This window comes from Ferrovibrio terrae (assembly GCF_943372915.1).
GTDB classification, from domain to species: Bacteria; Pseudomonadota; Alphaproteobacteria; order Ferrovibrionales; family Ferrovibrionaceae; genus Ferrovibrio; species Ferrovibrio terrae_A.
The window spans coordinates 1-51,894 of sequence record NZ_CALSAN010000030.1 but is presented as its reverse complement, the minus strand read 5'-3'; the positions used below and the strand labels follow the sequence as shown (position 1 = coordinate 51,894).

The following is a 51,894-nucleotide window of genomic DNA, read 5'->3' as shown; positions in this document are numbered from 1 at the left end:
CTCGGTGAAGCGCCGGCGTGCAATGCCTGAAATCGCGCGCTGCAGACGCGCTTCCAGCGCGGGATCGGCATGGCTGGTCCAGATCGCCCAGATTTCATCCTCGATCTCATGGGCCGGCCGCGCGGGCGTGTCCTGCTGCAGCGACTGGAACAGCCGGTCCAGCCGCGCGGTGCCCGCGGACGGCGCCGTGCAGGCGCCGTTCAGAATTTGCTTCAATGTTTCGGCAACCGGCAAATCCATGCCCAGTCCCTCGTCCGGTATCGCCTGCGCCCTATCATCTAGAGCCAACCCCAGATGCGGCGAGGGCGTAATGCGACTCTTCCAGATTGCCATCGGTTTGTGGCTGTGCTGTGTCGGTGGCCCGGCGATGGCGGAACCGGCCCTGTGGCAGGCTCTGCGCAGCGGCGAGGCGGTGGCGCTGCTGCGCCATGCCGAGGCGCCGGGCACCGGCGATCCGCCTGGCTTCCGCCTGGAGGCCTGCGCCACCCAGCGCAACCTGTCGCCCGCCGGCCGCGCCCAGGCCGCGCGGCTGGGCGCGCTGTTCCGCGCCAACGGCATCGCCAATGCCGAGACCCGCAGCAGCCAGTGGTGCCGCTGCCGCGACACCGCCGCCGCCCTTGGCCTCGGCCCGGTACAGGATGCGCCGGTGCTAAATTCCTTTTTCGGCTCGCCGCAAAGCGCCAGCACACAGACCGCGGCCCTGCGCGCCCTGATCGACGGCCTGCCGGCCGGCCAGCCCGCCGTGCTGGTGACGCATCAGGTCAACATCACCGGGCTCACCGGCATCTATCCGGGCAGCGGCGAGGTGATCGTGGTGGCGCGGCAGGGCTACCGCGTGCTGGGCCGGATCAAGAGCGACTGACTTATTCCAGATGCTCGATGCTGAGCGTCACATGGTCGGCGGCAAAGCGTGCGCGCACGAATTCCACCGGCCGGCCGCGCTCGTCGACATTCACGGTCTCGCTGATCAGCACCGGGCGGGTGCGCGGCAGGTCCAGCAGGCGCGCATCGCCGGCGGCGATCAGCTTGGCCGCGATCCGCGTGGTGCGCCGCGTGTAATCGGACACCCCGGCCAGCTTGAGGGCGCCGGTGATCGAGCCGGCGCGGCGGAACAGCTCGGGCATGTCGGGGAAACGCTCGACGCTGAAGCAGTGGCTGCTCATGCTCACCGCGCGGTCATCGGCATGGTTGCGGGTTTCGATCTGCCATAACGGTGCGCCGGTCGGGATGCCAAGCGCGCGGGCGATCTCCGCCGGGGCCGGGATCTGCTCGGCCGAGATCAGCTCGCGCATCGGCTTTTTCTGCCGGGTCAGCAGGTTTTCGGTGAAGCGCGTGCGTGCGCCGATGCGGTAATCCAGCGACCCCTCGGCGACGAACATGCCGCGGCCCTGCTCGATGCTGACCAGGCCGGTCTCGGCCAGCCGGTTCATCGCCTGGCGCACGGTATGGCGGTTGACCCCGAAACTGTCGGCCAGCTGCTTCTCGGTCGGCAACTGGATGCCCGGCTTGTAATCGCCGCGGCGGATCGCCTGCTCCATCGCAGAGGCGATCTGCCGCCACACCGCCATGCCGGCGCCCCGCTCAATCGGGCCGCGCTCGATCCCGCGATTTGCCGCCTGTGCTGCCGCCATTTCAGCGCTCCGTCATAAAAGATTCGCCAAAGCGTGGCTTGCTCAAGCCGGGCCGGCGGGGTATTGAATGTGTAGATGTCTAGACAAATTTAGACCATTGCGCAAGAGGTCTGTATGAGCGCCCAGCCCGAAGCTTCCGTCGCCCCTGCCATGACCGATCCGGCCGTCCAGGCCCGGCAGCGCCGCCTGCGCCTGCTGGCGCGCACCGACCGCGACACCCTGGAGGCCGCTTTTGCTGCGCTGCCGGAACAGCCGGCCTGGCGCCGGCTGAAGCAGCCCGAAACCGGCCTCGCCATGGTCCGCGCGCGCGCCGGCGGCGCCGGGCAGCGGTTCAACCTGGGTGAGATGACGCTGTCGCGCTGCGTGATCGCACTGGAGGGCAGCAGCGTGATGGGCGTGGGCTATGTGCAGGGCCGCGACCAGCGTCGCGCCGAACTGGTGGCGGTGTTCGATGCGCTGAGCCAGGACGCCGCCGGCGCCGCGCGGATCGAACAGCTGCTGATTGGCCCGGTGGAGCAGGATCTGGCGGCGAAACGCCAGCAGCGGGCCGCCAAGGTGGCCGCCACCAAGGTCGATTTCTTCACCCTGGTGCGCGGGGAGGATTGAGCATGATGACGATGACACAGATGGCGCCGGCCGCCGGCTTCGACGATCCGGTGCAGCAGAGCCAGCAGGCCTTCCGTGCGCTTCTCGATGCCATGGCGCGGCCCGGCCGCGTGGTGACGCTGGAGACCGAGGCGGGCCATCCCGATGGCCTCGCGCCGGCGTTGGCGGCAGCCTTGCTCACGCTGGCCGATCTCGACACGCCGGTCTGGCTCGGTGCCGGCTTCGATACCGATGCGGTGAAAACCTGGTTGCGCTTCCATAGCGGCGCGCCGCTGGCGACGACACCGGCAGATGCGGCTTTCGCCTTGCTCGATGGCGCGCAGATGCCGGCGCTGGATGTGTTCTCGCTCGGCAGTGATGAGGCGCCCGAACGCGGCGCCACGCTGCTGATCCAGGTGCCGGTACTGACCGGTGCGGCGGCGATGACCTGGCGCGGGCCAGGCATCAAGGAGGGCGTGTCGATGTCGCTCTGCGGCCTGGCCGACGCGATCTGGCGCCAGCGCGCGGCCCTGCAGATCGAATTCCCGCGCGGCCTCGATCTCTATCTCGGCTACGGCCGCGACCTGCTGGCGCTGCCGCGCAGCACCGTTATCGCCTTCGAAGGAGCCTGACATGTATGTGGCAGTCAAAGGCGGCGAGGCCGCCATCGGCAATGCGCATCAGCTGCTGGCCGAGGATCGCCGCGGCGATCCGGGTGTGCCGGAACTGAGCGTGGCGCAGATCCGCGAACAGCTCAGCTTCAGTGTCGACCGGGTGATGACCGAAGGCTCGGTCTACGATCCCGACCTCGCCGCGCTGGCGCTGAAACAGGCGCGCGGTGACCAGGTGGAGGCGATCTTCCTGCTGCGCGCCTATCGCACCACCTTGCCGCGCCTGGCCGTCTCAAAGCCGATCGCTACCGACAGCATGCAGGTGTCGCGCCGCATCTCATCCTGCTTCAAGGATCTGCCGGGCGGGCAGCTGCTCGGGCCGACCTTTGACTACACGCATCGCCTGCTCGATTTCGCGCTGGAAGCCGGCGGCGCCGTGCCGCCGGCCGAAGGGCGGGGCGCGCTGGCCGCGCATCTGCCGCAGGTGGTCGACCTGCTGAATGCCGAGGGGCTGATCGAACGCGAGCTGCCCGATGGCGAGGCCGCGCCGGTCGGCGATCTGACGCGCGAGCCGCTGATGTTCCCCGCCGGCCGCGATGTGCGGCTGCAGACCCTGGCGCGTGCCGACGAGGGCTATCTGCTGGCGCTGGGCTACTCCACCCAGCGCGGCTATGCCAAGTCGCATCCCTTCGTGGGCGAGATCCGTTCCGGCGAAGTGGGCGTCGAGATCGATATCCCCGAGTTGGGCTTTGCCGTCGATATCGGCGATATCACCGTCACCGAATGCCAGATGATCAACCAGTTCAAGGGCTCGAAAACCGAAGCACCGAAATTCACCCGCGGCTATGGCCTGGCCTTCGGCTATTCCGAGCGCAAGGCGATGGCGATGTCGCTGGTCGATCGCGCGCTGCGCGCCGAGGAACTGGGCGAGGATATCACCGCGCCGGCGCAGGATGCCGAATTCGTGCTCTACCACGCCGATAACGTCGAGGCCTCGGGCTTCGTGCAGCATCTGAAGCTGCCGCATCATGTCGATTTCCAGGCCGAGCTGACCCTGGTGCGCACCATGCGCGCCGAGATCGCGGCAGCCAACGAGCAACAGGCCGAACTGGCGGAGGCCGCACAATGACTGCCCAGCAGAGCTATCAGGCGAGCGCAACGCTGGCCGGCTACAACTTCGGTTTCCTGGACGAGCAGACCAAGCGCATGCTGCGCCGCGCGATCCTGAAAGCCGTGGCGATCCCGGGCTATCAGGTGCCGTTCGGCAGCCGCGAAATGCCGCTGCCCTATGGCTGGGGCACCGGCGGCATGCAGGTGACGGCCGCCGTGATCGGCAGCAAGGACGTGCTGAAGGTGATCGATCAGGGCGCCGACGACACGACGAACGCCGTGTCGATCCGGCGCTTCTTCGTGCGCATGACCAATGTGGCCACCACCGAGAAGACGCGCGAGGCAACGCTGATCCAGACGCGCCACCGGGTGCCGGAAACGCCGCTGTCGGAAGGCCAGATCCTCGTCTACCAGGTGCCGATCCCGGAGCCGTTGCGCTGGCTGGAACCGCGCGAGACCGAGACCCGCAAGATGCATGCCTTGAGCGAATATGGCGTCATGCATGTGAAGCTGTATGAGGATATCGCCCAGCATGGCCATATCTCCACGGCCTACGACTATCCGGTGCTGGTGAACGGCCGCTACCTGATGCGCTGCTCGCCGATCCCGAAATTCGATACGCCGAAGCTGCATATGAATGCCGCCCTGCAATTGTTCGGCGCCGGCCGCGAGAAGCGCATCTATGCCGTGCCGCCCTATACCGAGGTCAAGCCGCTCGATTTCGACGATCACCCCTTCGAGATCGAACGCTGGCCGGAAGACTGTGCGCTGTGCGGCGCCCATGACAGCTTCCTGGATGAAGTGATTCTCGACGACAAGGGCGGGCGCATGTTCGTCTGCTCCGATACCGACTATTGCGGCGAGCGTCGCGCGGCTGGCCATACCGGCCGCATGAGTGCGCCCTACAAGGATGAGGCAGCGGAATGACCAATCTCGACCAGACACCGCTGCTCAGCGTTGAGGCGCTGAACAAGAGCTTCGGGCGCCAGATGGCCTGTCGCGATGTATCGTTCGAGCTGTGGCCGGGCGAGGTGCTCGGTATCGTCGGCGAGTCCGGCTCGGGCAAGTCGACACTGCTGAATGCCATTGCCGGGCGCCTCGCGGTCGATAGCGGCAAGGTGCTCTATCGTACCGGCAGCAATGACATCATCGACCTGGCCAGTGCATCGGAGGCGCAGCGCCGCCACCTGATGCGCACCGAATGGGGCTTTGTGCAGCAGCATGCCCGCGACGGCCTGCGCATGACCTTCTCGGCCGGCGCCAATATCGGCGAGCGGCTGATGGCGCTGGGCGACAAGCATTACGGCACGCTGCGCGACACCGCGCTGGACTGGCTGCAGGCCGTCGAGATCGCACCCGAACGCATCGACGACCTGCCGCGGACGTTTTCGGGCGGCATGCAGCAGCGCCTGCAGATCGCCCGCAACCTGGTGACCCGGCCGCGCATCGTGCTGATGGACGAGCCGACCGGTGGCCTGGATGTGTCGGTGCAGGCGCGCCTGCTCGACCTGATCCGCCGGCTGGTGCAGGAGCATAACGTCGCCTGTATCGTGGTGACGCATGACCTGGGCGTCGCCCGCCTGCTGGCGCATCGCCTGATGGTGATGCGGCGCGGCCAGGTGGTGGAGGCCGGCCTGACCGACCAGTTGCTGGACGACCCGCAGCATGCCTATACCCAGCTGCTGGTGTCTTCCGTGCTGAGCGTGTGAGGCTGTCATGGATATGATCCGCGTCGAAAATCTCGACAAGACCTTCACCCTGCATCTGCGCGGCGGCATCGCCCTGCCGGTGCTGCGCAACACCGGCTTCAGTGTCGATGCCGGCGAATGCGTCACCCTGCACGGCCCTTCGGGCGCCGGCAAATCCACCCTGCTGCGTTCGATCTACGGCAATTATCGCCCGCAGGCGGGCCGCATCCTGATCTGCCATGACGGCGAGATGGTGGATATCGTGCATGCCCAGCCGCGCGTGGTGCTGGAGATCCGCAAGCGTACCCTGGGCTATGTCACGCAGTTCCTGCGCGTGATCCCGCGCGTGCCGACGCTGGATATCGTGGCCGAGCCGCTGTTGGCACGCGGCGCCGGGCTGCAGGCTTCACGCGCCCGGGCGGCCGAGCTGCTGACCCGGCTGCAGATCGCCGAGAAGATGTGGGACCTGCCGCCGGCGACCTTCTCGGGTGGTGAGCAGCAGCGCATCAATATCGCGCGCGGCTTCTGCGCCGATTACCCGATTCTGCTGCTGGACGAGCCGACCGCCTCGCTGGACGAAGCGAACCGCAAAATTGTCATAAACCTCATAGATGATGCACGGCAGCGCGGGACAGCGATTGTTGCCATCGTGCATGATGCGGATACCCGCGCCGCCATCACCACCCGCCTGTTGCCTTTGCCAAGCCATGGAGTTGCGGCATGACTGCCGATCTTGTTGTCACCAATGCCCGTATCGTCGGGCGCAAGGATGAAATCGCCGCCGGCAGCCTGCTGGCACGCGATGGCGTGATCGCCGATATTTCCACCGGTCCCTCGGCTGTCGGTGGCATCGAGGATTTCAACGGGGATTATCTGCTGCCCGGCCTGGTGGAACTGCATACCGACAATCTGGAAAAGCATTTTGCCCCGCGTCCGGGTGTGCGCTGGCCGGCCAAGCTGGCGGTGATCAACCATGATGCCCAGGTGGCGGCGGCCGGCATCACCACGGTGATGGATGCCGTGGCGGTGGGCGATGTGCGCGACGGCGCCGTGCGCATGGAAATCCTGCGCGAAATGATTGCCGCCATCGAGGGCGCGCAGAAAGACGGCATGCTGCGCGCCGAGCATCTGCTGCACCTGCGCTGCGAAGTGTCGTTCAAGGATCTGATGGGTCTGGTCGAGCCGATGTCGAATCTGAGCTGGCTCAAGTTGGTCTCGATCATGGATCACACGCCGGGCCAGCGCCAGTTCGTGAAGCCCGAGAAATACCGCCAGTATTACCAGGGCAAGTTCGGCCTCTCCGACGAGGCCATGGACAAGTTCATGCATGAGCAGATCACCAATGCCGCCGCCAACGGCGAGCGTAACCGCCGTGCGGTGGTTGAGCTGTGCCGGGCCAAGGGGCTGCCGCTGGCCAGCCATGACGATGCCACCGCCGCGCATGTTGCCGAGGCGGCGGCCGATGGCATGGTGGTGGCGGAATTCCCGACCACCCATGAGGCAGCCAAACTGTCGCGCCAGCATGGCATGAAGGTGATGATGGGCGGCCCCAACGTGGTGCGGGGCGGTTCGCATTCGGGCAACATCTCGGCGCGGTCGCTGGCCGAGGCCGGCGAGCTGGATATCATCTCGTCGGACTATGTGCCGAGCAGCATGCTGCAGTCGGCCTTCCTGGTGCCCGAGCAGGTGCCGCAGATCAGCCTGCCACAGGCGATCGCCATGGTTTCGGCCAATCCGGCCGATGCGGTGGGCCTGACCGACCGTGGTGCCATCGAGACCGGCAAGCGTGCCGATCTGCTGCGCGTTGCCATGATCGACAATACCCCGGTGGTGCGCGCCGTATGGCGCGGCGGCCGGCGGGTGATGTAGGCTGCGCGCCATGCAGATCGTCGACCAGATCATCGTGTTGCTGGAAAAGGCCGGTGCCGACCGTTACGGCATGGAGGCGGTCAGCCAGCTGGAACATGCCCTGCAATGTGCCATGCATGCCGAGCGCATGGGTTCGACGCCGGAACTGATCACGGCATCGCTGCTGCATGACATCGGCCACCTGGTGGGCGATGGCGATGAGGGTGCCGCCGAGCGCGGCATCGATGCCGGCCATGAGCATCTGGCCGCCGACGGGCTGGAGCGCTATTTCCCGCTTGCCGTGGTGGCGCCGGTGCGCCTGCATGTCGATGCCAAGCGCTATCTCTGCCAGGCCGAGCCGCATTACTGGGCCGGGCTGTCGCAGGCCTCGAAAACCAGCCTCGAGGTACAGGGCGGCATCTATAGTGACGCCGAGGCCGCCGGGTTCATCGCCCAGCCTTTCGCACAGGATGCGGTATTGCTGCGGCGCTGGGACGATGCGGCGAAGACACCCAATCTGAAAACGCCCGATCTGGCCCACTACCGTCCGATTGTGGCCGCCGCGCTGAAGGGCGCCGCCTGATCCGATGACTGTGGCGCCTGGCCGACTTGTCCTGGTGACGGGGCCGAGTGGCGTCGGCAAGGACAGCCTGCTGGATGGCGCGCATGCCGCCCTGCGCGACCGCGCCGATATCGTCTTTCCGCGCCGGATGGTGACGCGGGCGCCCGGCCTCGGCGGCGAGGACTATATCGCGGTCTCCGAGGCTGATTTTGCCGCCATGGCGGCGCGGGGCGATTTCGCCCTGCACTGGCCGGCCCATGGCCTGCATTACGGCATCCCGGCCACCATCGATGCCGATCTGGCCGCCGGCCGCCAGGTGGTGGTGAATGTATCGCGCGCGGTGATCGATGCGGCGCGGCTGAAATATCCGGGCCTGCTGGTGCTGGCGATCAATGCCTCGCCGGATGTGCTGCGCAAACGTCTGCAGGCGCGTGGCCGAGAGACGCCGGCCGAGATCGAGGAGCGGCTGCAGCGTGCGGCGGCTTACCGGCTCGAAGGGCCGGATGTGGTGCAGCTGAACAACGACGGCCCGCTGGCCGATGGCATCGCCGCTTTTGTCGGCCTGCTGGAAAAGCGCGGCTGATCGGTCATACTGCGGCGCCTGCCTCTGGAGCCCGCCATGGATACCCTTCTGCCGCTGCTCAGCATCATCGTCGCCATCGCGCTCGGCGCGATCAGCCCCGGACCCAGCTTCGTGCTGGTGGCGCGCACTGCCATCGCCGGCTCGCGCCGTGCCGGCCTGGGTACCGCACTCGGCATGGGACTCGGCGGGCTCACCTTTGCCAGCCTGGCGTTGCTCGGCCTGATCGCGCTGCTGGCCCAGGTGGCCTGGCTCTATCTCGGCCTCAAGATCATTGGCGGTCTGTATCTGCTCTATCTGGCCTGGCGCCTGTGGCGCGGTGCCAGTGAACCGCTCACCCTCGATACATCCGCTGCGACTGGCACGGCCGGTTTCGGCCGCGCCGTGCTGGTCGGGCTGTTCACCCAGCTGAGCAATCCGAAAACCGCCGTGGTCTATGCCGGCATTTTCGCGGCCCTGCTGCCGCAGCAGCCGCCGCTCTGGCTGGCGCTCACGCTGCCGGCGGCAATCTTCGTTGTCGAGTTCGGCTGGTATGCCCTGGTGGCGACAGCCTTTTCAGCCGGCGGGCCGCGCCGGGTATATCTCGGCGCCAAAAGCTGGATCGACCGGCTGGCCGGCGGCGTGATGGCCGCGCTCGGCATTCGCCTGATTGTCGAGAGTGCGCGCAGCTAGCCGCCGAAGGCGTAGCGCCCGGCGATGCGGAACGGTGCGCCGGGCTCGCCCTGCACGAAGAGGCAGAGGTCATCCAGCTCCACATCCCGGCGGGTGAGGGCTGCCGTCTGCTCGGTCAGATACGCCAATACGGCGGCGCGCTCGGCTTCATCCGCGATGCGGCCGGTCAGCGTGAAATGCAGGCGGAATTCCTCCAGCACATAGGGATAGCCCCAGTCGCGCAGATACTGCTCCTGCCGTTCGCTCAGGCCGGCGGCACGACGGCGTGCCAGCTCCTGCTCTGATGGCGGTGCACGGAAGCGGTCGAAGTCGCGGACGCAATCGGCGGCGAGCTGGTCCAGCGCCGGCATCGGCGCGGCGGGGCGCAGGGCCAGGAAGCTGCCAAGGGCGGCCATCTTCAGCGGTACGTGCAGCGGCTTGCGGCTTTCAGCAAAGCGCTCCAGCGCCATGATCAGCTGGGCCTCGTCGCAACCTTCGGCCAGATAGAACGGCGGTTTCAGCGTGCCGTGGAAACCGTATTGCCGCGGGTCGGCGGTCAGCGCGGCAATGCGCGCGGCCGGCAGGCCGGCGGCGGGCTGCGGTGGCGGGGTTTCGCCGGTCTCGGGGTCCCAGCCGAGCCACTGGGCGGCAAAGCGGTGCAGCGGGTGGTCTGCCGGCGGGGCGGTATAGAGAGCGAAGCGGGGCGCCATGCTGTCCTAGATGAATCTGCGAGTGGTCCTGTGGGTAACCTGATATCCGGTTAACGCGCCGGGGATTTCACCCCGCCGTCGCGGAACCGCAATCGAACTGTCATCTGGCGTTGCTATAGGCCCTTCCGTATCGCGGAAACAGAGGGGAATCGCATGCGCGCCGCCATCGAGATCGCCCATCTATCGAAAACTTTCAAGACGGGCAAGCGCGCGCTCGATAACGTCAGCCTCACCATCCAGCCGGGTGAGATCGTCGCCCTGATCGGGGCATCGGGCTCGGGCAAGTCCACCCTGCTGCGCCATATCGCCGGCCTGATGCCGGGCGACCGTGACGACAAGTCCCAGATCGCCGTCGATGGCCGCATGGTGCAGGCCGCCGGCCGCATCGGCAAGGGCATTCGCCAGACCCGCGCCGGCATCGGTTTCATCTTCCAGCAGTTCAACCTGGTCGGCCGCATGTCGGTGCTGACCAATGTGCTGGCCGGCAATCTGGGCCGTATGCCGCTGTGGCGCACCATGCTGAAGCTGTTCACCGACGACCAGCGGCGCATTGCCGTGGCGGCACTCGACCGTGTCGGCATTGCATCCTGCGCTTTCCAGCGTGCGTCCACGCTTTCGGGCGGCCAGCAGCAGCGCGCCGCCATCGCGCGCGCCCTGGTGCAGCAGGCCAAGGTGATCCTGGCCGACGAGCCGATCGCCTCGCTCGATCCGGAATCCTCGCGCCGCGTGATGGCCGCGCTGGCCGATATCAACCGCGCCGATAACGTCACCGTCGTCGTCTCGCTGCATCAGGTCGATTTCGCCCTGAAATACTGCCGCCGCGTCGTCGCCCTGCGCGATGGCAAGGTGATGTATGACGGCCCGGCCGCCGCAGTCACCGCAGCCCTGCTGCGCGGCATCTACGGCGAACAGACCGATCTCGATTTCGGCACACTGGGGGAAGGCAACCTGCCCGAAGCCGCCCTGCCGGAACCGGCCGATGACAACCAGCCGCTCATCGAAGGCGCCACACGCGTGGTGCCGCGCCTGCAGAGCCTGCTGGCCTGAACTTTCACGCGTTTTTTGCAAACCAATCGGGAGATTGACCATGCTTCGTCGCACCTTCCTCGCTTCTGCCGTCGCCGTCGCGGCACTGGCCGGCGCCTCTGCCGCACAGGCCCAGAGCCTGAAAGAACTGAATTTTGGCATCATCTCGACCGAGTCGAGTTCAAACCTGAAAACCATCTGGCAGCCTTTCCTGGCCGATATGGAAAAGCAGCTCGGCATGAAGGTGAATGGCTTCTTCGCTCCTGATTACGCCGGCATCATCGAAGGCATGCGTTTCAACAAGGTGCAGATCGCCTGGTATGGCAATGCCTCCGCCATGCAGGCGGTCGATCGCGCCGAAGGCGAGGTCTTTGTGCAGACGGTCGCATCCGATGGCGCGCCGGGCTACTGGTCGCTGCTGCTGGTGCATAAGGACAGCCCGATCAAGTCGTTTGAAGACCTGCTCAAGACCCCGGGCAAGTACAGCTTCGGCAACGGCGATCCGAATTCGACCTCGGGTTTCCTGGTGCCGAGCTACTACGCCTGGGGCCAGAACAATATCGATCCGCGCAAGCATTTCACCCGTATGACCAGCGGCGGTCATGAGACGAATTCCCTGGCGGTTGCCAACAAGCAGGTCGATGTCGCCACCGGCAACACCGAGAACATGGATCGCCTGCAGAAAACCGCACCCGACAAGGCCGCGCAGATCCGCGTGCTGTGGAAGTCGCCGCTGATCCCGTCCGACCCGATCGTCTGGCGCAAGGATCTGTCCGATGCCGACAAGAAAAAGATCAAGACCTTTTTCCTCAGCTACGGCACCCAGCAGTCGGGTAAGAGCGCCGAGCAGCTGGCCGGTGAGCAGAAGGTTCTGAAGGACCTGCAATGGGCGCCGTTCAAGGAGTCGAGCAACAAGCAGCTGCTGCCGATCCGCCAGCTCGCCCTGTTCCGTGACAAGCTGAAGCTGGAAGGCGATGCCAACATGGCAGCCGACGACAAGGCGAAGAAGATCGCCGAGATCGACGCCAAGCTGGCCGAGCTGAACAAGCAGATCGGGTCGTAAAATCCACGGGGCGGTCTTCACGGCCGCCCCGCTCCCGTATTCCTGAGGATATCGCCATGTCTGCCACCACTGCTGTCGTCCGCGAATACCCCATCCATCCGCCCAAGACCGGGGCGAAGACATCGCTGGGCCGCCTGCTGGTGTATGGCGTGATCCTGGCGATGCTGGTGTGGTCGTATCGCGGCGCGGAGATCGCGCCGCTGAAGCTGGTGACCGATGCCGGCAACATGGCAACCTTTCTCGGCGACTTCTTCCCGCCGGATTTCCATGAATGGCGGTATTATCTGGACGAGCTGATCGTCACGCTGCATATCGCCATCTGGGGTACCGTACTGGCGGTGATCTGCGCAGTGCCGCTCAGCCTGCTGGCGGCTTCCAATATTGCACCGGTCTGGGTTTACCAGCCGGTGCGGCGCGTGCTGGATGCGTTGCGCTCGATCAACGAAATGGTCTTTGCCATGCTGTTCGTGGTCGCGGTCGGCCTCGGGCCGTTCGCCGGTGCGCTGGCCCTGTGGCTGCACACCACCGGCACGCTGGCCAAGCTGTTTTCCGAAGCGGTCGAGGCGATCGATCCGCAGCCGGTGGAAGGCATCCGCGCCACCGGCGCCAATGCACTGGAAGAGATCGTCTATGGCGTGATCCCGCAGGTGATGCCGCTCTGGGTCTCTTATTCACTCTACCGTTTCGAGGCGAATGTCCGTTCCGCCTCGGTGGTCGGTATGGTCGGCGCCGGCGGCATCGGTGTGGTGCTGTGGGAGGTGATCCGCGGTTTCCGTTTCGACCAGACCTGCGCGGTGATGATCATGATCGTGTTGCTGGTCAGTGCGGTTGACCTGCTCTCTGCCCGCATTCGTAAAGTGCTGATCTAGGTCGCTGCTCATCGGCAAAAAAAAGCCCGCCATCCGGCGGGCTTTTTCATGAACTGGACGTAAGGCCGGATCAGTGGCGCAGCGCCGGCCGCGTCTTGGCGGCTTCATGGCGCTGCCAGGTGGCAGGATGGGTGGCCTGCATCTGCGGCTCGCGGCTCGCGGGCGCGTCATCCTTGCGCGCGGTCAGGCGCGCGCGGGCCTTGGCGAGGGCTTCCTGGGTCATGTACAGCAGCAGGGTATTGGTCAGCATAGTGGTCGCCTCCGTCTTTCTTCGGGCGAGGGAAAGTCATCTGGGGTCACGACTAACAGGGTCAAATCCTGCGGGCCAAGGACCAATCTGTGTCCGCGATCACACCGGTCCGGCATCATGCCGGCGGCCAACGCCATATCAGCCTGCGGTCTGCCAGACCCCGTCATTCATCCGGCAGGCCATGCCGTAGCTCCGGTCATCCTGGCCGGCAATTGTGGCAAGAGCTTGGTATTCGCGGCAGAACTTGCCGTCGTGCTCAAAGGTGCGCAGCGGCGTGATGGCATAGGCCGGGCCGCCATATTCGGCTTTGGCGGCGCCGTACCAGCGTATTGCCGCGCGGTCCGGCGCGAATTCCAGGATGCGGGCCACGCAGGCCTGGTCGATCTGGTCCATGCTGCGGCCGATCTGGGTGCCGGTCAGCAGGTTGCGGCCCAGGCTTGCACTGTCGCGACCGGCATCGCGCGCGAGTCTGCCGCGATCACAAGTGCCGCGATCAATCCCATAGGGTCCGCCATACATGGCATAGGGGGTGGCCGTGTTCCGGCTGCTGACAGCCTGCGCACCGGTCATGGGTTGCGCCGGCGTCGAGGTCTTTAGCGGATCAGCCATCGTCGCCCCGGATAAAACCGAGGCGACGATGGCAGCGGCCAGGCCGAGGGTGGGTCGGCGACCGGGCCGCGGCGCGGCAGTGGAGGGGGTGCTCCACCACGGGGTTGAGGCAGGCATGACGCGCCGCTCCGCTAAACTCAACTCATCAACTCAAATCTACTTGCGACCGTTGCTCTTCTCGTTCGAGTCAACGATCAGACCACCGGCCGTACCCGCGGCAGCACCGATCAGTGCGCCTGCGACCGTATGGCCGGTCAATAAACCGATACCCGCACCAGCCGCGGCACCAATGGCGCCACCGGACACAGCGCGCTGCTGCGTGTTGTTCATGTTGCTGCAGCCCATTGCAACGAAACCCGTGAGTGCCAGGGCGACGATCGTCGACGTTTTCATCGAATCCTCCGTCTCTAGCTTTGCAAGTGGTTTCCCGCTTGCCGGGTTATCCGGCGATTGGTCTGGGGAGGCGGGAGACCTTGCTTCGCCGGCAAGAATTGGCGATCGAAAGCTATTCGGCAATGAGTATTTGGGGACGTCCCGGTTTTATTGCGGGTATCACAAGTATACCCTCTTTACATCACAGGTTTGTCACGGGAATTACTATCGCCAATACTTCGTTGGTATTGGTAGTTGTATTGAAATCTCTCAAATATTGGGAATTCGAGATTCGTTGTATCTTTTATACGGCACCAGCCTTGCGTATCGTCACGGACATGCCGAATCGCATTCCACGACGCATCGCACTGGCTGCCCTGATGCTGCCCACCATGCTGGCCGGCTGCGAATGGGCGCGGCTGGCATCGCCGCCGGCGCCACCGCCTGTGCAGGAATCGCCGCCGCCGCCGCCGCCCGTCGTCGAACCGCCGCCGCGCGCAACGGCGCCGCTGCCGACGCGCAAGCCCGCGCAGCCCGCACCCTCTTCAGTCGCGCCACCACCTCCTGTTTTGGAGCCAGTGTTGCGACCACCCGTGGTGATGGGCCTCAATCGCGACATGCTGGTTCAGCAGTTTGGCCTGCCGGCTGCCGAGCGCGAAGCGCCGCCGGCGCGCGTGCTGGAATTTGGCAAAGACGACTGCCGGCTGGCGGCCTATCTGTATTTCGACACCAGCCGCAATGATTTCTATACCCTGCAATACGAGGTCAACGGCCTGCCTGCACCGCATGCCGCCGTCGACCAGTGCCTCTCAAGGATCGCCCGCGATGCCAGCCGCCGCTGATGCCCTGTTGATTGCCGTCGTTGACGACGACGATCTGTTCCGCGATACGATTTCGGCCAATCTGCGCGAGGCCGGCTATCGCGCCATCACCTTCGATAACGGCCCGGCCCTGATCGACTGGTTCGCCAAGGGCAACCGTTCGGCGGCCCTGCTGCTTGACTGGCAGATGCCGGTGCAGGATGGGCCTGCCACCTTGGAACAGCTGCGCAATGCCGGCCATGGCATTCCGGTGATCTTCCTGACCGGTCTGAACCAGCCGATCTTCGAGGAGAAGGGGCTCAAGCTCGGCGCGGTGGATTTCGTCGACAAGAGCAAGAGCTTTGCCATCATCCTGCAGCGCCTGCGCATCGCGCTCGCAGCCAAGGCGCCGGCAACCGGCGAGGCCGCGACCACGACGGTCGAGGGTGGCCTGGTGCTCGATGTGGCCAGCGCACGGGCCGCCTGGAACAACGCCCAGGTCGATCTCACCCATGGTGAATTCAAGGTGGTGCAACTGCTGGCCCAGCGCGTCGGCCGCGATGTCGGTTACCGCGAGATCTACGACGCCGTGCGCGGTGCCGGCTTCGAGGCCGGCCAGGGTCCGGAAGGGTATCGCGCCAATGTGCGTGCCATGGTGAAGCGCATCCGCCAGAAATTCCGCGATCTCGATCCGGAATTCGACGCGATCGAAACCTATCCCGGCTTCGGCTATCGCTGGCGTCATGGCTGATACAGCCGTCCAGCTGCATCGGGTCTGGCGTTCGCTGACGGCGCGCGCGCTGATCGTGCTGGCGCTGTTCATCGCCCTGCCGGTGGTGCTCTATCTCACCTTCCGGCAGGCGGATATCGACCGCCAGCGCCTGTTGCTGGAAAGCATTCGCGTCAAAGGACTGACGGTGGGCCGCGTGCTGGAGGATCGCCTGCAACGCGCCGACATGATTCCGCTGTTCCGGCTGGGTGAGGAGCTGTCGCGTTTCCAGACTGAAGGCGTCAGCCTGCGCCTGCTGTTCCGCCCGCATGACAGCGCGCCCGATGCGGGTTTTCTGTATGTCGCCTCGGCGCCGCCGGTGATGCCGGCCGATCTGGAGGCCGAGCGTGCCCGGCTGGACGCCACCGGCGTGCTGGCGCAACTGGGCGAGTCCTGCGCCGGCGATCTGCCCCTGGCGCTGCGGGTCGAACGCTCGGATCGCGTTTCGGAACTGATCACCTCGCTGACTCCGGTGCGCACCGCGCGTGGCTGCTGGGTGCTGGTGATTTCCAGCAACCTGGCCGATGCGGCCGAGCAGCGGCTGGGCCAGCCCTACTGGCGCGCGCCGGAGGTGCAGGTGGCCGCTGCCATCTATCTGATCTTCGCCTTCGTCGTGCTGGTGATCGCTTTCGATCTCGGCCATGGCCTGCGGCGCTTTGCCGCGACTGCGCGCGCCGTGGCCGAACGCCGCATCGAGGGGCGCTTTGCCCAGCGCAACCAGATTCCGGAACTGGAACCGGTGGCCAATGCCTTCGACCGCATGGAAGACAGCTTGCGCGCCACGGCCAGCGAGTTGCGCGTTGCCGCCGAAGAAAGCGCGCATGCCTTCAAGACTCCGCTGGGCACCATCCGCCAGGCCATGGTGCCTTTGCGCGGCCGGATTGCTGCCGACGACAAGCGTTGCCAGCAAGCGCTGATGGCGGTGGATGGCGCACTGGAAAAACTTGACGCGCTGGTGCGGGCTGCCCGTCACCTGGATGATGCGGTGGCCGATCGCCTCGATCCGCCGCGCGAGAAAGTCGATCTTGGTGCCCTGGTGGAAGATGTGGTCGATGCCTATGCTGCCGACGCGGCGGCGCGCGGCATCACGTTGCGCACCGCGGTCGAGGCCGAGGCGACGGCGCCGCTGGGCGGCCGCCTGATCGCCGATGCCCTGAGTCAGGTGATCGAGAATGCCCTGAGCTATGCGCCGGCCGGCAGCACCGCGACGGTGACACTGCATCGCGGTACGCGCCGCGTGCTGATCGTGGTGGCGGATAATGGCCCTGGTGTCGAAGCGGCATTGCTGCCGCATATCTTCGACCGCCATGTATCGTTCCGCGACCGCAGCCGCAACGATCCCGGCGCCGCCGCCCCGGCCAATTTCGGTCTGGGTCTCTGGGTTGCCAAGCGCAACATGGAGGCAGTCGGCGGCACCATAGAGGCGGCCAACCGCCGTGGCGGCGGCTTTATTGTCACGCTCGGATTGCCGCTGGCGTAATCTCAGAGCACCATGCTGTCGCGCTGGTGACGGCGCCAGGCAAAGGCCAGCAGGCCGGCGCCGATCAGCAGTGCGAAAATCCCCAGCACCCAGGTTGCCGCCACCGCCACCGCATTAGGAAACAGGACCAGCAGCAGGCCGACCAGCACCAGCAGGATGCCGCCGCGGCTGAGCGGCCAGGCCGCACCGACCTGTTTTCGCATCTGCAGGCTATGAGCGATGGCGATCAGGCCAAACAGCACCAGCCAGGCAGCCAGCACATAGATCAGCAGCGTCACCGTCACCTGCGGCCACAGCACGCTGATCAGGCCGATGGTGAGGCCGGCGATGCCCGTGGCCATCAGGATGCCCTTGCCGGCCTCATTCGACCGGCGGCGCAGGGCGAAACCCAGCGTGATGGCGCCATCCAGCAGCGCATAGGCGCCGAACAGCATCACCAGCGCAGCCAGACTGATGCCCGGCCAGAAAATGGCAACCAGGCCAAAGGCCAGGGCGGCCAGGCCGCGCAGCACGATCATCCACCACAGGCGGCGCGGCATCGGCGCGGCGGCACCCGGCGGCATGCGTTCGACCATGATGTGTTCCTGTTCCGGTTGAGGGATAGCACCCAATATAACAACAGACACCCTTGTTGTCGCGACGCGGCCTGCGCGCTACCTTGTCGGCATGACCGATTTATCCGCTTTCATCAGCGGCCTGCCCAAGGCCGAGTTGCATGTCCATATCGAGGGCACCTTCGAGCCCGAGTTGATGTATGCGTTGGCCCAGCGCAACAAGGTCGCCTTCCCTTATGACTCGGTCGAGGCGCTGCGCGGCGCTTATCGTTTCGGCAACCTGCAGGATTTTCTCGATCTGTATTACCAAGGCATGAGCGTTCTGGTGACCGAGCAGGATTTTTACGATCTTGCCATGGCCTATTTCCGCCGCGCCGCCGCCCAGGCGGTGCGCCATGCCGAAATCTTTTTCGACCCGCAGGGCCATACCGAGCGCGGCGTGCCGTTCCAGACCATGATCGACGGCCTGTGGCGGGCGAAAGCCGATGCAGAATCGCAGTTCGGCATGAGCATCAGCATGATCCTGTGCTTCCTGCGTCATCTGGATGAGGCCAGCGCGCTGCGCACGCTGGACGAGGCCTTGCCCTGGCGAGATCGCTTCATCGGTGTTGGGCTTGATTCGTCTGAAAAAGGCCATCCGCCATCAAAATTCCAGACCGTGTTCGCCCGTGCCCGTGGCATCGGTCTCAAGGCCGTGGCCCATGCCGGCGAGGAGGGTCCGCCGGAGTATGTGTGGGAGGCACTCGACCTGTTGCAGGTGCAGCGCATCGATCATGGCAACCGCGCGCTGGAAGACGAGCGGCTGACCGCGCGGCTGGCGCGCGAGGCCATGCCGCTCACGGTCTGCCCGCTGTCGAACCTGCGGCTTTGCGTGGTGAATGACATGACGCTACACCCGCTGCGCCGCATGCTGCAGGCCGGGCTGGTGGCGACGATCAATTCCGACGACCCGGCCTATTTCGGCGGCTATGTGAACGAGAATTACATCGCCGTGCAGCAGGCCCTGGATCTCAGCCGGGACGAGATCGTGACCCTGGCAGCCAACAGCTTCCGCGCCGCCTTCATCGACAGAGCGGAACAGCAGCGCCATCTTGGCGTCCTGACAGCCTACGCTGTCGGCTAGTTGCGCCGCCGGATAACCCCTTCGAGCTTGGTCGCCTCCGCGACCGTATTGGAAATTGTTCCGTATTTTCGGACATTCTGGTGGAGCAGTTCCAGGCGGCGATCCGGCTCGTCCGTGTCGACGATCAGCTCATAGTCGATGGCGACCATTTTCGGCGGGCTGTCCTGCCGCTGGCCATGCAGCCGTACCTCGACGCCACGCAATGAGAATTTCAGCATTGGAGCCACCCGCTCGATCCCTTTGATCATGCAGGCGGCAATGGCGGCCAGGAACAGCTCTGCAGGATTCAAGGCATCAGGGCGCCCTGCCATGCTGGTGTCCAGGGTGATTTGCGCGTCTTTGCAGTGCGCCACACTGCCGCCAGCATCGATCCGTGTCGCAGTAATCCTGTATTCCAGCATGAACGGCCGCCTTTGAGCGAGGAAGGGTGCCAGTTTGCCAGGTTAGTGCCCGGGTGCCTTGATATCGGTCAAGATGTCCCGTGCGCCATCTTCAGCAGCCAGTCGCGGAAGGCGCGAAGCACCGGATCGTTGCGACGGGCTTCGGGATAGAACAGGCAATAGGCCTGCTTGCTGCCGATCGTGTGTTCGAACGGCGCCACCAGGCTGCCATCCTTCAGCTCCGGCTCGACCAGGAAGCGCGGCACGATGGCTGCGCCCAGGCCCACCACGGCCGCCTGCACCACCATGGCGAACTGGCCATAGCGCGGGCCCAGCGTCACCTGCGGTGCAGCAATGCCTAAGGCCGCGAACCAGTCGCCCCAGGCCGATGGCCGCGTCGATTGCTGCAGCAGCGGCAGTTTGAACAGGTCTTCCGGCTTGCGCACGCGATGCTTCGCCAGCAGCTTTTTGGAGGCTACCGGCACCAGCTCTTCCTCGATCAGGCGGTCGACCACCGCGCCGGGCCAGACCGGATCGCCGAACGAGATCGCCGCGTCCAGCGGCTCGGCGGCGAAATCGAAGGTCTCGATGCGGGTGGGCAGGTTCACCGTGATCTGCGGATGCCCGGCGGCGAAATCCGGCAGGCGCGGGATCAGCCAGCGCGTGCCGAAGGTGGGCAGGGTGGCGACCGAGAGGATGGCGTTGCCGCTGCGGGCCGCCATGGTGTTCACCGTGGCGGTGCCGATGCGGCCCAGCGCATCCTGCAGCTCTCTTGCATAGGCGGCGCCCGCGGGTGTGAGGACCACGCGCTGGCGGATGCGCTCGAACAGCGTCAGCCCCAGCAATTCCTCCAGCAGCTGCACCCGGCGGCTGATCGCCGCCTGGCTGACATTCAGCTCGGATGCGGCCGCCGTGAAGCTTTCATGGCGGGCGGCGGCCTCGAAGGCGGTGAGTGCCGAAAGCGGCGGCAGGAAACGGCGGGGAAGGGCCATAAAGTTGATAACCTCCAGTCATCAAGTAATAGCGAATATTCGTTTGCGCGCCAAGCGCCGCTCGGGCAGCTTGCCGGGCCAGCCGAGGGGTATACTCTCCCCTCAAAACACGCAGTCCGAGGAAACCGCCATGAACGTGCAGTCCAAAACCAAAACCGCCTTCAAGTGGGAAGACCCGTTCAACCTGGATGCGGAGCTGACCGAGGACGAGCGCCTGATCCGCGACTCCGCCCGCGACTACTGCCAGAGCAAGCTGCTGCCGCGCGTCAAGGAAGCCTTCCGCGAGGAAAAGACCGATCCGGCGATCTTCCGCGAGATGGGCGAACTCGGCCTGCTCGGCTCGATGATCGATGGCTATGGCTGCGCCGGCGCGTCTTACGTCGCCTATGGCCTGGTCGCCCGTGAAGTCGAAGCCGTCGATTCCGGCTACCGCTCGATGATGAGCGTGCAGTCCAGCCTGGTGATGTATCCGATTTATGCCTATGGCTCGGAAGCCCAGCGCGAAAAGTATCTGCCCAAGCTGGCGACCGGCGAGTGGATCGGCTGCTTTGGCCTCACCGAACCCGATCACGGTTCCGATCCGGGCGGCATGAAGACCCGCGCCAAGCAGGTGCCCGGCGGTTACGAGCTGACCGGCGCCAAGATGTGGATTTCCAACTCGCCGCTGGCCCAGGTCTTTGTCGTCTGGGCCAAGACCGAGGATGGCATCATCCGCGGCTTCATCCTGGAAAAGGGCATGAAGGGCCTGTCGGCGCCGAAGATCAACGGCAAGCTGAGCCTGCGCGCCTCGATCACCGGCGAGATCGTCATGGACGGCGTTTTCGTGCCGGAAGAAAACCTGCTGCCGAACGTGCAGGGCCTGAAGGGTCCGTTCGGCTGCCTGAACAGCGCGCGCTACGGTATCGCCTGGGGCGCCATGGGGGCGGCGGAAGCCTGCTGGCACCAGGCGCGCCAGTATGTGCTGGACCGCAAGCAGTTCAACCGGCCGCTTGCCGCCAACCAGATCATCCAGCTGAAGCTGGCCAACATGCAGACCGAAATCGCGCTCGGCCTCAATGCCGCGCTCCGTGTCGGCCGCCTGCGCGATGCCGGCCAGGAAACCCCGGAGATGATCTCGCTGATCAAGCGCAACAACTGTGGCAAGGCTCTGGATATTGCCCGCATGGCGCGCGACATGCACGGTGGTAACGGCATCCATGAGGATTATCATGTGATGCGCCATCTGGTGAATCTGGAGACGGTGAACACCTACGAGGGCACGCATGACGTTCATGCGCTGATTCTCGGCCGCGCCATGACTGGCATTCAGGCCTTCTACTAAGTCAACTCCACAGTAACAGGCGGAGGCGCCGGGATGCGTGCGCTCGACGATATCGTTGTGCTCGATCTCAGCCGTGTGCTGGCGGGGCCCTGGTGTACCCAGAATCTCGCCGATCTCGGCGCCACCGTGATCAAGGTGGAGAAGCCCGGCGAGGGCGATGACACGCGCAAATGGGGTCCGATCTATCTGAAGGACCCCGAAACCGGCGCCCGTGCCGATTCCGCCTATTACCTTGCCGCCAATCGCGGCAAGCATTCGGTCACTGTCGATATGGCGACGCCGGAAGGCCAGCAGATCCTGCGCGATCTGGCGGCCAAGGCCGATGTGGTGGTGGAGAATTACAAGCTCGGCGGCCTGAAGAAATACGGCCTGGATTACGACAGCCTGTCGAAAATCAATCCGCGGCTGGTCTATTGCTCGATCACCGGCTTTGGCCAGACCGGGCCGTATGCGCCGCGCGCCGGCTATGATTTCATCATCCAGGGCATGGGTGGGTTGATGAGCGTGACCGGCGAGAAGGATGATCTGCCGGGCGGCGGGCCACAGAAGGCCGGCGTCGCACTGGCCGATGTGATGACCGGGCTGTATTCCACCATCGCCATCCTCGGCGCGTTGAACCAGCGCCATCGCAGCGGTAAGGGCCAGTACATCGACATGGCGCTGCTGGATGTGCAGGTGGCAGCCCTGGCCAACCAGGCGACCTACTACCTGATCGGCAACGAAGTGCCCCAGCGCATGGGCAACGGCCATGCCGCCATCGTGCCCTACCAGAGTTTCCCGGCCTCCGATGGCCATGTGATCATCGCGGTGGGCAACGACGGTCAGTTCGCCAAGCTGGCCGATGAGCTTGGCCATCCGGAGTGGAAGACCGACCCGCGCTTCGCCACCAATATCGAGCGGCTGAACCATCGCGCCGCGGTGGTGGCGGCCATCGAGGCAGAGACGAAGCAGCGCACGATGGATGACCTGATCGCATCCCTGGAAAAGCGCCAGGTGCCTTGCGGCCCGATCAATACCGTCGACCGCGTTTTCGCCGATCCGCATGTGCAGGCCCGCGGCCTGCAGAAGACAGTGCCGCACAGTCAGCAGGGCAGCCTGCCCAGCGTGGCAAGCCCGCTGCGCCTGTCGGATTCGGTTGTCTCCTACGACCGCGGCCCGCCGCTGCTGGGCGAGCATACTGACAAGGTGCTGGCGGAGCAGTTGGGCTTTGATGCTGCGAAACTGGCCGACTTGCGCCGGAAGGGCGTGATCTAGGCCGCCAGGAAGCGAACCCAGAAACGACTGCCGACCTGTTCCTGGCTCTCAAAGCCGATCTCGCCGCCCATCGCGTGGGTCAGACGCCGGGCAATGGCCAAGCCCAAACCGGTGCCGGCCACCGCGCTGCCCTCGCGGCCGAGCCGGTTGAAGCTCTGGAAAGCATCCTGCTGGTATGCGCTGGCGATGCCGCAGCCGGTATCCTGCACATAGAGGGTGACCTGGCGGTTATCGTCGCATTCGCAGCCCAGCGTTACCGTGCCGTTGGCGGGCGTGAACTTGAAGGCGTTGCTGACAAAATTGCCCAGAACGCGCTGCAGTTGCATGTAGTCGGCGCGGAAACTGATTTCGGTGTCGCAAAGCCGCTGGCTCAGCACCACGCCATTGATCCGGGCGGCGGGGTTGTGCAGCTGGAACGCTTCGCTGATCACATCCTGGGCGCTGATGGGCTCGAGATTGAGCGGGATCATACCGGCCTCGAGCTGGGCCATGGTCAGCATGCCATCGGTCAATCGCAGCAGAATATGCCCGGCAGTCTTGATCGAACCGACATACTCGATTTCATCCCGGCTCAGCCGGTTGCTCGTATTCATTTCCAGAATCTGGGAAAAGCCCAGAATGGCATTGAGCGGCGTGCGGAATTCGTGGCTCATCGAGCTGAGGAATTTGCTTTTCATCTGGTTGGCCGCGGCCTGCGCGGCGGCCAGGCGCTCGGCCTGCACGCGTGCCTTATGCAGTTCCAACTCATCGACAGCAATCGCGGCAAGTTTGACGAGTCGGGTAATGTCTTCCGGCGACAAGGTGCGAGGCTTGCGATCGATGACGCAGAACGTGCCGAGGCGGTGGCCATCGCTGTTGCACAGCGGCACACCGGCGTAGAAACGGATGTCGGGTGCTCCCAGCACCAGAGGATTGCTGCGAAACAACGGATGCTCTGCTGCATTCTCGACGATGAAAGGCACGTCATCGAGAATGGCATGGGCGCAGAAGGCGATGTCACGCGGCGTTTCCTGGACGGATAGTCCGTGATGAGACTTGAACCACTGACGCTCCGCATCGACCAGCGACACCAGCGCAACCGGCGCATCGAACAGATCGGCGGCCAGCGCGGTCACGCGGTCGAAGCGCTCATCCGGTTCGGTGTCGAGGATGCAGTAGTCGTGCAGCACGGCAAGGCGCTGATCTTCGTTGGCGGGCAATGCGGCTGGAACGGTCATGGTATCCCGATATGAGCTGTGGTCGGCGTGACGGCGACTGTGGCTAAATGGACGCTACCGCAGCATGCATTGGCGCAGCGCCTTACTTTCCGATAACGCTATGGCTTTTGTCGGTGCTACAAAAACAACCAATGGAATCAATGTTCAGCCCATGCTGCGGGCCGCTATTTCACAGCGCGGCCATGTTCAGCAGACAGACCGTCAAGGCGCAGATGCCGCGCGGGTTGCGGTGGCGCCGGTCATGAAATCCATCGCGTGTGGCAGACTATGCCTGGCCGGGCACTATCTGCTGCGGCAGGACGCGACTTTCGAGCCAGGACGTTCGTCATGATGACCAAGCGCAGCAGCTGCTTACCTGGGGTTTTGGCGATTATGCTTGTGCTGGCGATGGTGCCGGCATGGGCACAGCCGCGGACGATGTTTGAGAACATCGCGCCGGAGGCGGCGACCGGACGTACGGAAAAAGCGGCGGTCCGCGCCAGCCAGTATATGGCAGCTGCCGCCAATCCCCATGCGGCCGAGGCCGGTGCGCAGATCATGGCCAGCGGCGGGTCGGCGGTCGATGCTGCGATTGCCGCGGCCCTGGTGCTCAATCTGGTCGAGCCGCAGTCGGCCGGCATTGGCGGCGGCGGTTTCATGCTGGTCTGGGACAATGCGCGCCAGCGGTTGCGCGCCTTCGATGGCCGCGAAACCGCCCCGGCCGGGGTGAACCTGCAGCTGTTTTATGATGCGGCGGGCAAAAAGAAGAGTTTCATGGAGGCCGTGGTCGGCGGCGCTTCGGTCGGCGTGCCGGGCATGCTGCGTATGTTCGAGCTGGTGCATGCCGAATATGGCAAGCTGCCCTGGGCCGATCTGTTCCAGCCGGCGATCCGACTGGCCGAAGCCGGCTTCACGGTTTCGCCGCGCTTGCATGAGCTGCTGAGCCAGGACCGCTATCTGCGCGACATCCCGCAGGCGCGTGCGTTGTTCTACACCGCTGATGGCGCGGCGAAACCAACTGGCAGCCTGCTGGTCAACACCGCTTTTGCCACTGTGCTGCGGCGGATCGCCAGCGAAGGCGCCAATGCTTTTTACAGCGGCGCCATCGCCGCCGATATCGTGGCGACCGTGAATGCGGCGCCCGGCAATCCGGGCAACATGACGCTGGCCGACCTTGCCGGTTATCGCGCGCAGGAGCGCGATCCGGTCTGCGCCCCCTATCGCGCCTACAGGGTCTGCACCATGCCGCCGCCGTCTTCGGCCGTGAACATGCTGCAGGCGCTGGGGATTCTGTCGCATTTCGATCTTGCCCGGCATGCGCCGCTGTCCCCCGAGGCGGTGCATCTGATCGCGCAGGCCGAGCGACTGGGTTATGCCGACCGCGATTATTATGTCGCCGATCCCGATCATGTGCAGATGCCGCTTAGTGGCATGACCGACCGCGGTTATCTGGCTGGCCGCGCCCGGCAGGTCGATCCGCTGCAGGGTAGCAGCCAGCCGGCACAACCTGGCGAACCACCGACCAAGCATGGCGCCGTGCAGTCCTTTGGCCGCGACAGCGCCGTGGAACTGCCCTCTACCACCCATGTCTCCACAGTGGATATGCAGCGCAATGCGGTGGCAATGACGGTGACCATCGAGAATGTCTTCGGCTCGAAGCAGATGACCCATGGTTTCCTGCTCAACAACCAGCTGACTGACTTCTCCTCGGAGGCCGAGGAAAATGGCCGCCCGGTGGCGAACCGCATCGCGCCGGGCAAACGCCCGCGCAGTTCGATGGCGCCGACGGTGGTGTTCAATGGCGACGGTTCACTGCGCCTGGTGGTGGGCTCGCCCGGCGGCAGCCGCATCCTCGGCTATGTCGCGCAGACCATCATCGGCGTGCTCGACTGGAATCTGGATATCCAGCAGGCAATCAGCCTGCCGCACTACCTGGATCGCAATACCGGCCTGGAGCTGGAAAAGGACACGGCGGCTGCCAGCCTGGCCGAGATCATGCGGGCGCGTGGGCACCGGGTGAATGTGATCGAGCTGAACAGCGGCCTGCAGGGCATCGAGGTGATGCCCGGCGGCGACCTGGTCGGTGGCGCCGATCCGCGCCGCGAGGGCGTGGCGCGCGGGCGCTGATCTATGATTTCTTCACCCGCGTCACCAGCTGCGTGGGGTTGACGAAGCGCAGGGCGATCAGCAGCCACACCATGGTCGTTGCCATATAGATCACCGCCATGGCGTCGATCGACTGTCCGGCCCGCACACCGGCGGCATAGACGGCGTAATACAGTGCCACCACCAGCGTCTGGCTGCTGGGCCCGGCGGTGAAGAAGGTCAGCTCGAACATCGCAATGGTGCGCACCAGCACCATCAGCAGGGCAGCCAGGATGCCCGGTGCCAGCAATGGCACCAGCACATGCACGAACATCTGGCGCGAATTGGCGCCGAAGACGCGGGCAGCGGCCTCGATGCGCGGATCGATCTGCTCGATGAAGGGGATCATCACTAGGATCACGAAGGGCACGGTCGGCACCAGGTTGGCGAGGATGACGCCGAACACCGAGCCGGCGGCACCGAACTGGTAGAGCACGGTGGCCAGCGGAATGCCGTAGGTCAGCGGCGGGACGAGCAGCGGCAGCAGGATCAGCAGCATCACCAGCCGTTTGCCGGGGAATTCGCGTCGCGCCAGCGCATAGGCACCCAGCACACCGAGCAGGCCTGATAATGCAACGACGGCGCCGACCACCTGGAAGGTGGTGATCAGCACATCGTCGAGCTGGAATTCGGCCCAGGCCGAGAAATACCATTTGGTGGTGAAGCCGTTGGGCAGCCAGGTGTTGAACCAGCGTGTGCCGAAGGAATTCACCACCACGCTGGCGATCATCGCCAGCAGGTTGAGGATGAAAAAGCCGACCAGCAGCCAGATGGCCGTGGTCCAGGCACGCAGGGCAAGGGGATGGCGATCCATGGCGATCATCCTCGGGGTCATCCTTTGGCACCGCCGACCGGGCCGCGATACAGCAGGCCGCGCGCCGAGAGAATGCCGGCAACGATCAGCAGCTGCACGGCGGCCATGATCATGGCGATGGTGGAGGCCAGCGAATAATCGTAGGCCTCATAGGCCGCGGTATAGGCGGCAATGGAGATCACGCGGGTCGATCCCGCCGGCGATCCCAGCAGCACCGCAGTGGGAAACACCGAAAAGGCCTGCACGAAGGAGAGGCAGAAATTGATCGCCAGGCCCTGCGCCAGCAAAGGCAGCAGGATATGGCGGAAACGGGCCCAGGGCCGCGCGCCCAGGGTCGCCGCGGCCTGCTCCAGCGCCGGATCGATACCGGTGACGTAGGACAACGTCAGCAGGAAGGTAAACGGGAAGATCGAGATCAGCAGGCCGAGGAAGGCGCCCCAGTAATTGTGCACCAGCTGCAGCGGGGCGTGGATCAGACCAAAGGTGATCAGCGTGCGGTTCAGCCAGCCCTGCGGACCCAGATAGTTCAACAGGCCTTCGGCGATCAGCACGGTGCCCAGCGTGATCGGCAGCACAAGAATGGTGGTGAGCAGGCGCTGGCGCTTCATATGACGCACGCGCAGCGCGATCGGCACCGACAGCAGGATGCACAGCATGGTGACCGGCGCGGCGAGGCGCAGGGTCTTGCCGATGGTGTCATAGAGGAAAGGGTTGCTGAAAAACGCCTGGTAGTTGGCATACCAGTCGCCCTGCTTGGGCTCGAGCGACAGCATCAGGCCGTAAATAAACGGGTAGACAAACAGTGCCAGCACAAACAGCACCGCCGGCAGTACCAGCAGCGTGACGTTGTCAATCCCCATCGCGGCCAGCCGCAGTCGCAGCGGCGCGCGCTCGTTTGTGGCGCCCGTCATGATGCCGCCGGCCGGGCCTCGCCCGGATACACCAGCACGCGGGCCGGATCGGCGCCGAGCGTGAGCTGCTCGCCGGCCGATACCTTGTGTTCGGAGCGGAAGAACAGCTCCAGCCCCTGCACAGTAGTGGCGATGCCGTAGAAATCGCGACCGCGATACTCGGCGGAATTGACCGTGGCGCGGATCGGCCCGTTGTTGCGCGGTGTCAGGTCGTCGGGCCGGATCGCCACGATGGTGGTGTCGCCCGGCTTGGCAGCACCGAGCAGGCTGCCCTGCAGGGTGCCCTGTTCGATACGGACTTCGGCGATGGCGTTCGCAGTGGCCGTCACGGTCAGCGACAGCAGGTTGCGATAGCCCATGAATTCGGCGACATCGGCATGGGCAGGCCGGGCATATAGCTCATCCGGCCGGCCGACCTGCCGTACGCTGCCGTCGCGCATCACCACGATGCGGTCAGCAAGCGACAGGGCCTCGTCCTGGTCATGGGTGACATAGATGGTGGTCGAGCCGACCAGATTGTGGATGCGGCGGATCTCGGCCCGCATCTCCAGGCGCAGCTTGGCATCGAGGTTGGACAGCGGCTCGTCCATCAGCACCAGCGGCGGCTCGATCACGATGGCGCGTGCAATCGCCACGCGCTGCTGCTGGCCGCCAGACAGCTGGCCGGGCAGCTTGTGTTTCTGCTCGCCCAGGCGGACCAGCGCCATGGCCTTGGCCACCCTGTCGTCGATCTCGGCTTTTGGCCGGCCCTGCATGCGCAGGCCGAAGCCGACATTCTTCTCCACGCTCATATGCGGGAACAGCGCGTAGTTCTGGAACACCATGCCGAAGCCGCGCTCCTCGGGCTTCAGCGGGTCGATGCGCGTCTCGTCGAGCCAGATGCCGCCGCCGGTCAGCGGCAACAGGCCCGCGAGGCAATTCAGCGCCGTCGATTTGCCGCAGCCCGAAGGACCGAGCAGGGCAATGAACTCGCCGCGTGCAACTTCCAGGGAAACGTCACGCAAAGCGTTGTGCAGTCCGAAGCTGCGGCTCACGCGATCGAGCCGCAGCTTGCGGAAATCATGCGACATACCGGCCATTATACTCTGTCTCTTTTTCTGGAAACTTACTTGGTCTTGGCAGCGCCGATTTCCTGGTCCCAGCGTGCGAAGGCATAGACCAGTTTGTCGGGTGTCAGCGGCAGCTGCTGCGGCGTGTCGGCAATCAGCTTGGCATATTCCGGCCGGCCGTATTCTTCGATCACCTTCTGGCTTTCCGGCGGTGCCATCGACAGCGGCACGTCCTTCACCGCCGGGCCCGGATAGAAATAGCCCTCATCATAGGTGGTCGCCTGCGCCGGCTTGCTCAGCAGGTAGTTCAGCAGGTCGACGATCACGGCCTGCTTCTCTGGGGCGACACCCTTGGGGATGCAGAGATAATGCGCGTCCAGAATCCAGTGGAAGCCCTCGAGAGCGGCGACCTTGGCCTCCTTCGGCACCACACCGAGCGCGCGCGGATTGATGTCCCAGCCCATCTGGGTCGGGATCATGTCGCGCGAACCATCGCCCAGCGCCTTCATCGTCGGCCCGGTGCCTGAGGGGTAGTATTCGATGTTCTGGCCGAGCTCTTTGAGATAGGCCCAGGTCTTGTCCCAGCCATCCTTCGGGTCTTTCGGATCCTTGTCGCCCAGCAGATAGGGCAGACCCATCATGAAGACGCGGCCCGGCCCAGAATTGGCCGGGCGGGCATACATGAAGCGGTTGGGATTAGCCTTGGTCCAGGCGAGCAGATCGGCCGCGGTCTTCGGCACGGTCTTGACGCGGTCGGGCATGTATTCCAGCAGCGGCCCGGCCTGGCAGAACACGATGCAGACGCCCTGATTGGCCGCCAGTCCCTGCATGGCCTTGGCGCCGGGCAGGTAGATGTCGTCCAGCTTGGGCAGCTTCTCGGCGTAATCGGGAATGATCGGCTGCCACAGTTTCTGGTCAACGCCGGCTGACAGCGCATCAATGCCGGTCAGCACGATGTCGATATCGACGCGGTTGGCGGCCTGCTGTGCCTTGATCTTTCCCGGCAGTTCCGGCGCCGGTGCCTTGGTGAAGGTGATGCGCGACACCAGCTTCGGGTTGGCGGCACGATAGCTTTCAATGGCACGCTGGGTCAGGGCCAGGTTGCCGGCAACATCGACCACATTCAGGGCCACCGGAGAACTGGGCAGCGGCGGTACGGCAGCAAAAGCACCGGAAGGTGCGCCCGCGAGACTGAAGGCGGCAAGACCGGCTGCGCCGCCGAGCAGGCCGCGGCGCGTGAACTGATGATCGTTCATTGTTGTTTCCTCCCAAGTTTATAACCAGTGGAACGCTACGTCTGTTTACTGAACCTCCATGGCATCACCGGCGCATACCGACCGGACGACCACGCAGCGGCGGCGTGGCTTCGGACTCGCTGGCGAAATAGGCTTCGTTCTCGGCGACCAGAACCTGCACAGACTGGAACACGCCGCGCAGATGCGTGCGCAACGCGTCCACTGCGCCAGCAGCATCGCGCTGCAGCACGCGGTCAATGATCGCCTGGTGTTCCGACAGCACGGCATTGCGCTTCAGCGGGCGCCGCACGGTGAGATGGCGCACGCGATCCATCTGCGCCTTGGCGCTCTCGACCTGGCGCCAGACCTGCGGGTGGCCGGCAATTGCCATCAGCGTGGCATGCATTTCCTCGTCGGCATCAAAGAAGCGGTCGTTGTCGCCGACCTTGTGAAAGGCATTCTGGCGGTCGAGCACGGAACTGAGCTGGTGCGCCTGTACAGTATCGATGCGGTCAGCGGCCAGCGCGATCGCGGAGCATTCGAGCGACTCGCGCACGAACTGTGCGTCATAGACATCACTGAGCCGGATTGGCGAGACGAAGGAACCATGCTGGGGATAGATATCGACCAGGCCTTCCTCGGCCAGTTTCAGCAAAGCCTCGCGGATCGGCGTGCGCGACACGCCGAAGCGGGCGGTCAACTCCTGTTCCGACAGTGGCATGCGCGGCGGCAGGGCGGCGGTGACGATTTCCTGCCGCAGCCGGTCATGCACCTGCATGGCGGCCGTCTGGGCGCGCACCTGGCTCATGAGGCCGCGCCACTGTGATGGCGACCGCGATGCGGCAGCCACAATCCGGGCGCGGGTGCTGGTGCAGGCTGGTTCATGATCCTCCCGGGCCATTCGTTGATGGCCTGCAGGACTATTAGAATACTAATATACTAGCGTCAACCGGATCCGCTGATTTCAGATGCGTCCTGACCGGGCCTTCTGAATATCCAATTCTTTCAAAGCTTTAATGAACTCTGCGCTGCAGGCCCGGCGAAAGAAGGCGGACGTGTCAGTCTGTTTTAGGGGTATGAGCGGTGCCTTGAGCGCCAGATCCATGGGTGGCGGAATCGTCAAGCGATCCTGCGCACTGCAATCGATAGGCGTGAAAGGCAGTTGGCTGGCTTTCTGTACCGTCGCTTTGACGACGATCGATCGGAATATTCAAAGCCGGCAACGGATATGAACCATATTCGGATTGGTCTCTGCCGGAGAGGCCATAGGTCAAATCCATCCTAGCTATATGTTTTTGTTGAAATATTTTGTTGTGGAGCCGTCCCGAGGTTTAGCGCTACCGTGTGACAGTTTGGCGTGCCGGCTGAAGCTGGCATGCCGCAGTCACCCTAAAGGGTTTCGCTCATGACCGCGGATATGTCGCTGACCGACCTGGAGCAACACTGGGGCATTCGGTCACGCGGGAATCTGATCGCCCTGCCGGAAACCGGTGCGTCTATGTTCCGCTGGTCTCACGACAACGAGCCAGGGGACTTCAAATTTCGGCCGGTGCGCCACAATCACTACCTGCTGTCGCTGATCCTCCAACCGATGCAGGCCAAGGCCTGGGCGGGCCGGCGGCAGGTCTGGTCTGGTCCGATCGCCAAGCACACGGTTCGCATCGTGCATCCCGATGAGGAGAACCGCTGGCTCAGTCCGGGCAGCTTCGATCTGCTGCATATCATGATTCCCCGCACCACCATCGCCGCCATGTGCGGCCAGGAAGCGGATGACGGTGCGCATACCGTGCGTTTCAATGATCCGCTGTATTCGCCCGATGAAATGATCTGCCAGATCGGCCGGCAGATGCTCAGCATCATCGACCAGGATGGCCCCTTCGTGAAGGATATCGCCGACGGGCTCTGTCATGCCCTGATCGCCTATATCCTGCGCCGTTATGTGATGGGCACCGGCCAGATGACGGCGGCCGTATCGAGCCGGGCCCAGATGCGGCGCGTGCTCGACATGGTGGCCGCCAATCTGGCAAAGGAAATCTCACTTGAGCAGATGGCCGAGGCGGCCGGCATGAGCCCGTTCCACTTCTCGCGCGAATTCCGCAAATCGGTTGGCACCTCGCCGCACCGCTACATCGTCGAGCGCCGCATCGACCGTGCAAAAAAACTTCTGGGTGAGCATAATCTGAGCATTCTTGAGATTTCGCTGGATTGCGGATTCAAGGATGCGTCGCATTTTTCCCGCGTCTTTCGCTCGCTGGTCGGCATGACGCCACGGGATTATCGCGTCGCGAACTGATTTCAGTCGTATTCAATAAAAAGCAAGAATTGGCCATTTGTCGCAAGGATAGGCGAGAAATGCCGGATGGCCACATCTAGGCTGCCTCAAAAGCCCGTTCGAAAGGGCGTGCAGGGGTTTGGCAATGCGTTGCGTGCGGTCGGGACAATCCAGTGAGGCGCCATGGGCGCCCGCAACAGCTGCAGGATGGGTCTGACATGACCGTGCCGTTGCTGCAGGTTCGCGGTCTCAAGCGCAGTTTCTACGGCATTCATGCCGTCAATGATCTTGATCTCGAGGTGGCCGAAGGCACGATCACGGCGTTGATCGGCCCGAATGGTGCGGGCAAGACGACCGCCTTCCAGTGCATCAGCGGTGTCGTGCGTCCCGATGCCGGCAGCGTGATCTTCGCGGGCAAGGAGATTGCCGGCTGTCCGCCGAATGTCATCAGCCGGGCCGGGTTGCTGCGCACGTTCCAGATCGCCCGTGGCATTTCCCGCCTGTCGGTGCTTGAGAACCTGCTGCTCTATGCGCAGGCGCAGCCCGATGAATCGATTCTGTCGGCGCTGCTGCGCCGGGGCCGCCGGGCCGAGGAGGCGGCGCTGGCACGCGCCTGGCAGATCGCCCGAAAACTCAATCTGCTGCGTGTGGCCAACAATCCGGCCGGGGCGCTGTCGGGCGGCCAGAAAAAGCTGCTGGAGATCGGCCGCGCGCTGATGGCCGAGCCGCGGATGATCATGCTGGATGAACCGATGGCGGGCGTGAACCCGACCCTGAGCGGTGAGATTGCCGAGCACATCGTCGGTCTGCGCGAGGAAGGCGTGACCTTCCTGATGATCGAGCATCACATGGAGATGGTTTCGAAATTCTGCGATCCGGTGATTGTCATGGCCGAAGGGCGCCGCCTGACCCAGGGGTCGTTCAAGGAGATCGCCGAGAATGACCAGGTGCAGGATGCCTATATGGGACGCCGGCGATGGGCATGATGCAGGCCAGAGCGGTCGTCTGCGGCTACGGCGCAGCTGACGAAATCCTCAAGGGCGTCGACCTTGTCGTTGCCAAGGGCGAGATGGTCGCCATTGTTGGCCCGAATGGCGCGGGAAAATCCACGCTGCTGAAATCGATTGCCGGCATGCTGCGCCTGAAATCGGGTGCGATCCTGTTCAAGGATGCGGAAATCCAGGATACCACACCGCGCGAGCGGGCGCGCATCGGCATCGCTTTCGTGCCCCAGGAAGCCAACATCTTCCCGACTATGACGGTGCGGGAGAATCTGGAAATCGGCGGCTTTATTGCACCTGCCCTGGTGCCTGAACGCATGCAGTCGATCTTTGCGCGGTTTCCCATGCTGGCCGAGAAAAGCCGGCAGCAGGCCCGTACCCTGTCCGGCGGGCAGCGCCAGATCCTGGCGATGGCGATGGCGCTGATGGTCGATCCCGATCTTCTGCTGCTCGATGAGCCCTCAGCCGGCCTGTCGCCGAAGGCGGCCGATGCGCTGTTTGACGAGATCGCGGCCATTCATGCCGGCGGCACCTCGATCGCCATGGTCGAGCAGAATGCCTACGAGGCCCTGATGATTGCCGATTGCGGCGTTGTCCTGGTGGACGGCCGCGCGGTGCGTAGCGGACCGGCACGGGATCTCGCCGCCGACCGGGACGTTCGCCGCCTTTTTCTCGGAGCTTAACCAGTCTTGCAATAGGGGGAGTACCGCTCATGAAACTGACCCGCCGTGCCGTGTTATCCGCCGGTGTCGCGATGCCGTTTATCGGCCGCGCCGCCTTTGCCCAGAGCAACACCATCGCCATCGGTGCCCTGACGCCGCAAACCGGCGCCGGTGGTTCCTATGGCCCATCGATGGTCAAGACCATCCGGGCGGTGGTCGACGAGGTCAACGCCGCCGGTGGCGTGCTGGGCCGCAAGATCGAGCTGATCTCGGAGAACGACGAGACCAGCCCCGAGGCCGGCGTGCGCGCCGCCCGCAAGCTGATCGATGTCAACAAGGTGAGCGCGATCGTCGGCACCTGGGCCAGCTCGGTGACCACGGCCGTGGCGCCGCTGTGCTGGGAAAACAAGGTCATGCTGTTCACGGTCTCCGGTGCCGACAGCATCACGCAGCTGCCGCATCAGGGCTTCATCATCCGCACGCAGCCGACGAGCAAGCTGCAGAGCACGCGCATCGCCGAGTTCCTGCTCAGCCGCGGCGCCAAGCGCACTTTCGTCCTGTCGGCGCAGACGCCCTTTGCCGTCAGCGGCTTCAACACGGTGAACGAGGTGCTGACCGCGGCCAAGACCGAGGTGCTGGGCCATGTCATCTATGATCCGGCCAAGGCGACCTTCCGCTCCGAACTGGAGCAGGCCATCAAGACCAAGCCGGATACCATCTTCTTCAACAGCTACACGCCCGACCTGACCACCCTGCTGCGGGAGCTTTTCAGGCTGGGCTATGAAGGCCGCAAGCACACCATGGCCTATGCGGCGAATGCCAAGCTGCTGGAGGCATTGCCGGCCGAGGTGACCCAGGGCCTGACCAGCATGGCGCCGTCCCCCGATGTCGACAGCCCGGTCTACAAGAAGGTCTGCGACATCCTGGGGACGAGCGATCCTGACCCCTATTCCTGCCAGACCTATGATCACATCACCATGGCGCTGCTGGCCATTGCTAAGGCCGGCGAGGCGTCTGGCACTGCCATTCATGGCAATGTGCGCAAGGTCAGCCAGGGTGGCGGCACCAAGGTCGGTTCCGCCGTCGAGGGCCTGAAGCTGATCGCGCAGAAGACCGAGGTGAATTACGAAGGCGCCTCCGGTCCCTGCGATTTCGCCGACACCGGCGACATCATCACCTGCAAGTTCCGTTTCGACATTGCCGAAGCGGGCAAGAACCGCCTGCTGGGAATCTCGTAAGCATGGAGGTTGTCCAGATTCTGGTGAATGGATTGATGGCGGGGACGTTGCTGGCGATCCCCGCCATCGGCTTCACCGCCATTTTTGCCGTCCTCAGATTTCCGAATTTCGCCGTCGGCGGCCTGATGGCCATCGGCGCCTATACCGGGCTGGTGGCCAACACCATGGGCGGCCTGCCGCTGCTGGCCACCCTGCCGATCGCCTTTCTGGTGGCGGGCCTGATCGGCGTCGGTTCGGACAAGCTGATGATCAGCGGTCTGCGGCCGTCCGGTCCGCTGGCGGCAGCCATCGGCACGATTGCGCTTGGCCTGCTGCTGGAAAACATCCTGCGTTTCAGCTTCGGCAATGAATTCCGCACCTTCAATATCCCGCCGGTGCGTGACTGGCGCTTCGGCGACCTGCGGGTGCCGCCGCATCAGGTGGAGAATGCGGCCTATGCCATCGCCATCATGGCGGCGCTGTTCTGCTTCCTGATGTTCACGCGGTCGGGCAAGATGATGCGCGCGGTGGCCGACAATGCGGCCCTGGCCGGCCTGAAAGGCATCAATGCCACCCGCACCACCGATCTCGCCACTTTCATGGGCATGGGGCTTGCCGGCGTTGGCGGCGTGCTGATCGGTCTCGATGTTGCCATCGATCCCCTGATCGGCACCCGCACCATGCTGGCGGTGTTTGCCGCTGCCGTGGTCGGCGGACTGGGCAGCATCCCCGGCGCCGTGCTGGGCGCGTTCGTGATCGGCCTGGGTGAGGAACTGGCCTTGCTGGCCGTGGCGCCGACCTATCGCACGGCCGTCGGCTTCCTCGCCATCCTGCTGATTCTGTCTTTCCGCCCGCGCGGTCTGCTCGGGGAGCGCCGCTACTGATGGAAAACTACCTGATTGCCATGACGGTCTTTGCCGGGATCTACGCGATCATGGCGCTTGGCATGAACCTCATCTGGGGTCTGGGCGGCATGGTCAATCTCGGCCTGGCCGGCTTCTACGCTGTCGGTGCCTATACCAGCGCTCTCGTAACAACCAGGCTCGGCCTGCCGATCTATCTGGCGGTTCCGCTCGCCGTACTGGTCAGCGCGCTGGTCGGTGTGGTGGTGGCCGTCATCACGGCGCGCCTGCAGGGCGACTATCTTGCCATCGTCACGTTGGGCCTGGCCGAATTGGTGCGCCTGACCGCCAGCAACGAGATCTGGCTGACCAACGGTACTGATGGTATCAGCGGCGTGCCGGGTCCCTGGCGCGGCGTGTTATCGCCCACGGCCTTCAACAGCCTCTATCTGGCGATCGTGCTGTGCATCGTCGCGATTCTCTACCTGCTGCTCTCCAGGCTGGCGGCCAGCCCGTTCGGCCGGGTGCTGCGCGCCATCCGCGAGGATGAGATGGTCGCCGCCGTCGCCGGAAAAAGCATCCTGTCCTTCAAGATCCGCACTTTTGCTGTGGGCTGTGGTCTGGTCGGTTTCGCCGGCGCGCTGTTTGCCCATTACAGCTCCTATGTGGCGCCGGATGTCTTCCAGTCCATCGTCACCATCCATGTCATCCTGGCGGTTGCGGTCGGCGGGGTCGGCAACATGCGGGGCGCGCTGCTCGGTGCCGTGATCGTCATTGCCCTCGGCGAGGCCACGCGGTTCCTGGCCGGCAGTCTGGATTTCATCGCCCCGAGCCAGGCGGCGGCCGTGCGGGAAAGCCTGATTGCCCTGTTCCTGATCGTGGTGCTCAACGTTCGCAAGCAGGGCCTGCTGCCAGAGAAAATGCCGGTTTATTCGGAGGAGAAACGATGAGTCTGCGTAGCGTAGTGTCCGCTTTCGATGCCAGCGACCAGCCAGCCGCGCTATATGCCGCGATCAGCGATGCGCTGGCCATGGCGCCGGGCTTCAAGCTGTTCACCATCCTGGTCTGCCAGCATGAAAAGCAGGTCACCCAGCGCATCTTCACCAGCAACCCACAGGCCTATCCGGTCGGCGGCACAAAGCCGATGGCCTCCAGCCCATGGTCGGACCGCATCATCGAGCGCGGGGAGACCTATATCGGCCGCACGCGGGAAGACATCAAAACCGCCTTCTTCGATTACGAGCTGATCTGGTCGCTGGGCTGCGAAAGCGTCATCAATGTGCCGATCCGCTGGCGTGGCAAGACGCTGGGCACCTTCAATCTGCTGCATCAGGCGAATTATTACACCGAAGCCCATGAAGACAGCGTCCGCCTCATGGCCCAGCTGTCGCTTCCGGCAGTCAATCTCAGCATCGAAAGGATTTCGTGATGACCTTCCTGTCCCATGCCGTCCGCGACTCCCGTCTTGCCGCCATGCGGCAGCTGATGGAGCGCCTGCGGTTTGACGCGCTGATCTTCACGGCGGCCGACTTTTTCCAGTATGCGACGAATTTCCATGTCGACGTTCAGCCGTGGGAGCGGCCGATCATGGTGGTGGTGCCGCGCGATGGTAAGCCGCGCGCCATCATGAACGAATTGTCGACCCATCATATGATGATGGCGCGCGAGCGCGGCCATGTCTGGCTGGAGGAGATCGAATTCTATGCCGAGCATCCCAAGGTGGCCGAACGCCAGTATCTGCTGCCGCAGCTGCCGGAGATTGCGACCGAGCTGCTGAAGAAGGCCGGGCTGTCGGCCTCCCGCATCGGCGTCGACGGCACGCCGGGTTTCCTGGCTCGTGCTGCCGCCGCCTTGCCCGATATGAAGCTGGTGCCCTGCCTGGGCGACATGCGTTCACTGCGCTGGGTCAAGCATCCGGAAGAAATCGAGGTGATGCGGCAGGCCAGCGCGCTGTCCGACTGGGTCCAGGAACGCTATCGCGAGAATATCCGTCCGGGCCGGCTGGTGCAGGAACTGGATTACCAGATGGCGAGCCTGATGGTGGAGGAGGGCGCCAAGCGCTTTCCTGGCGCCAATCTGGAAGTGATGCGCTGCTGGACATTGAGCGGCCCGGCCTCGGCCTCGCCGCATGGCGATGGCGCCTCTTGCGGCGCCAAGATCAGCAAGGGCGATGTGCTGGTCAATATCGTCATTCCGCGCCTGAATGGCATCGTGATCGAGAATGAACGCACCTGGTTCGCCGGTACGCCCTCGGCCGACCAACGCAAATTCTACGAGGTAGCCCGCGCCGCCAATGAAGCCGCGACCGGTGCGGCCGTCACCGGCAAGGCCGTTTCGAGTATCGATGCGGCCGCCCAGCATGTGATCGAGAAGGCCGGCTGCAGCCAGTATATCCGGCACCGCACGGGCCATGGCATGGGCATCCTTGGTCATGAATATCCCGATGACATGGCCTTCAATCACCGTGCCTTGCTGAAAAACGAGGTCTATTCGGCCGAACCGGGCATCTATGTGTATGGTCTGGGCGGTTTCCGTCTTGACGATACGGTGGTGGTCGGCGAGCAACCCGAAATCCTGACCAAGTCGCCGCGCAATATCGAAAACCAGATCATCAACTGAGGCTATGGTGCCCCTTCGCTCTGGATCTGACGAAATCCCGCTGAGGCTGTCGCGATGATGGTGGCTGCGCGTCGCATTCTGTTCCGCGGCTGGGTGCTGCTTGCCTATCTGGCCATCTTCGCGCCCGTCGTCATGATTGTGACGATCAGCTTCTTCCAGCAGGAAATTGTCAGCTTCCCGCCCGAGGGGCTGACTCTGCGTTGGTACTGGAATGCCTGGCAGCGGCCGGAATTTGCGCGCGGCTTTGTGTCCAGCCTGCAGATTGCGGCACTGGCGACTGTCATCGGGGTGCCGATCGGCACGGCAGCAGCCCTGGCGCTGGTCCGCTCCTCACTGCCCGGCCGCGGCGCATTCAACAGCCTGCTGCTCGGTCCGCTGGCCGTGCCGGGGGTGGTCGCTGGTGCGGCGCTGTATATGTTTTATGTCCGCACGGAGAATTTCCTCGATCAGGATATCATTGCCACCTTGGGCGGCCTGATCGCCGGCCACACGTTGCTGACCATTCCATGGACCGTGCGCCTGGTGGCGGCCAGCCTGCAGGGTCTGGATCGGGCGGCGGAAGAGGCGGCAGCCAATCTGGGCGCGCGGCCTTTCACGGTGTTCCGCCGGGTCACCCTGCCGATGATGCGGCCCGGGATCGTCGCGGCATCGATGTTCTCCTTCATCCAGAGTTTCGAAAACCTCGATCTCACCATGCTGCTGGTCGGGCCTGGGCGCAGCACCCTGCCGGTGGCCATGCTGAGCTATCTCGAATTCCGTATCGATCCGACGCTGGCGGCAGTGGCGACGGTGCAGATCCTGCTGGTCGGCATCCTGATGGCGGTGACCGATCACTTTGTAAAATTGTCACGGGTAATCTGATGGCGCAGTTGAAGCTCAGCAGTCTGGCGAAGCATTTTGGCACTGCGGTTGCCGTCGAGCATGTCGATCTCGAGGTGCAGGACGGCGAGCTGGTCGCTCTGCTCGGCCCATCGGGCTGTGGCAAGACCACGACGCTGCGCATGGTTGCCGGTTTCGTGACGCCGACCGCCGGCCAGATCCTGATCGGTGGCCAGGATGTCACCCATGCGCCGCCCTATGCCCGCGACACCGGTATGGTGTTCCAGTCCTACGCCCTGTTCCCGCATATGTCGGTTGCGCAGAATGTTTCCTTTGGCCTGGAGATGCGCCGGCTCGGCAGGGCGGAGCGCGAAGCCCGGGTGGGCGAGGCGCTGAAGCTGGTCAAGCTTGATCATCTGGCCGAGCGCCTGCCGCGCGAGCTGTCGGGCGGCCAGCAGCAGCGCGTTGCACTCGCCCGGGCGCTGGCGGTCAATCCATCGGTTTTCCTGCTCGATGAACCCCTGTCGAACCTGGATGCCAAGCTGCGCTCGGAAGTGCGATTGCAGATTCGTGCCCTGCAGCAGCGGCTCGGCCTCACCACACTGATCGTGACCCACGACCAGGAGGAAGCCCTGACCATGGCCGACCGGCTGGTGGTGATGGATCGCGGCAAGGTGCTGCAGGTCGGCACCGCCGAAGAACTCTACGAACGGCCAGCCAATGCCTTTGTCGCGGGATTTGTCGGACGCTGCAATCTGATCTCCGGCTTCATCGATCCAGACCGGATGTTCCGCTGCGACTGGGGCGGGGCATTCAAGACGCCGGACTCCAGCACGCCGGGCAAGGCGATCTTCGCCCTGCGCCCGGAACGCGTAGCCCTGCAGCCCGGTGCGGGGCAGGGCATCGCAGGCCGGATCACGGCCATCACCTATCTGGGGTCCGTGTCGGAATACCATGTCGATGTGGCCGGCAACGGTTTCCTCGTTTCCATGCCGCCGCCTCCGAATGACAGCCCGTTGCGCCGCCTCAGGGTCGATGATCCGGTGAGTCTGAGCTGGGATGTCGCCGCCGTGCGGATTTTGCCTTTTGAGCCGAGTTCCAACCAGGGAGATGAGCCATGACGATTACCCGTCGTACCATGCTGACAACCAGTGCCGCCGCGATGGCTGCATATACGGCCGGCCTACCCGGCGTTCATGCCCAGTCCAACCAGGTGGTGGTCGGAACCTGGGGCGGTGATTACGGGCAGTTGCTGGGCGATCTGATCGACAAGCCGATCATGAAAGCCAAGGATGGTGTCGAGGTTCTGCAGGATGTCGCCAATGCCGATCCGCGCAAGACCAAGCTGATTGCTGAAAAGCAGAGCCGGCGCGGCACCATGGATATCGCCTGCCTGTCGGACAGCGACATGTATCTGACTGCCCAGCAGGAGCTTTACGAGCCGGTCAGCGCCGACCGGGTCAGCCGCCTGAATGCGGTTTTCCCGAACCTGCAGAAAGCCTATGCGATTCCGCATATCTATTCGGCGCAGGTTATCCTGTACAACCCGAACAAGGTGAACCCGGCACCCAAATCCTTTGCCGACCTGTGGGACCCGAAATGGAAGGGCCGCGTCGGCTTCTCCGACATTCTGTATACCAATAACACCGTTGCGGCCGCACTGGCCGGCGGCGGCGGCCTGAGCAACTACGAGCCGTCCAAGAAGAAGCTGATGGAGCTGCGCTCGCTCGACGTCAAGCTCTATCCCTCCAATGAGGCGCTGGCGGCGGCGCTGAAATCCGAAGAGGTCTGGCTTACCACCATGTGGCTGGCACGCGGCTTCATGTGGAAGAAGGCCGGTATTCCGCTGGAGCATGTGGTGCCCTCGGAAGGCGCGCCGGCGATTGTCTTCGAGGCCTCGATCCCGAAGAACTCGCGGAACAAGGACAATGCCTTCAAATACCTGAACGCGATGCTTGAGCCGCAGGCGCAGATCGCCTTCGCCGACAAGATGGGCTATGTGCCCACCGTGAAGGATGCGTCACTGCCGCCCGACCTGGCCAAGCAGATCAACCTGAACGACGCCGAGCGCGCCCGGCTGCTGCAGCCTGATTACGATTACGCGGTGAAGAACAACGCTGCGATTCTCGATTTCTGGAACAAGCAGTTCAAGGCCTGACCATGGCGGTGCTCATCGTTCCGGCCAGTCTTCTTGTGCTCGGGTTGCTGGTTGCGCCTATGCTGCTGATGCTGCGCATATCGCTCAACCAGTTCAGCCCGACGCAGATGATGATCGAGGCGATGAGCACCGAAAATTATCTCCGGGCCGCCACCGACCCGTATTACCAGCAGGTGCTGGGCACGACGCTTGGCATTGCACTGCTGTGTACGCTGCTGACGCTGATGCTGGGCTTTCCGGCTGCCTACTGGCTGGCCCGGCTGGAAAGCCGCTGGAAGAGCCTGGTCACCATCCTGACGCTATTTCCGCTGCTGGTGGGGAACGTGGTGCGTTCGGCCGGCTGGATGGCGCTGCTGGGCAATGACGGCCTGATCAATGCCACCCTGCTATGGCTCGGCGTTATCAGTACGCCGCTGAAACTGATGTATACGCCGCAGGCCGTTGTCGTCGGCATCATCGCGGTGGTGCTGCCCTATATGATTCTGACCCTGGCATCGGTGATCGAAAGCATTCCGCGGAATGTGGAGGAAGCCGCCGCCAATCTGGGCGCGCGGCCCGGTGCGGTGTTTCGCCGTGTCGTCTTGCCGCTGGCGCTGCCCGGCGTGGCGGCCGGGTCGATCCTGGTCTTTGTGCTCTGCATGAATACCTATGCCACCGCCATCCTGCTTGGCGGGCCACAGTTCAAGATGATGGCTCCTGCGGTCTACGATCAGTTCATTCGGGCGAATAACTGGCCGTTTGGCGCCGCGCTGGCCTTTATCCTCCTGGCCATCACCATGCTCTTCACGGTTATCGGCAGCATCGGTATTGCCCGCCGCTACAAGCGTTAAACTTTCAGTCTGATTGAACGAAGGAACCCGACATGACCTCCATCCTGTTCTCCGATGCATCGCTGTTCGACGGTGAGACGCCGCAGCTGAAGCCCGGCATGCATGTCCTGATCGAAGGTGACCGGATCAAGGAGGTGTCAGACAAGCCGATCGCCAAACCGGCCGGCGCCCAGGAAATCAAGCTGAACGGCAAGGCGCTGTTGCCGGGTCTGATCGACGCCCATTTCCATGCCGTCCTGGTCGAGGCAAATCTGGCCAAGCTGGGCGGCATGCCGAAGTCCCTGCTGGGGCAGCATGCCCGTGCCATGCTGGAGGCGGCCATGCAGCGCGGTTTCACCACCGTGCGTGATGCAGGCGGTGCCGATTACGGCCTGGCCATGGCCACCGAAGTCGGCCTGATCGCCGGGCCGCGGCTTTTCTATGCCGGCCGTGTGCTCAGCCCCACCGGTGGTCATGGCGATAGCCGCGGTCTTGAGGAGGCGTCCTGCGCCTGCTGCAGCAATGCGGGGGCGTTCAGCCATATCGCCGACGGTGTCGACGAGGTGCGCAAGGCGGCGCGCGAGGAACTGCGCCGCGGCGCCACCCAGATCAAGATCATGGCTTCGGGTGGTGTGGCGTCGCCATCAGACCCGATTTATGTATTGCAGTATTCCGAAGAGGAAATCCGCACGGCAGTGTGGGAGGCGCAGTCCTGGCGCCGCTATGTGATGGCCCATGCCTACACGCCGGAAGCCATCCGCCGCGCCTCGGCCTTTGGCGTGCGGACCATCGAGCATGCCAACCTGATCGATGAACCAACCGCACAGTTCTGCGCCGAACAGGGCACCTACGTAGTGCCGACGCTGGTGACCTATGACGCGCTGGATAAATACGGCCGTGCCCAGGGTTTGCCGGAGGTATCGATCCAGAAGCTCAAGGTGGTGCGGGAGGCCGGCCTGAAATCGCTGGAGATCCTCAAGCGCGCAAAGACCAAGGTCGGCTTTGGCACCGACCTGATCGGTGGCATGCATCCGCATCAGAGCGGGGAGTTCGTCATCCGCGCCAACGTGCTGTCACCGTTTGAAATCTTGCGCAGTGCCACCGTGGTCAATGCCGAAATCCTGCAGATGGAAGGCGAGCTTGGCTGCATCAAGTCCGGTGCGCTGGCCGACGTGATCGTCGTTGATGGTGATCCGCTGAAGGATATTGCACTGCTGGATGGTCAGGGCGAGCGTATCCCGATCATCATGAAGGGCGGCAAGTTCTACAAGAGCGTCAATTAGGGGCGATTTGTTGAGAACGTCAGGCGCCCTTTTGTTCAGCGAGCAGCCGGAACGCGGCTGCAGCCGGTGAAAGCTCATAGCCTTTCTTGCTGAAGAACTGGAAGCTGCGCAGCACCACCGGGTTGGCGATGTCGATAAAGGCTGCGCCGAAGAGGCGGCCAAAGGGCGCGGCATAAGCCGGCGCGGCGGTCACGCCCATGCCCTGGCCGACCAGGGCAAGTGCGGTTGGCAGATAGCGCACCTGGGTGGTGCGCCGCAGTTGCACGGATAGCCCGGACCAGACCGTGCGCTCGAGATGTCCGCTGAAGGCATCCGAATACAGGATCCATTCAGCATCGGCCACATCGTTCCAATCCAGCCGTTTGCGCTTCGCAAGCGGACTTCCTGCGGCGCAGACGCATTGCATCTTCTCTTGCCATAACAGATCTGCCTGAACGTCCTCCGGTGTCGGGCGTTCCGGCCCGATGCCAATCTCGGCTTCACCCTGCCGCACTGTTTCGATGACGCGGTCGGCAGTCGTATCGATCATCTTCAGGGCTACGTCGGGATGCAGGGCGCGGTAACGCGACATCACTGGTGGCAGCCAGGAGCAGGCCAGCATCTGCGGCACCGCCAGCCTGAGTGTGCCGCGCCGCAGGGCGCGCAATTCGGCGGCACCTTCGATCACTTCGCGCAACTCGCCCAGGATTCGTTCGGCCGTGGGCAAGAGCTGCCGTCCCGTTTCGGTCAACTGCACCTTGCGCTTGACCCGATCAAACAGGGCAAGGCCGATATCGGTTTCCAACTGCCGCACCAGCATGCTGACGGCCGACTGGGTCAGGTTCATGCGGCGGGCGGCGAGGGTGAAACTGCCCGTCTGGGCCACATCGCAAAAGGCGCGGAGCTGCCTCAGGGTGATGTTCATCAGTTTTCCTTATGGAAATAGCAGTATAATTCATTTGTATGATGATTGAGTCGCGCTGACAATCCTATCGGCTGGTGTCGTGTCCGAACGACACCATTCGGGGGATTGGCATGCATATTGCGGTGATTGGGACCGGTATTGTCGGGGCGTGTTCGGCAGCGTGGCTGCAGCGCGATGGCCATCAGGTGACGTTTATCGATCCCCGCGACGCGGGCGAAGCCTGCTCGTTCGGCAATGCCGGTTCGCTGTCGCCCAGCGCCTGCCTGCCGGTCGGCATGCCCGGCATGTGGAAAAAGGTGCCGAAATGGCTCCTCGATCCCGAGGGGCCGCTGACCATACGTCCGGCCCATTTGCCTGTGCTGCTGCCCTGGCTGATCCGTTTCCTGCGCGCCTCCAGCCGCGACGAGGTTTCGCGCATCGCCACGGCCATGCGCGGTCTGCTGAAGCCGGTCTTTGAGGCCTATGAGCCATTGCTGCAGCGCGCCGGCGCCACCAGCCTCGTGCGCCACACCGGCTGTCTTTATGTCTACTCCTCGCGCGAGGCGGCCAATCAGTGGAAATGGGGCATGGATCTGCGCCGGCGCCTCGGCGTCGAATTGCGTGATATCGGCAGTGACGAACTGGCCGAGATGGAGCCCGACCTCAAAGGCCGCTTCCGCTTCGGTCACTATGCACCCGACAACGGATCGGCGGCGGATCCGTCTGCGCTGGTAAAGGCGATCTACGGCCAGGCGATCCGTGATGGCGCCACGCATGTGAAGCAGGCGGTGACCGGCCTGGAAATGACCCATGGTGTGGTGAAGGCGCTGCGGCTCGACAATGGCGCGTCATTCGATGTTGATGGTGTGGTGATCGCAGCCGGTGCCTGGTCGGCCGGGCTGGCGCGTCGCGTGGGCGCGCGCGTGCCGCTGGAAACCCAACGGGGGTATCATGTCACGGTTGCCAGTTCGAACCTGCAGCTGAGCCGCACCGTGATGGCCACCGAATACAATATGATGGTCAATCCGATGGCGATGGGTCTGCGCCTGGCCGGCACGGTTGAACTGGCCGGCCTGAAAGCGCCACCGCGCTATGCGCGTGCCGAAGCGCTGCTGAAGAAGGGCAAGGAGCTGTTTCCGCATCTCGACACCAGCAAGACCAGCCTGTGGATGGGCCATCGGCCCTGCCTGCCGGACAGCATGCCGGTGATCGGCCGCGCGCCACGGGCGGAGAATGTCTGGCTCGGCTTCGGCCATGGCCATGTCGGCATGTGTGGCGGTGCTACCACGGGCCGTGAGATCGCCAATCTTGTTGCCGGCCGGGCGCCGGAAATCGAACTGTCACCCTTCCGTCCGGATCGCTTCTGATGGGAGGGCGGGTGTGAGCGCAACCGTGTCCTGGTCGATCGGCATCGATGTTGGTGGCACCTATGTGGATGTCGTTGCCGTCGATGGCGCTGGCCGGTACCTGCGGCGCAAGATCCCGCGGATCGATGCCGATCCGGCACTCTCGGTGCTCGCGGCGCTGGATGATGCCTTGCAGGCGATGGCGATTGAACCCGCCACGGTTGGCCGCGTGGTGCATGGCTCGACCCTGGTCACCAATATGCTGCTGGAGCGCAAGGCGCCGCCGGTTGCCGTGGTCACCAATCGCGGCTTTGCCGATCTTCTGCTGGTCGGCCGGCAGAACCGCAGCGATCTCTATACGCTGACGCCAACCCCGCAAACGCCACAGGCGCTGTTTCCCGATGCCCTGCGGTTCGAGATAGCCGGCCGCTGTGCTGCGAATGGCGTGGAAATCGAACCGCTCGATCCGGCCGCGCTCGCTGCTCTGGCCCAGACAATTGCCACCAGCGGCGTCTCGGCCGTGGCGGTCTGCCTGCTGCATGCGGTGCGCAATCCCGCCCATGAGATCGCGGTCGGCCAAGCGCTGACGGCGGCGAAACCCGATCTGGCAATTTCCCTTTCGCATGTTGTCGATGTGGCATCCGGCGAGTTCGAGCGTTTCCTGGCAACAGCGCTGGATGCCTATGTGAAGCCGTCCAGCCGGCAGTATCTCGCTGCCCTCGGCTCCGGCCTGCTGGCGCGCGGCCTGCCGCAGCCACTGATCGTGACCTCCGATGCCGGATTGCGAAAACCGGCGATGGTTGCCGAGCGTCCGCTTTGCCTGGCGCTGGCTGGGCCAGCGGCGGCGATGAGCGGGTTTCACCTGCAGCGCACCGCAAGCGATGACCAGCCTGCACCCTGCATTTCGGTGGAGACGGGCGGCACCACCACCGATATCGGCTTGATCGAGCACGGTGACATTGTCTGCGGCCGCAAGATCGAAATCGGTGGCCTGTCGGTCAGCCTGCGGGCGACGGATATCCTGTCGGTGCCGGTTGGCGGCGGCAGCATTGTGCAGGTCAATCAGGCGGGTGCATTGCGCCTCGGCCCGCAGTCGATGGGCAGCCAGCCTGGCCCTGCTGCCTATGGACGCGGCGGTACGTTGCCCACCTTGACCGATGCGCTGCTTGTGCTGAACCGCCTGCCGACCATGCTTGCTGGCGGCCTTGCGCTGGATGTTGCCGTGGCTCGGCAAGCCATGCATGGCATTGCTGGAGCATTGGGCTGCGATATCGAAGCGGCGGCGGCAGCTGTGGTTGCGGCTGCTGCAGCAACGATTGCCGAAGGCGTAAAGGCACATGCTTATCGCCATGGTATTGATCCGACCGGCGCCCGGCTGATTGCCGGCGGCGGTGGCGGCGGCCAGCATGCCGCCGAAGTCGCTGAGCTCCTCGGCAGCGATTGCGTGCTGATCCCGGCCGATGCCGGGGTGGTATCGGCGCTGGGCTGCCTGGCCGCACCCGAGACCGCAGCCGTGGAGTGCGCCCTCGACCTGGGGCTGGACACTGCGAAGTGGCCCGCCGTGATGGCGGCGGTGCAGGCTATCACGGCACAGGCCACCCCGCAGGCTGGTATCACTTGGTCGCTGGAAGCCGTCTATCAGGGACAGTCGTCTCCACTCGAATTCTCCTTCCATCCCGAGCGCGACGACGTGACTGCACTGGCGCAACGGTTTGACCAGGCCCATGAACGGGTGCGCGGCCATGCTTTTGCGCGCACGGTGCATCTGCTGCGCCTGCGCGGGCAGTGGACGACACGGTCCGCCGCGTTGCAGGCCACCATGCCGGCATCGGCAACGGCCGCTGTGCCGGACCGCAGCGGGCCAGCCAGCCTTTTCACCGAGACGACCAGCCTGTGGGTTCCTGCCGGCTGGCAGTGCCGTCAGGCCGCCGATGGCAGCTTGCAGATGTTGCGCACTGGCCAGATACAGGCGCCGCTGCATGCACTGAAGGGGGCGGCATGACCAATCGTCTGCCTGCCACGCTTGTGCCACGGCTCGAGCCGGTTCGCCTGACGCTGCAGGCTATTGCCGACCGGATGCAGGACAGCCTGATCGGCGGTGCCTATTCCGCCATCGCACGCGAAGCCGGCGATGGTGCGGCAGCCCTGTTCCTGCCCGATGGCCGCCTGCTGGTACAGGCACGTTCGCTGCCATTGCTGCTGGGGTCGCTGATTCCTGCAGTCGGGGCGGTGCTGAAGCAGTTTCCCGCCGCCGGTATGCATGATGGTGATGGCTACCTGCTCAACGATCCCTTCACGGGCGGCACGCACCTGCCGGATTTGACACTGGTGCGACCGATTTTCCTGCAGCAGACGCTTATCGGGTTTGCTGCAACCAGCCTGCATCACCAGGATGTCGGCGGTATCACGCCGGGGTCGATTCCCCCGCATGCCACCTCTATTTTCCAGGAAGGCCTGCGCCTGCCGCCGGTGCAGTCGCATCGTGACGGTCAGCTTGATCCGTTACTGAAGGCGTTGCTGTCAGCCAATAGTCGCACGCCGAATCTCTTGCTGGGCGACCTGTCCTCGCAATGGTCGGCGGCGTCGGTGGGCGGCCGCGAACTTCTGCAACTGGCGATCCGTGAAGGCGAGCATTTCCCGATACTGTGCGACACGTTGATCGACCAGACCGAGACGCTCACCCGGCAGGCGCTGCTCTCCTATCCAGATGGCATTGCCAGCTGGGAGGATGCGCTGGACAATGACGGTGTTGGCGACGAACCGGTGGTCATCCGCGTTACCCTGGAAAAACGCGCTGACCAGCTGCGCATCGATTTCACCGGCTCGGCAATGCAGACGCGCGGCCCGGTCAATGCCGCGCCGGCCGCGGTGCTGTCGGCGGCATTGTATTTCATGCGCAGCCTGGCGCCCGATGCGCCGAACAATGCCGGCTGCCTGTTGCCGCTCGATCTGCATCTGCCGGAGGGCAGCGTGGTCAACCCGTGCTGGCCGGCGGCGGTGAATGCACGCACCGGCACGGTGAAGCTGGCCTGCAATGCCATCATCGGGGCCTGGAGCGGGATTGCACCGCATACAGCCACTGCCGCCAATGCTGGCGTTGCTGTGGTGATTGCCTTTGCCGGAAAAGGGGCTGATGGCCGCGACTTTGCGTTGACCGAGGTGGTGGCCAGCGGTGCTGGCGCTCATGCTGGCGGCGATGGCACATCGGGTATTTCCACCGATGTGAGCAATGCCCGCAACACGCCAGTCGAGATTGTTGAGGCACGCACGCCGATCCGCATCGAGCATTACGGCTTTGCCGCGGCGACCGGTGGCAGCGGTCGGCATCGCGGTGGCGATGGTCTGCGCCGGGTTTATCGCCTCACAGGCGGCAGTGGCACAGTGTCCTATCGCGGCGAGCGGCATCGTCATGCGGCCCGTGGTGCCGCCGGCGGTGCGGCTGGCGCGCTGTCGCGTGCCTGGATCGAGCGTGCTGATGGCCGTATCGAGTGGCTGGACGCCAAAGCGCAATTCGAATGGCAAGCCGGAGACCGGCTGCATGTGGAGACCGCCGGTGCGGGAGGGTGGGGAGAGTCCGAGTAACAACTGCGACTGCTCAAGGATAGGAGACTGAGATGACCGGGGTATTTTATCGCAATGTACTGAAGGGGGCGGCCGGCCTGATGGTCGCCACGGGTTTGGTGCTGACGTCTGCAGCGACGGTTCTGGCGCAGGCCTACCCATCCAAACCTGTAACCCTGATCGTGCCATTCGCGGCCGGGGGCTCGACCGATCTGCTGGCACGCCAGATCGGTGCCAAGATTTCCGGTCCACTGGGCCAGCCGGTGATCGTCGAGAACCGCGGCGGTGCCGGTGGTGCGCTGGGCGCCAATCTGGTCGCCAAGGCCGCGCCGGATGGCTACACGCTGCTGATGGGGGTCTCCGGCTCCAACGCGATCAGCGCCGCTTTGCGGACTGATCTGCCCTATGATCCAGTAAAGGACTTCGCTTCGGTTAGCCTGGTGGTCAGCTCGCCGCTGGTGCTGGTGGTCAATGCCAACAGCAGCTTCAAGTCGGTGCAGGATGTGATCGCCCATGCCAAGGCGAAGCCCAGCACCTTCACCCACGGCTCGCCCGGCATCGGCACCTCGATGCATATGGCCGGCGAGCTGTTCGGTCTGGAAGCCAAGGTCAAGCTCGAGCATGTGCCTTACAAGGGCAGTGCTGCCGCGCTGCAGGACCTTCTTGGTGGCCAGATCGACAGCATGTTCGGTGATCTCCTTGTCGTACTGGAGCATGTAAAGTCGGGTCGCCTGCGTGCCCTGGGCGTCACTTCGCTGGCTCGGCATCCGATGCTGCCGGATGTGCCAACGGTGGCCGAGGCCGGCTTGCCGAAATACGAGGCGACCTCCTGGCAGGGCGTGTTCGCACCGGCCGGCATTCCGGCACCGATCCTGGCGCGGCTGTATCAGGAGTTATCCAAGGCGCTGGCGGCGGATGACCTGAAGACCTTCTTCACCGAGCGGGGTTTCATGGTTGAGGCCCGCAAGCCCGACGAATCGCAGGCCTATGTGGCGGCCGAGGTGACCAAGTGGAAGGCCGTGGTGCAGGCGGCCGGGATCAAGCCGGAATGATCGAGTATATCGGCGGGCCTGTCCTTCGCGGAGGGCAGGCCCAACCCCTCACTTCGGTTGTCCGCGTCGATGCGCCGCTGGTCTTCGTCGCCGGTCAGGTGCCGATGCTCAACGGCCAGCCGGCCGCTCCGGATATCGCCGGACAGACGCGCTATGTCATCGGCATGGTCGAAGCGGAGTTGAAAAAAGCCGGCTGCAGCCTTGCCGACATCGTGAAGGTCACCGTCTGGCTGACCGACAAAGACGATTACCCGGCCTTCAATGCGACCTACGCGGAGATCTTTGGTACCGAGAAGGCCCCGGCACGGTCGACTGTGATATCCGGTCTGATCGCACCGGTGCGGATCGAGATGGAGGTTGTTGCGGCAGCGCCAACAGGCTCTTGAACGACCTGCCTTACTGTCCCCGATTGCTCCATGACGCTTTGCGCCGCGGGGATATCGCGATCTTGCTGCCTGGAGCGGGCTTTTGAGGATTGCCGGCGACGATTTGGACGCCGGCGAAGTGCATTATTCCTCTGCCGGGAAGATCACGACAAAGCGCGCGCCGATGGCATTCGGCTTTGAAACCACATTCAGGCTGCCTTTCAGTTGCTTTACGAGCGCGAGTATGACGGTCATGCCGAAACCATGCTCCGGCTGTGGCGACTGAATACCCGGCAGGCCCGCGCCTTCATCTCCCACGGTGAGGGCATATCCATTTCCGGTGACGGCGAAATCGACCGATATGCTGCCCTGTCCATACTTGATGGCATTGGTGACCAGTTCATTGACGATCAGCCCCAGGGCTACGATCCGAACTGTGGGCAAGGTGACGTCATCCACTGAAACAAGGATGGGTCCGCGACCGACCGCCTCCGGGATTGGTGACAGGTCGCTGCAGACCCGCTGCAGGTAATTCTGGCACTTGGTCTGCCGGATGTCCTCGGTGAGATAGATGTGCTGATGCACCCTGGCGATGGCGCTGACGCGCCCCGCTGCCTGTTGCAGCTGGTCCTTTGCATCGCCATCGGGCTGCGACCGGCTGTGCATGCTGAGCAGTCCAGATACCAGCTGCAGGCTGTTCATGACCCGATGATCGACTTCCTGGGCCAGCAGAGTGGCCTGCAAGAGCGCCTGATTCTTCTCGACAATCACCCTGGATAATCGCGCCACCAGGCGTCGTGCGGAGAGGCCAAGCTCC

At 64.2% G+C, this 51,894-nt stretch carries 55 protein-coding genes and 1 pseudogene; 39 read left to right on the top strand and 17 right to left on the bottom strand.

Going from position 1 to position 51,894, the window contains the following annotated elements; genetic code table 11:
- Window positions 1-240: pseudogene (locus tag AAG821_RS17845) on the bottom strand (hypothetical protein); the annotation flags it as partial.
- Window positions 241-310: 70 nt separating this feature from the next.
- On the opposite strand from AAG821_RS17845, the gene AAG821_RS17840 reads away from it, so the two are divergent.
- Window positions 311-862, top strand: a complete 552-nt coding sequence (locus AAG821_RS17840; protein ID WP_341915949.1) for a histidine phosphatase family protein — start codon at window positions 311-313, stop codon at window positions 860-862.
- A 1-nt stretch (window position 863) separates the two neighbouring features.
- Here the strand turns inward: AAG821_RS17840 and phnF are convergent, their stop codons facing one another.
- Window positions 864-1,631 carry a phosphonate metabolism transcriptional regulator PhnF gene (gene phnF, locus AAG821_RS17835; protein WP_341915948.1) on the bottom strand — a complete coding sequence of 256 codons (768 nt, stop codon included), beginning with the start codon at window positions 1,629-1,631 and terminating at the stop codon, window positions 864-866.
- Window positions 1,632-1,745: 114 nt separating this feature from the next.
- Here phnF and phnG point away from each other — a divergent pair, with 114 nt between their 5' ends.
- Genes phnG through AAG821_RS17785 form a run of 10 tightly spaced genes read left to right on the top strand, consistent with a single transcriptional unit; the run spans window position 1,746 to window position 9,287 of the window.
- Entirely contained in the window at window positions 1,746-2,237 is a 492-nt protein-coding gene (gene phnG, locus AAG821_RS17830) for a phosphonate C-P lyase system protein PhnG (protein ID WP_341915947.1), read from the top strand.
- Between the two features lie 2 nt (window positions 2,238-2,239).
- Entirely contained in the window at window positions 2,240-2,848 is a 609-nt protein-coding gene (gene phnH / locus AAG821_RS17825) for a phosphonate C-P lyase system protein PhnH (RefSeq protein ID WP_341915945.1), read from the top strand.
- A 1-nt stretch (window position 2,849) separates the two neighbouring features.
- A complete protein-coding gene (locus AAG821_RS17820) occupies window positions 2,850-3,956 on the top strand; it encodes a carbon-phosphorus lyase complex subunit PhnI (protein ID WP_341915944.1) in 1,107 nt (368 codons plus the stop codon).
- The gene (locus AAG821_RS17815; protein ID WP_341915942.1) at window positions 3,953-4,864 is read left to right on the top strand and encodes an alpha-D-ribose 1-methylphosphonate 5-phosphate C-P-lyase PhnJ; all 912 of its coding nucleotides are present in this window, start codon (window positions 3,953-3,955) and stop codon (window positions 4,862-4,864) included. Before AAG821_RS17820 ends, AAG821_RS17815 begins: the two co-directional genes overlap by 4 nt.
- Window positions 4,861-5,646 (top strand): phosphonate C-P lyase system protein PhnK, encoded by a 786-nt coding sequence (phnK, locus tag AAG821_RS17810; protein ID WP_341915941.1) that lies wholly within the window; start codon window positions 4,861-4,863, stop codon window positions 5,644-5,646. Before AAG821_RS17815 ends, phnK begins: the two co-directional genes overlap by 4 nt.
- A 7-nt stretch (window positions 5,647-5,653) precedes the next feature.
- The gene (gene phnL / locus AAG821_RS17805; RefSeq protein WP_341915939.1) at window positions 5,654-6,349 is read left to right on the top strand and encodes a phosphonate C-P lyase system protein PhnL; all 696 of its coding nucleotides are present in this window, start codon (window positions 5,654-5,656) and stop codon (window positions 6,347-6,349) included.
- Window positions 6,346-7,494, top strand: a complete 1,149-nt coding sequence (locus AAG821_RS17800) for an alpha-D-ribose 1-methylphosphonate 5-triphosphate diphosphatase (protein ID WP_341916367.1) — start codon at window positions 6,346-6,348, stop codon at window positions 7,492-7,494. Before phnL ends, AAG821_RS17800 begins: the two co-directional genes overlap by 4 nt.
- 10 nt (window positions 7,495-7,504) lie before the next feature.
- Window positions 7,505-8,056: a phosphonate degradation HD-domain oxygenase gene (locus AAG821_RS17795; protein ID WP_341915094.1), complete on the top strand. Its 552-nt coding sequence runs from the start codon at window positions 7,505-7,507 to the stop codon at window positions 8,054-8,056.
- 4 nt (window positions 8,057-8,060) lie between these two features.
- Window positions 8,061-8,618 (top strand): phosphonate metabolism protein/1,5-bisphosphokinase (PRPP-forming) PhnN, encoded by a 558-nt coding sequence (gene phnN / locus AAG821_RS17790; protein ID WP_341915093.1) that lies wholly within the window; start codon window positions 8,061-8,063, stop codon window positions 8,616-8,618.
- Between the two features lie 36 nt (window positions 8,619-8,654).
- A complete protein-coding gene (locus tag AAG821_RS17785; RefSeq protein ID WP_341915091.1) occupies window positions 8,655-9,287 on the top strand; it encodes a LysE family transporter in 633 nt (210 codons plus the stop codon).
- Here AAG821_RS17785 and AAG821_RS17780 read toward each other — a convergent pair.
- Entirely contained in the window at window positions 9,284-9,976 is a 693-nt protein-coding gene (locus AAG821_RS17780; protein WP_341915090.1) for a DUF1045 domain-containing protein, read from the bottom strand. The two genes, AAG821_RS17785 and AAG821_RS17780, sit on opposite strands and share 4 nt — an antisense overlap.
- A gap of 153 nt (window positions 9,977-10,129) precedes the next feature.
- Between AAG821_RS17780 and phnC the strand changes: the two genes are divergently transcribed.
- The 3 genes from phnC to phnE are packed head-to-tail and all read left to right on the top strand — an operon-like array spanning window position 10,130 to window position 12,934.
- Window positions 10,130-11,023 carry a phosphonate ABC transporter ATP-binding protein gene (gene phnC / locus AAG821_RS17775; protein WP_341915088.1) on the top strand — a complete coding sequence of 298 codons (894 nt, stop codon included), beginning with the start codon at window positions 10,130-10,132 and terminating at the stop codon, window positions 11,021-11,023.
- Between the two features lie 40 nt (window positions 11,024-11,063).
- Window positions 11,064-12,065, top strand: coding sequence for a phosphonate ABC transporter substrate-binding protein (phnD, locus tag AAG821_RS17770; RefSeq protein WP_341915086.1), 1,002 nt, complete (start codon window positions 11,064-11,066; stop codon window positions 12,063-12,065).
- A 56-nt stretch (window positions 12,066-12,121) separates the two neighbouring features.
- Complete coding sequence (gene phnE, locus AAG821_RS17765; RefSeq protein ID WP_341915084.1) at window positions 12,122-12,934, top strand: phosphonate ABC transporter, permease protein PhnE; 813 nt, start codon at window positions 12,122-12,124, stop codon at window positions 12,932-12,934.
- A 70-nt stretch (window positions 12,935-13,004) separates the two neighbouring features.
- Here phnE and AAG821_RS17760 read toward each other — a convergent pair whose 3' ends face one another.
- The 3 genes from AAG821_RS17760 to AAG821_RS17750 all read right to left on the bottom strand — a co-directional run bounded on the left by AAG821_RS17760 (window position 13,005) and on the right by AAG821_RS17750 (window position 14,186).
- Entirely contained in the window at window positions 13,005-13,184 is a 180-nt protein-coding gene (locus tag AAG821_RS17760; RefSeq protein ID WP_341915083.1) for a hypothetical protein, read from the bottom strand.
- Window positions 13,185-13,322: 138 nt separating this feature from the next.
- Window positions 13,323-13,910: a hypothetical protein gene (locus AAG821_RS17755; RefSeq protein WP_341915080.1), complete on the bottom strand. Its 588-nt coding sequence runs from the start codon at window positions 13,908-13,910 to the stop codon at window positions 13,323-13,325.
- Between the two features lie 39 nt (window positions 13,911-13,949).
- Entirely contained in the window at window positions 13,950-14,186 is a 237-nt protein-coding gene (locus AAG821_RS17750; RefSeq protein WP_341915078.1) for a YMGG-like glycine zipper-containing protein, read from the bottom strand.
- A gap of 299 nt (window positions 14,187-14,485) precedes the next feature.
- Between AAG821_RS17750 and AAG821_RS17745 the strand changes: the two genes are divergently transcribed.
- The 3 genes from AAG821_RS17745 to AAG821_RS17735 are packed head-to-tail and all read left to right on the top strand — an operon-like array spanning window position 14,486 to window position 17,214.
- On the top strand, window positions 14,486-15,007 hold the full coding sequence (locus AAG821_RS17745) for a hypothetical protein (RefSeq protein ID WP_341915077.1): 522 nt from the start codon (window positions 14,486-14,488) through the stop codon (window positions 15,005-15,007).
- Entirely contained in the window at window positions 14,991-15,716 is a 726-nt protein-coding gene (locus AAG821_RS17740) for a response regulator transcription factor (protein WP_341915075.1), read from the top strand. The genes AAG821_RS17745 and AAG821_RS17740 overlap by 17 nt, the downstream gene beginning before the upstream one ends.
- Window positions 15,709-17,214, top strand: coding sequence for a sensor histidine kinase (locus AAG821_RS17735; RefSeq protein ID WP_341915072.1), 1,506 nt, complete (start codon window positions 15,709-15,711; stop codon window positions 17,212-17,214). The genes AAG821_RS17740 and AAG821_RS17735 overlap by 8 nt, the downstream gene beginning before the upstream one ends.
- Window positions 17,215-17,216: 2 nt before the next feature.
- On the opposite strand, the gene AAG821_RS17730 is transcribed toward AAG821_RS17735, so the two are convergent.
- Complete coding sequence (locus tag AAG821_RS17730) at window positions 17,217-17,789, bottom strand: DUF308 domain-containing protein (RefSeq protein WP_341915071.1); 573 nt, start codon at window positions 17,787-17,789, stop codon at window positions 17,217-17,219.
- A 91-nt stretch (window positions 17,790-17,880) separates the two neighbouring features.
- On the opposite strand from AAG821_RS17730, the gene AAG821_RS17725 reads away from it, so the two are divergent.
- A complete protein-coding gene (locus AAG821_RS17725; protein WP_341915069.1) occupies window positions 17,881-18,891 on the top strand; it encodes an adenosine deaminase in 1,011 nt (336 codons plus the stop codon).
- On the opposite strand, the gene AAG821_RS17720 is transcribed toward AAG821_RS17725, so the two are convergent.
- Window positions 18,888-19,292 carry an OsmC family protein gene (locus tag AAG821_RS17720; protein ID WP_341915067.1) on the bottom strand — a complete coding sequence of 135 codons (405 nt, stop codon included), beginning with the start codon at window positions 19,290-19,292 and terminating at the stop codon, window positions 18,888-18,890. The genes AAG821_RS17725 and AAG821_RS17720 overlap by 4 nt on opposite strands.
- A gap of 68 nt (window positions 19,293-19,360) precedes the next feature.
- Complete coding sequence (locus AAG821_RS17715; protein WP_341915065.1) at window positions 19,361-20,263, bottom strand: LysR family transcriptional regulator; 903 nt, start codon at window positions 20,261-20,263, stop codon at window positions 19,361-19,363.
- A gap of 130 nt (window positions 20,264-20,393) precedes the next feature.
- Here AAG821_RS17715 and AAG821_RS17710 point away from each other — a divergent pair, with 130 nt between their 5' ends.
- Window positions 20,394-21,584, top strand: coding sequence for an acyl-CoA dehydrogenase (locus tag AAG821_RS17710; protein WP_341915063.1), 1,191 nt, complete (start codon window positions 20,394-20,396; stop codon window positions 21,582-21,584).
- A 33-nt stretch (window positions 21,585-21,617) separates the two neighbouring features.
- Window positions 21,618-22,838, top strand: coding sequence for a CaiB/BaiF CoA-transferase family protein (locus tag AAG821_RS17705; protein WP_341915061.1), 1,221 nt, complete (start codon window positions 21,618-21,620; stop codon window positions 22,836-22,838).
- Here the strand turns inward: AAG821_RS17705 and AAG821_RS17700 are convergent.
- Window positions 22,835-24,055: a GAF domain-containing sensor histidine kinase gene (locus AAG821_RS17700; RefSeq protein WP_341915060.1), complete on the bottom strand. Its 1,221-nt coding sequence runs from the start codon at window positions 24,053-24,055 to the stop codon at window positions 22,835-22,837. The two genes, AAG821_RS17705 and AAG821_RS17700, sit on opposite strands and share 4 nt — an antisense overlap.
- A 417-nt stretch (window positions 24,056-24,472) precedes the next feature.
- Here AAG821_RS17700 and ggt point away from each other — a divergent pair, with 417 nt between their 5' ends.
- Complete coding sequence (gene ggt, locus AAG821_RS17695) at window positions 24,473-26,161, top strand: gamma-glutamyltransferase (protein WP_341915055.1); 1,689 nt, start codon at window positions 24,473-24,475, stop codon at window positions 26,159-26,161.
- 1 nt (window position 26,162) lies between these two features.
- Here the strand turns inward: ggt and AAG821_RS17690 are convergent, their stop codons facing one another.
- The 5 genes from AAG821_RS17690 to AAG821_RS17670 all read right to left on the bottom strand — a co-directional run bounded on the left by AAG821_RS17690 (window position 26,163) and on the right by AAG821_RS17670 (window position 30,996).
- Window positions 26,163-26,993, bottom strand: a complete 831-nt coding sequence (locus AAG821_RS17690; protein WP_341915053.1) for an ABC transporter permease subunit — start codon at window positions 26,991-26,993, stop codon at window positions 26,163-26,165.
- A 17-nt stretch (window positions 26,994-27,010) separates the two neighbouring features.
- On the bottom strand, window positions 27,011-27,904 hold the full coding sequence (locus tag AAG821_RS17685) for an ABC transporter permease subunit (RefSeq protein WP_341915051.1): 894 nt from the start codon (window positions 27,902-27,904) through the stop codon (window positions 27,011-27,013).
- Window positions 27,901-28,983, bottom strand: a complete 1,083-nt coding sequence (locus AAG821_RS17680; RefSeq protein WP_341915049.1) for an ABC transporter ATP-binding protein — start codon at window positions 28,981-28,983, stop codon at window positions 27,901-27,903. The genes AAG821_RS17685 and AAG821_RS17680 overlap by 4 nt, the downstream gene beginning before the upstream one ends.
- A 26-nt stretch (window positions 28,984-29,009) precedes the next feature.
- On the bottom strand, window positions 29,010-30,209 hold the full coding sequence (locus AAG821_RS17675; RefSeq protein WP_341915047.1) for an extracellular solute-binding protein: 1,200 nt from the start codon (window positions 30,207-30,209) through the stop codon (window positions 29,010-29,012).
- A gap of 64 nt (window positions 30,210-30,273) precedes the next feature.
- On the bottom strand, window positions 30,274-30,996 hold the full coding sequence (locus AAG821_RS17670) for a GntR family transcriptional regulator (protein WP_341915045.1): 723 nt from the start codon (window positions 30,994-30,996) through the stop codon (window positions 30,274-30,276).
- Window positions 30,997-31,593: 597 nt separating this feature from the next.
- Between AAG821_RS17670 and AAG821_RS17665 the strand changes: the two genes are divergently transcribed.
- From AAG821_RS17665 to AAG821_RS17605, 13 genes are all read left to right on the top strand, one after another.
- Window positions 31,594-32,481 carry an AraC family transcriptional regulator gene (locus AAG821_RS17665; RefSeq protein ID WP_341915043.1) on the top strand — a complete coding sequence of 296 codons (888 nt, stop codon included), beginning with the start codon at window positions 31,594-31,596 and terminating at the stop codon, window positions 32,479-32,481.
- 197 nt (window positions 32,482-32,678) lie between these two features.
- On the top strand, window positions 32,679-33,446 hold the full coding sequence (locus AAG821_RS17660) for an ABC transporter ATP-binding protein (RefSeq protein ID WP_341915041.1): 768 nt from the start codon (window positions 32,679-32,681) through the stop codon (window positions 33,444-33,446).
- Window positions 33,443-34,144, top strand: coding sequence for an ABC transporter ATP-binding protein (locus AAG821_RS17655; protein WP_341895086.1), 702 nt, complete (start codon window positions 33,443-33,445; stop codon window positions 34,142-34,144). Before AAG821_RS17660 ends, AAG821_RS17655 begins: the two co-directional genes overlap by 4 nt.
- A 29-nt stretch (window positions 34,145-34,173) precedes the next feature.
- A complete protein-coding gene (locus AAG821_RS17650; RefSeq protein WP_341915039.1) occupies window positions 34,174-35,361 on the top strand; it encodes an ABC transporter substrate-binding protein in 1,188 nt (395 codons plus the stop codon).
- A 2-nt stretch (window positions 35,362-35,363) separates the two neighbouring features.
- Entirely contained in the window at window positions 35,364-36,224 is an 861-nt protein-coding gene (locus AAG821_RS17645; protein ID WP_341915037.1) for a branched-chain amino acid ABC transporter permease, read from the top strand.
- Window positions 36,224-37,132, top strand: coding sequence for a branched-chain amino acid ABC transporter permease (locus AAG821_RS17640; protein WP_341915035.1), 909 nt, complete (start codon window positions 36,224-36,226; stop codon window positions 37,130-37,132). Before AAG821_RS17645 ends, AAG821_RS17640 begins: the two co-directional genes overlap by 1 nt.
- Window positions 37,129-37,611 carry a GAF domain-containing protein gene (locus AAG821_RS17635; RefSeq protein WP_341915033.1) on the top strand — a complete coding sequence of 161 codons (483 nt, stop codon included), beginning with the start codon at window positions 37,129-37,131 and terminating at the stop codon, window positions 37,609-37,611. Before AAG821_RS17640 ends, AAG821_RS17635 begins: the two co-directional genes overlap by 4 nt.
- Window positions 37,611-38,801: a Xaa-Pro peptidase family protein gene (locus AAG821_RS17630; RefSeq protein ID WP_341915031.1), complete on the top strand. Its 1,191-nt coding sequence runs from the start codon at window positions 37,611-37,613 to the stop codon at window positions 38,799-38,801. The genes AAG821_RS17635 and AAG821_RS17630 overlap by 1 nt, the downstream gene beginning before the upstream one ends.
- A 54-nt stretch (window positions 38,802-38,855) precedes the next feature.
- Window positions 38,856-39,662, top strand: coding sequence for an ABC transporter permease (locus AAG821_RS17625; protein ID WP_341915029.1), 807 nt, complete (start codon window positions 38,856-38,858; stop codon window positions 39,660-39,662).
- A complete protein-coding gene (locus AAG821_RS17620) occupies window positions 39,662-40,741 on the top strand; it encodes an ABC transporter ATP-binding protein (RefSeq protein WP_341915027.1) in 1,080 nt (359 codons plus the stop codon). Before AAG821_RS17625 ends, AAG821_RS17620 begins: the two co-directional genes overlap by 1 nt.
- Entirely contained in the window at window positions 40,738-41,778 is a 1,041-nt protein-coding gene (locus AAG821_RS17615; RefSeq protein WP_341898406.1) for an extracellular solute-binding protein, read from the top strand. The genes AAG821_RS17620 and AAG821_RS17615 overlap by 4 nt, the downstream gene beginning before the upstream one ends.
- 2 nt (window positions 41,779-41,780) lie before the next feature.
- A complete protein-coding gene (locus AAG821_RS17610) occupies window positions 41,781-42,608 on the top strand; it encodes an ABC transporter permease (RefSeq protein WP_341898405.1) in 828 nt (275 codons plus the stop codon).
- Between the two features lie 32 nt (window positions 42,609-42,640).
- Window positions 42,641-43,870, top strand: coding sequence for an amidohydrolase family protein (locus tag AAG821_RS17605; protein WP_341915025.1), 1,230 nt, complete (start codon window positions 42,641-42,643; stop codon window positions 43,868-43,870).
- A gap of 19 nt (window positions 43,871-43,889) precedes the next feature.
- On the opposite strand, the gene AAG821_RS17600 is transcribed toward AAG821_RS17605, so the two are convergent.
- Window positions 43,890-44,774: a LysR family transcriptional regulator gene (locus tag AAG821_RS17600; protein ID WP_341915023.1), complete on the bottom strand. Its 885-nt coding sequence runs from the start codon at window positions 44,772-44,774 to the stop codon at window positions 43,890-43,892.
- A gap of 110 nt (window positions 44,775-44,884) precedes the next feature.
- Here AAG821_RS17600 and AAG821_RS17595 point away from each other — a divergent pair, with 110 nt between their 5' ends.
- From AAG821_RS17595 to AAG821_RS17575, 5 genes are read left to right on the top strand one after another with little or no spacing between them, the layout of a single operon-like run.
- Window positions 44,885-46,120: an FAD-dependent oxidoreductase gene (locus AAG821_RS17595; RefSeq protein ID WP_341915022.1), complete on the top strand. Its 1,236-nt coding sequence runs from the start codon at window positions 44,885-44,887 to the stop codon at window positions 46,118-46,120.
- A gap of 13 nt (window positions 46,121-46,133) precedes the next feature.
- Window positions 46,134-48,101, top strand: a complete 1,968-nt coding sequence (locus AAG821_RS17590; protein ID WP_341915020.1) for a hydantoinase/oxoprolinase family protein — start codon at window positions 46,134-46,136, stop codon at window positions 48,099-48,101.
- On the top strand, window positions 48,098-49,681 hold the full coding sequence (locus tag AAG821_RS17585; RefSeq protein ID WP_341915018.1) for a hydantoinase B/oxoprolinase family protein: 1,584 nt from the start codon (window positions 48,098-48,100) through the stop codon (window positions 49,679-49,681). Before AAG821_RS17590 ends, AAG821_RS17585 begins: the two co-directional genes overlap by 4 nt.
- Window positions 49,682-49,713: 32 nt before the next feature.
- Complete coding sequence (locus AAG821_RS17580) at window positions 49,714-50,712, top strand: tripartite tricarboxylate transporter substrate binding protein (protein ID WP_341915016.1); 999 nt, start codon at window positions 49,714-49,716, stop codon at window positions 50,710-50,712.
- Window positions 50,709-51,098, top strand: a complete 390-nt coding sequence (locus tag AAG821_RS17575) for a RidA family protein (RefSeq protein ID WP_341915015.1) — start codon at window positions 50,709-50,711, stop codon at window positions 51,096-51,098. The genes AAG821_RS17580 and AAG821_RS17575 overlap by 4 nt, the downstream gene beginning before the upstream one ends.
- Window positions 51,099-51,221: 123 nt before the next feature.
- Here AAG821_RS17575 and AAG821_RS17570 read toward each other — a convergent pair.
- The coding region (locus AAG821_RS17570) for a sensor histidine kinase (protein ID WP_341916365.1) at window positions 51,222-51,894 on the bottom strand (673 nt) is incomplete at its 5' end.

Bases quoted from the DNA above. Each gene is read 5' to 3' on its own strand.
- AAG821_RS17840 (WP_341915949.1), top strand. From the start codon at position 311: ATGCGACTCTTCCAGATTGCCATCGGTTTGTGGCTGTGCTGTGTCGGT.
- phnF (WP_341915948.1), bottom strand. From the start codon at position 1,631: ATGGCGGCAGCACAGGCGGCAAATCGCGGGATCGAGCGCGGCCCGATT.
- phnG (WP_341915947.1), top strand. From the start codon at position 1,746: ATGAGCGCCCAGCCCGAAGCTTCCGTCGCCCCTGCCATGACCGATCCG.
- phnH (WP_341915945.1), top strand. From the start codon at position 2,240: ATGATGACGATGACACAGATGGCGCCGGCCGCCGGCTTCGACGATCCG.
- AAG821_RS17820 (WP_341915944.1), top strand. From the start codon at position 2,850: ATGTATGTGGCAGTCAAAGGCGGCGAGGCCGCCATCGGCAATGCGCAT.
- AAG821_RS17815 (WP_341915942.1), top strand. From the start codon at position 3,953: ATGACTGCCCAGCAGAGCTATCAGGCGAGCGCAACGCTGGCCGGCTAC.
- phnK (WP_341915941.1), top strand. From the start codon at position 4,861: ATGACCAATCTCGACCAGACACCGCTGCTCAGCGTTGAGGCGCTGAAC.
- phnL (WP_341915939.1), top strand. From the start codon at position 5,654: ATGGATATGATCCGCGTCGAAAATCTCGACAAGACCTTCACCCTGCAT.
- AAG821_RS17800 (WP_341916367.1), top strand. From the start codon at position 6,346: ATGACTGCCGATCTTGTTGTCACCAATGCCCGTATCGTCGGGCGCAAG.
- AAG821_RS17795 (WP_341915094.1), top strand. From the start codon at position 7,505: ATGCAGATCGTCGACCAGATCATCGTGTTGCTGGAAAAGGCCGGTGCC.
- phnN (WP_341915093.1), top strand. From the start codon at position 8,061: ATGACTGTGGCGCCTGGCCGACTTGTCCTGGTGACGGGGCCGAGTGGC.
- AAG821_RS17785 (WP_341915091.1), top strand. From the start codon at position 8,655: ATGGATACCCTTCTGCCGCTGCTCAGCATCATCGTCGCCATCGCGCTC.
- AAG821_RS17780 (WP_341915090.1), bottom strand. From the start codon at position 9,976: ATGGCGCCCCGCTTCGCTCTCTATACCGCCCCGCCGGCAGACCACCCG.
- phnC (WP_341915088.1), top strand. From the start codon at position 10,130: ATGCGCGCCGCCATCGAGATCGCCCATCTATCGAAAACTTTCAAGACG.
- phnD (WP_341915086.1), top strand. From the start codon at position 11,064: ATGCTTCGTCGCACCTTCCTCGCTTCTGCCGTCGCCGTCGCGGCACTG.
- phnE (WP_341915084.1), top strand. From the start codon at position 12,122: ATGTCTGCCACCACTGCTGTCGTCCGCGAATACCCCATCCATCCGCCC.
- AAG821_RS17760 (WP_341915083.1), bottom strand. From the start codon at position 13,184: ATGCTGACCAATACCCTGCTGCTGTACATGACCCAGGAAGCCCTCGCC.
- AAG821_RS17755 (WP_341915080.1), bottom strand. From the start codon at position 13,910: ATGCCTGCCTCAACCCCGTGGTGGAGCACCCCCTCCACTGCCGCGCCG.
- AAG821_RS17750 (WP_341915078.1), bottom strand. From the start codon at position 14,186: ATGAAAACGTCGACGATCGTCGCCCTGGCACTCACGGGTTTCGTTGCA.
- AAG821_RS17740 (WP_341915075.1), top strand. From the start codon at position 14,991: ATGCCAGCCGCCGCTGATGCCCTGTTGATTGCCGTCGTTGACGACGAC.
- AAG821_RS17735 (WP_341915072.1), top strand. From the start codon at position 15,709: ATGGCTGATACAGCCGTCCAGCTGCATCGGGTCTGGCGTTCGCTGACG.
- AAG821_RS17730 (WP_341915071.1), bottom strand. From the start codon at position 17,789: ATGGTCGAACGCATGCCGCCGGGTGCCGCCGCGCCGATGCCGCGCCGC.
- AAG821_RS17725 (WP_341915069.1), top strand. From the start codon at position 17,881: ATGACCGATTTATCCGCTTTCATCAGCGGCCTGCCCAAGGCCGAGTTG.
- AAG821_RS17720 (WP_341915067.1), bottom strand. From the start codon at position 19,292: ATGCTGGAATACAGGATTACTGCGACACGGATCGATGCTGGCGGCAGT.
- AAG821_RS17715 (WP_341915065.1), bottom strand. From the start codon at position 20,263: ATGGCCCTTCCCCGCCGTTTCCTGCCGCCGCTTTCGGCACTCACCGCC.
- AAG821_RS17710 (WP_341915063.1), top strand. From the start codon at position 20,394: ATGAACGTGCAGTCCAAAACCAAAACCGCCTTCAAGTGGGAAGACCCG.
- AAG821_RS17705 (WP_341915061.1), top strand. From the start codon at position 21,618: ATGCGTGCGCTCGACGATATCGTTGTGCTCGATCTCAGCCGTGTGCTG.
- AAG821_RS17700 (WP_341915060.1), bottom strand. From the start codon at position 24,055: ATGACCGTTCCAGCCGCATTGCCCGCCAACGAAGATCAGCGCCTTGCC.
- ggt (WP_341915055.1), top strand. From the start codon at position 24,473: ATGTTTGAGAACATCGCGCCGGAGGCGGCGACCGGACGTACGGAAAAA.
- AAG821_RS17690 (WP_341915053.1), bottom strand. From the start codon at position 26,993: ATGGATCGCCATCCCCTTGCCCTGCGTGCCTGGACCACGGCCATCTGG.
- AAG821_RS17685 (WP_341915051.1), bottom strand. From the start codon at position 27,904: ATGACGGGCGCCACAAACGAGCGCGCGCCGCTGCGACTGCGGCTGGCC.
- AAG821_RS17680 (WP_341915049.1), bottom strand. From the start codon at position 28,983: ATGGCCGGTATGTCGCATGATTTCCGCAAGCTGCGGCTCGATCGCGTG.
- AAG821_RS17675 (WP_341915047.1), bottom strand. From the start codon at position 30,209: ATGAACGATCATCAGTTCACGCGCCGCGGCCTGCTCGGCGGCGCAGCC.
- AAG821_RS17670 (WP_341915045.1), bottom strand. From the start codon at position 30,996: ATGAGCCAGGTGCGCGCCCAGACGGCCGCCATGCAGGTGCATGACCGG.
- AAG821_RS17665 (WP_341915043.1), top strand. From the start codon at position 31,594: ATGACCGCGGATATGTCGCTGACCGACCTGGAGCAACACTGGGGCATT.
- AAG821_RS17660 (WP_341915041.1), top strand. From the start codon at position 32,679: ATGACCGTGCCGTTGCTGCAGGTTCGCGGTCTCAAGCGCAGTTTCTAC.
- AAG821_RS17655 (WP_341895086.1), top strand. From the start codon at position 33,443: ATGATGCAGGCCAGAGCGGTCGTCTGCGGCTACGGCGCAGCTGACGAA.
- AAG821_RS17650 (WP_341915039.1), top strand. From the start codon at position 34,174: ATGAAACTGACCCGCCGTGCCGTGTTATCCGCCGGTGTCGCGATGCCG.
- AAG821_RS17645 (WP_341915037.1), top strand. From the start codon at position 35,364: ATGGAGGTTGTCCAGATTCTGGTGAATGGATTGATGGCGGGGACGTTG.
- AAG821_RS17640 (WP_341915035.1), top strand. From the start codon at position 36,224: ATGGAAAACTACCTGATTGCCATGACGGTCTTTGCCGGGATCTACGCG.
- AAG821_RS17635 (WP_341915033.1), top strand. From the start codon at position 37,129: ATGAGTCTGCGTAGCGTAGTGTCCGCTTTCGATGCCAGCGACCAGCCA.
- AAG821_RS17630 (WP_341915031.1), top strand. From the start codon at position 37,611: ATGACCTTCCTGTCCCATGCCGTCCGCGACTCCCGTCTTGCCGCCATG.
- AAG821_RS17625 (WP_341915029.1), top strand. From the start codon at position 38,856: ATGATGGTGGCTGCGCGTCGCATTCTGTTCCGCGGCTGGGTGCTGCTT.
- AAG821_RS17620 (WP_341915027.1), top strand. From the start codon at position 39,662: ATGGCGCAGTTGAAGCTCAGCAGTCTGGCGAAGCATTTTGGCACTGCG.
- AAG821_RS17615 (WP_341898406.1), top strand. From the start codon at position 40,738: ATGACGATTACCCGTCGTACCATGCTGACAACCAGTGCCGCCGCGATG.
- AAG821_RS17610 (WP_341898405.1), top strand. From the start codon at position 41,781: ATGGCGGTGCTCATCGTTCCGGCCAGTCTTCTTGTGCTCGGGTTGCTG.
- AAG821_RS17605 (WP_341915025.1), top strand. From the start codon at position 42,641: ATGACCTCCATCCTGTTCTCCGATGCATCGCTGTTCGACGGTGAGACG.
- AAG821_RS17600 (WP_341915023.1), bottom strand. From the start codon at position 44,774: ATGAACATCACCCTGAGGCAGCTCCGCGCCTTTTGCGATGTGGCCCAG.
- AAG821_RS17595 (WP_341915022.1), top strand. From the start codon at position 44,885: ATGCATATTGCGGTGATTGGGACCGGTATTGTCGGGGCGTGTTCGGCA.
- AAG821_RS17585 (WP_341915018.1), top strand. From the start codon at position 48,098: ATGACCAATCGTCTGCCTGCCACGCTTGTGCCACGGCTCGAGCCGGTT.
- AAG821_RS17580 (WP_341915016.1), top strand. From the start codon at position 49,714: ATGACCGGGGTATTTTATCGCAATGTACTGAAGGGGGCGGCCGGCCTG.
- AAG821_RS17575 (WP_341915015.1), top strand. From the start codon at position 50,709: ATGATCGAGTATATCGGCGGGCCTGTCCTTCGCGGAGGGCAGGCCCAA.